This is a genomic window from Rheinheimera sp. A13L (genome assembly GCF_000217935.1).
Lineage (GTDB): Bacteria > Pseudomonadota > Gammaproteobacteria > Enterobacterales > Alteromonadaceae > Pararheinheimera.
This window is the reverse complement of sequence record NZ_AFHI01000067.1, coordinates 1-57,671: the sequence shown is the minus strand read 5'-3', so window position 1 is coordinate 57,671 and position 57,671 is coordinate 1. Positions and strand designations below refer to the sequence as shown.

Here is a 57,671-nt window from a genome sequence, read left to right as displayed (position 1 = left end):
TCACTGCACCATCTAAAGCACCGGTAATCACAGGCATTTGTTCAGCAGGAGATACCCGCTGGCCATCAATTTTTTCAGTCGTAAAACCAAATTTAGCCAGCCACTGATCCACCTGATCACCACCGCCATGCACCAGCACTATCGGATACTGAGTTTTTAACTGGGCACACACTTTTAATAAGGCATCTAAAGCGGCCTGATCCTGTAATAAACGGCCACCCATTTTAAGTACTAAAGGTGTCTGGCTCATTCTGCTGCTCCTGCAAATAAACCCGCAGTTTCAGGTGCGCCAAATTTAATATTCGCCGCCTGCATCGCCTGAGCGGCGGCGCCTTTGAGCAGGTTATCAATACAAGAGACAATCACCAGTTGCTCACCATCCTGTTGCCAGTGGATATCACAAAATGGTGTGCCCGCTACATCAGCTACATTGGGTGAATGCTTGACTAAACGTACTAATGGTTTAGCTGCATAAGCCTGCTGAAAAGCGGCAGCGACTTGCTCTGCAGTGACACCAGATTTTAAAGTCACCACGCTGGTGGCCAGAATGCCACGCTTAAAGTTGCCCAAGTGCGGCGTAAACACCACTTTGCGGCCTAAATTCTGCTCGATTTCAGGTCTGTGTCTGTGTTTAAAAAAGCCATAGGCATTCAGACCCACTTCGCAAAACGACGTACTTAATGCAGCTTTACGGCCAGCACCAGACACACCGCTGGTAGCGTTAATGACAGGAATACAGCCATCGGCCACTAAACCCGTCTTTAATAAAGGCAACAACGCCAGCGAACAGGCTGTAGGGTAACAACCTGGCACAGATACCAACTGTGGCAAAGGTTGCTCCAACCACTCCATCAGTGAATACACGGCCTGATCCAGTAATTCCGGATGCTGATGCTCATAGCCATAATATTTAGGATACAAAGCCGGGTCTTTTAAACGGAAGGCACCTGATAAATCAAAGACGGCTATGCCTTTTGCCAGTAACAAAGGCGTAACAGCTTCACTGACTTCATGGGGCAAAGCTAAAAAAGCCACATCCAGTTTGCCTGCTAAGTCTTCCACTAAATCGTCCGTCCACGGCTGCACTAAAACATCAACAACACCCTGATAACGTGGATATAAATTTGCAAAAGGTTCAGCAGCGCGGCCAGCGGAAGCAAAAGCATAACTCAACTCAAAATACGGGTTCCGTGCCAACATAACGGCAAGTTCAGCGCCGCTGTAGCCAGCAGCACCTAATACAGCGCTACGCAGTTTGGAGCCAGGGGAAGTGGATTGAGTGGACATAGGATGCAGAGTCTCCGAAAACATAAATAATAAATTAAGGTCACGCCAAAAAGTGTGGCCAGTGTAGTGGCTTCGCCATGCAGTTTCAAGAATTATTATGCTGAATTAGTGAATTTTTATTTTATTTAATTCATAAATTCAAACAAGCATCCGATCCACTGCAGAAAGACCACAGCTTAGACCAAAATGCCCCAGCGCAGAAGTCGGAATAAGAGATGCGGTTAAATTACTGCTTGTGATCATAAACCCACAGCTTCGCCTTGCGGATCGATGTTCTGACCCGGCAGGCTGTTCAGAGCTTCGGGCAAAGTTGAATAAAAACTCAAAAGACCAGCTAAAGGTTGCACCTTAGCTTTGGCCAGAGTTTTTAGCGGTTGGAAGCTTAAGTCTGTCACCAATAAATGAATCCCCTGTTTCTCAGCCAGACTGACCAGTTTGGTAAAAGCTGATAGTCCGCCAGCATCCATTAAAGTAACAGCATCCATAACTAAAATAGCGCCTTGCTGCTGTTTGAGTTTTAGCGATAACTCCCCAAAAACCCGGTCGGCTGCTGCAAAAAACAAAGGGCCACTGATGCGAAATGCTTTCCAGCCTTCAGGCAAAGGCTCAAGCACGTATTTTCTGTTATGACTGATATCCGCTACCCGGGTCATATCCGCCACTTGCTTCACAAAGAAAAAAGCGGCGATGACCATGCCACAGCTGATGGCAATAACCATATCAAAGAGCACAGTACAGCCAAAACAAATCAGAAAAATGATGATGTCGTTACGGGGCGCGGTTTTCAGCAGATGCACAGCTTTAGGGGCTTCACTCATATTCCAGGCTACAACTAACAGCAAAGCCGCCATAGCCGCCATAGGTAAATACGCCAATACAGGCGCCAACACCAGCAAAGCTAATAACACCACCAGCGCATGGATCATGCCGGCTATCGGTGACTGAGCGCCAGCCCGCACATTGGCAGCAGAACGCGCTAAAGCCGCTGTGGAGGTAAATCCGCCTAAAAAAGGTGCCACTATATTACCTATACCCTGGCCTAATAATTCACTATTGGCGCTGTGTCTGCGCCCTGTCATACCATCCAAGACTACAGCGCAAAGCAAGGATTCAATAGCGCCTAACATGGCCATTGCAAAAGCTGCAGCCAATAAGTCTTTCACCATTTGAGTGCTGAATTGTAAAGCTTGCCCATCGGGGCCAGCCTGTAACCAGGGCCAGGTCAATTCGGGTAACACGGCTGGAATGCCCTGCCCTTGCGAACCATCAGGCAATACATAACTAAAACGACTGCCTATGGTATCCAGCTCCAGCCCACACTGAGCCAGCGCTAAGGCCAAAGCTGTAGCTATCACTATGGCGGGTAAATGCGGTGGCAAGGGTAGTTTGAGTTTTGGCCAGAGCCACATCACAGCTAAAGTAACAGCAGCCGCCAGCAAGGACGGCCAGTGCAGTTCAGGCATAGCTAAAGACAGTTGCTGTAATTTTTCCAGATAATGCTCAGATAGCTTGTCTACAGGTAAACCAAAGACGTCTTTCATTTGCAAAGTGGCAATGACCACAGCAATACCGCTGGTAAAACCTAAAGTCACAGCTTCGGGAATGTATTCGATAAAACGGCCAAAACGCATGGCCGCCATGATGATCAGCATCACTCCAGATAAAATGGTGGCCAGCAACAAACCAGCCAGACCATAACTTTGTGCCACGGGGTATAAAATAACGACAAAAGCGGCTGTAGGCCCGCTGACGCTGTAACGCGAGCCACCGGTCAGGGCTATCAGAAAACCTGCGATCACAGCGGTGTACAATCCGTATTGTGGCGGCACACCACTGGCAATAGCGAGCGCCATCGCCAGAGGAATAGCAATAATACCCACTGTGATACCGGCCAGCAGATCTAACTTAAAAGCGCCAAAGCTATAGCCTTCGGCCAGACATTCCCGCAGCGCATGGCCAATACGCAAAGAAAACAAATAAGAGCGGTGCGACATCTGAATCCGTCCGGTAACAGAACACAAGCTGAGTGTAACTAAGTCTAGCTGCTAAGATATTGATCTAGTGTAAAGATTCAGGCCTTTGGGACTAAAGTATAAGTATGCACTGGCTGATAACTCACCCCATGTTTCGTACTGATGGAGTGATACAAAGCTACTTCTGTACAAAACAGGTGTAAAGGCTGAACTGGCATGGGAAAAACAGCTGCAGACTGAAACTTACGCGCAAGGGTGACATGAGGCACAAAATGTTCCGGTACAGGCGCATTCAAAAAAGGCAAAGCCAGTTGTTGCAGCTGCTGTTGAAGGGCCATCAGAGTTTCGGGTGGTTGAGAGACGCCCAGATACAGCACTTTGGCGTGACTGAACTGATTAAGCTCATCAAAACAAAGTTCAAAAGTCGGTAGCTGGTGCAGCAATTCAAGGCTTTGTAACCATAATTGCTGCTGCGCAGCTAAAGCTTGCTGACCTAAAAACACTAGTGTCAGATGCAGGTTGTCGGCCGGATGCCACTTGGCTTCCTGACAAAAAGCAGGCTGCTGATAAGCATACAGCAGCCGTTGTTGCTCTGGGCTGAACTTCAGACTGAGGAAACATCTGTCGTCCATGCTATGTATGACCTCAGGCAATGGCACTCTGCGGCCGTACGCCCAATAAATGGCAGATGGCATAGCTGAGTTCGCAGCGGTTTAAGGTATAGAAGTGAAAATGATTCACCCCTTCACGGCTTAACACTTTGACCATATCCATCGCAATATTAGCAGCGACCAGATTACGGGTGGTCGCATCCTGATCCAGGCCTTCATAGGCTTTATTCATCCAGCCTGGAATAGCTACATTGGTCATAGTGGCGAATTTGGTCAGTTGCTGGAAATTAGTCACAGGTAAAATGCCCGGTACTATTTCCACATCTATACCTATAGCGGCGCAGCGGTCGCGGTAGCGTAAGTACTTTTCCGGTTCAAAAAAGAACTGGGTAATAGCACGGGACGCACCGGCATCAATTTTGCGTTTTAAGTTCAGTAAATCAAACTGAGCATTTGGTGATTCTGGGTGTACTTCAGGGTAGGCCGCTACTGAAATATCAAAGTCGGCCACTGAACGTAAAATCTCCACTAAATCCGCTGCATACAAAGCTGGTTTTTCTTTATTACCCGGCGGTAAATCACCGCGCAAGGCGACAATATGGCGAATACCATTGTCCCAGTAGTCTTTAGCAATACGCTCAAGCTCAGCTCGACTGGCATCAACACAGGTTAAATGCGGTGCAGCAATCAAGCCAGTACGCTGTTTAATTGACTTAATAATATCGTGTGTACGGTCGCGTTCGCCTGAGTTTGCGCCATAAGTCACAGAGACAAAAGAAGGAGCCAAAGGGGCTAAACGTTCAATCGACTGCCATAAGGTGTTTTCCATCTGCTCTGTTTTTGGTGGGAAAAACTCAAAGCTGACGTTGACCTTGCCTGCCACATCCTGCAGATTGCGGTTAATAGATTCTAAATACTGTGCGCTGACAAAAGACATATTATTTCTCACTTCACCCAGGCTGCGGCCTGAGCCTGACTATGTTTAGCTGCTTTGGCAGCGGCAATTTTTTGTTTGGCTAAAATGGCTAAGTCGGCATGGACACCACCAGCCGTCACCTGACGACCAGCACCAGGGCCTTTTAACACCAACGGATTCTGTTGATACCAGTCGGACTCAATGACAAAAATATTGTCACAAGGCAAAATGGCCGCCAGCGGATCCGTCTGCTCTACAGCAACTAAAGACACCTGGGCTTTGGCTTTGCCTGCTTCTATTCTTAAATCGGCGACATATCGCAAGACTTTACCTGCCGCCTGACTTTGTTGCTGCAGCGCAGCTAATTCCTGATCCAGAGTTTCACGCCCGGCCCAGAAGTCTTCAATACTGCCACCGCTTAATGAAGCAGGTAATAAAGGTTCCAATTCAATCTGATCAATATCCAGAGCTAAATCCAGCTCACGGGCCAGCACCAATAATTTGCGCTGTACATCTTTACCGGATAAATCGTCCCGTGGATCAGGTTCAGTTAAGCCTAATTGCTGAGCTTCCAACACAAAGTCGGAAAAAGCTTTGCTGCCATCAAATTTCGCCAGCAACCAGGACAAAGTACCGGAGAAAATACCGCTGATGCGATGCACTGTATCGCCGCTGCTTCTCAGTTCCTGCAATAAACGTTGTACAGGTAAACCTGCGCCTACTGTGGTATTGCTCAGCCACTGCACCTGCTGCTGTTCAGCAGCTTGTTTAATCTGCTGATACTGAGCCAGTGGCAAAGTCACACCTTGTTTATTGGCACTGATTAAATCTAAACCTGCATGAATAAATTGCGGATAACGTTCGGCAAAAGCACGGCTTGGCGTTAAATCCACCAGCACTTTAGGCTCTGGCAACTGCTGCAACGCCAATTCCAGCTGTGCTTCAGTATAAGCAGGAGCCAAAGACAGTGCCTGTTGCCAGTTGTGAATATCAATTTTTTCAGCAAAAAGCGCCTGACGGGAATTAAATAAACCCGCCAGTTTTAAATCAATCTGGCCAGCAAAAGCTTGTTGTTGCTTCGCCAATAAGGCTAAAAACTCAGCTCCCACGTTGCCTGTGCCTGCCACAACCACATTCAGCTGCACTTGAGTCGGCAGTAATAACTGATGCAATTCCGTCAGTTCCAGAGAAGTCAAAGCGCTTTGGAATAACCATAAGGCCAGTTGTTCATCTTCAAAACTAAAAGCAGCTTGTTGACGGTCTAACCAACGCCCTGCTGCTGCATTCACTTGTTTTTGCTGACGGGCGGCTGGTTTTACCCAGACCACAGCATGAAAAGCCTGAGGATTCACCCGGGCAAATACCTGCTGACCAGCCAGATAACTTAATAAGGTATCCACCTGATTACTGGCCACTATCCACTGATCCGCAGCTTTAGGTGCTGCAAAGACTGTAATTTGTAAGGCGGAAGCCACAGCTGCAGCATTTAATTTGCAACTTGCAGGAACAGTGACTAACGCAGCTTGTGCTAAGTCAGTTAAAAACTGCACTTCAATAGCGGCTTGCTGGCTGACTTTGCACCCTGGATGATTGGGTTCAAAACTGCTGCGAACTATTAAATCTGCAGGCGCATCCAACAAAGGACTTAAAGTTTTTGCATGCAATACCGGATTACCCAACTGGGCCAAAGTTAAGGCCTGCTGCCATGGCACCTGACGGTAAGCGCGGGCTGAAGGCACTTTACGTGGGTCGGCACTGTAAATTGCATCCACATCAGTCCAGATATGAATGGCCTGAGCTTTGACTAAACGCCCTACAATAGTAGCGGAGTAGTCACTGCCATTACGGCCCAAAGTAATACTGTTGCCTTGTAAATCACGGGCTATATAACCAGTCACTACTTTAATGCCTGTGGTTTCAAAAGGCGCCAACCAGGAAGAGGAAACCTCGTATTGCACTTCACTGCCGTCTAAACGTAAAAAATCACGGGCATCTATAGCGCAGGCTTTTAAGCCTTGCTGACTTAATAAAGCCGCCAATAGCTGACTGGATAAGCGCTCACCTATAGCCAATACATCGTTAAACTGAGCTGTAGCTGAAAATCCCGGCACTTCAGCTAACCAACTTTGTACTTTTTGGGTAAGCAAAACCGCATTCTGTTCATCTAAAGTGCGTTGAATGAGCAGGCTCAGCTTTTCAGTCAGTTGCTGTAACAATGTCGCAAAAAGCTCTGGCTGCTCACGGCTGTCGATTAAAGCCAATAACTCGTCTGTGGTGTCACCTGGTGCTGATACCACCACCCAGGCTTCTGGTTCTTTCGCCACAATAGCGGCGACTGCAGAAAAACGCTCAGCGCTGGCTAAGCTGCTACCGCCGAATTTATGCACTGTGTTTTGATTCTTCACTGTACTGCTCATAACATTCACCATAAAACACTAAGTGCCGGATTTAATCTGAATTGTTGCTGTTCAGTTGTCGCTGCTGTTGCTGGCTCTGACTGAACTTCTGCTGTTGGGTTGTTTTGCTTTATAGCTGCATCGACCGCAGCAAAAGCCTGAGCCAGATCGGCTATCAAATCCTGAATATCTTCAATACCCACAGATAAACGAATTAAGGTTGGGCCTATGCCTGCCGCTTTTTGTGTGACGGCATCTAAAGAGGCGTGAGTCATAGAGCCAGGGTGGCAAATTAAGCTTTCGATACCACCTAAAGACTGAGCCAAAGTGAAACACTGCAGGGCTTCAAAAAATACAGCTAAATAGGCTTCATCGGCGGCCAGATCAAAACTCAGCATGGAACCAAAGCCGTGTTGCTGGGCTTTGGCAATGGCATGACCAGGATGATCTTTTAAGCCTGGGTAATAAATACGGCCAACCAGCGGCTGTTTTTGCAGATAATCGACCACCAGCTCTGCATTGTGCTGATGTTGCTTAATACGGGGCAATAAAGTACGCAGGCCACGTAAAGTCTGGTAGGCGTCAAAAGCACCACCTGTTACGCCTAAACAATTAGCCCACCATTTCAGTTCATCACCTACGGCAGCGTCTTTGGTGATTAAAGCTCCACCTACAATGTCGCTATGGCCATTAATAAACTTAGTAGTGGAATGAACCACTATATCAGCGCCCAGAGCTATAGGGTTTTGCAAAGCCGGTGATAAGAAGGTGTTATCCACCACCAGAATCGCATTTAGTGTTTTTGCCAGTTCAGCCGTAGCTCTCACATCGGTAATTTGTAAAAGCGGATTACTTGGGGTTTCCACCCAAATCATTTTTGGTTTGGCCGCTTTAATTTGTTCTGCCCAGTCAGCTTGCTGGAAATTGACGACCACCAGTTGAAAGGCTTTTTTACGAGAGGCTAAATTCAGGAATAAACGGTAGCTGCCACCATAACAATCATGGGGGATCACTAAGGTATCTTCCGGGCCAATCAATTGCAGCGCCAATAAACAGGCTGACATGCCAGTGCCGGTAATTAAACCTTTAGCACCACCTTCCAGCTCTGCCAGGGCATCACCTAATAAATCCCGTGTTGGGTTATTCGAGCGTGAATAATCGTATTTTCCCGGCTGCTTAAAGGCTTTTAATTCATAAGTTGAGGTTAAATACAAAGGTGGCGTAACAGCACCATAAGCAGAGTCCTGCGCTATTCCGGCGCGGGCAGCTACTGTGGCTGAGTGTTGTTTGCTCATAAAAAACCTCAAATTTAGATGTTTAGACGTCTAAAAGTATACCCGCCAAAACTAAGAAGTCAAAACATTTAGACGTCTGTACGATTAAATCTTGCACAGTGTTTGTACTCGGGAGTATAAAGAAGTAAAATTTCGTTTAATTACGTGTACGTGCGCGACAACGTAGCAAAGGTCAACAGACCATATAACTAAATTCAATCAAGGTATCCCTATGGCAAAGTGGAATGGTGAGTATGTTCACCCTTATGCGGAACACGGAAAGAAGTCCGAACAGGTGAAAAAGATTACAGTCTCTATCCCGTTGAACGTATTAAAAGTGTTAACAGATGAAAGAACCCGCCGTCAGGTGAATAACCTGCGCCATGCCACCAACAGCGAATTATTGTGCGAAGCTTTTTTGCATGCCTTCACTGGCCAGCCTTTGCCTGCAGATGAAGATTTACGCAAAGACAATCCACATCAAATTCCAGTGGAAGTGCGTAACATTTTAACCAGTATGGGTAAGCCAATTCCTGTGATCCAGGAAGCGGATTCTGACGAAGAATAAATAAAACTGGGGCCTGAGTTCTGACTCTGGCCCCAACTCATCACTGCATATAATTTTCAGGCATAGGCAAACGTGCCACTCCTGATGCCACAGCCGCTTCAGCCACTGCGCGGGCAACGCGGGATAATAAACGTGGGTCCATTGGCTTTGGAATAATATAGTCCGCACCAAACTCCAGTGAATCTACCTGAGCAGCTGTTAACACAGCCTGCGATACCGGCTCTTTCGCAATAGAGCGAATAGCCTGCACTGCAGCCAGTTTCATTTCATCGTTAATCACTTTGGCACGAACATCCAAAGCACCACGGAAAATGAAAGGGAAACACAATACGTTATTCACCTGATTCGGATAATCAGAGCGTCCTGTCGCCATAATTAAGTCGCTACGCTGGGCATGCGCCAGTTCAGGCTTAATTTCCGGATCCGGGTTAGAGCAGGCAAAAATGACAGGTTTATCGGCCATTAGCTTTAAGGCTTCTGCTGGCAGAGCATCTGGTCCTGACACGCCAACAAATACATCGGCGCCTTCCATTGCTTCTTCCAGTGTGCGTTTGTCCGTGTTATTGGCAAACAGCTCTTTGTATTTGTTTAAATCGTTACGGCGGGTGTGGATCACACCTTTGGTATCGAGCATATAAATATGTTCACGCTTAGCACCACATTTGATCAACAGCTCCATACAGGCAATAGCTGCTGCACCGGCACCTAAACAAACGATCACTACTTTACTAATGTCTTTGCCCTGAATTTCCAAAGCGTTCAGTAAACCTGCGGCTGTGACTATGGCTGTACCGTGTTGGTCATCATGAAACACCGGAATATTGCAACGTCTGATCAGCTCTTTTTCAATCTCAAAACACTCAGGCGATTTAATATCTTCAAGGTTAATGCCACCAAAGGTATCGGCTATATTAGCCACAGTATCGATAAACTCTTCAGTAGTACGGTGTGTCACTTCAATGTCGATGGAGTCTAAGCCGGCAAAACGCTTAAACAGCAGAGCTTTACCTTCCATCACTGGTTTAGAAGCCATAGGACCGAGGTTACCTAAACCCAATATAGCTGTGCCGTTGCTGATCACAGCGACCAGATTGCCTTTGCCTGTGTACTTGTAGACATCATCAATGTTATTCGCTATTTCACGCACAGGCTCAGCCACACCCGGGCTGTAAGCCAAAGCGAGATCTCTGACTGTTTCAGCTGGTTTACTGATTTCAATACTGATTTTGCCTGGTTTAGGCTCGGCGTGATACTTAAGCGCCTGTTCTCGAAAGTCTGACATAGGTAAGAGGTTCCATGAGTAAGTATGCCCTGTGGGCTGTTATCTTCTATTTGCCATGAGCTGTGGTGCAACCCAAAAGGTGGCTCATTCTAAAGAGCAAGTCAGCCCTTTAGAACCACTAATTTTCAGATCGTACCAGTGCATCCCCTTCGTACTTGAAGCCGCAGCTTTGTTACTTACGCGCCCTCGCCCTAGTCACATAGGACTACTATGCTCCTGGGGTCTCACGCACTTGTCGCCTCCCTGCAACTCCAATTACTTTGGGTACAGTCACTGATTAGCAGAACTCATTCCGATGTTTTCACTGTTCCGTCAGGCTTTTTTGTAGGGTAAACCTGTCCGGCTCAGACTGCCGAAAACTTCAACAGTGGAGCTCTACACGTCTTTTATAACAAGTTTTATCCAGTGCGCCAAGCGCTAAAATAAAACTGATCTGACCAGATAAGGGCAAAATGATAAAGCATGCAGTTTTACGCCATCTTTAACCGGATAGTTTTGATGAAAAACTGCTTAGCCATGCAAGCAAGGAGAAAGTCTGTTAGATAAATCCAATAAAATCAAAAGGATAATCAAGAAGGCGAGCAAATAATAAGCAAACAATTTATGCAGAATAAATCTTTATTTCTGTTTCAAAAAAGAAAGGCCGGAAACCGGCCTTTCTTAGCAGCTATAATCCCGTCATTAAAGCGAAGGAGTATTCTCACCTTCTTTTTCAATCACTTCTGGTAACAAATCTTCACGGCATGCGCCTAACAACACAGCAACAGAACTTGCTACGTAAATCGAAGAATAAGTACCAATGGCAATACCAAATAACAAGGCCGCAGCAAACCCATGTAACAGCGGGCCGCCTAAGTAAAACAGCGCCACTAAGGACAAGGCCGTGGTACCAGAGGTAATAGTGGTGCGGCTCAATGTGGAAGTGATTGCTTCATTCACTGTTTCTTCGACTGTGGCTTCACGCAGTTTACGGAACATTTCACGGATACGGTCAAATACCACTATGGTGTCGTTGATTGAATAACCAACCAGCGCTAACAAGGCCGCCAATACAGTTAAATCGAACTCCATACCTGTGATAGAAAACATACCTACAGTGATGATGACGTCGTGAATTAACGCCACTACAGAGCCTACTGAATAACGCCATTCAAAGCGAAAGGCCACATACATCATGATGCCGATAAAAGAGGCTAATAAAGCCAACATACCGTCATCTTTCAGCTCGTCACCTACTGAAGCACTCACCTGTTCAACGCGACGCTTGGTGACTTCGCCTTTTTCCACTTTTTGAATAGACTCAATAATCTGCTCACCCACCACAGCCTGTTCAACATCAGCGCGTGGCGCAATGCGGATCATCACTTCAGTCGAGGTGCCAAAATACTGCACTACTGCATCAGGGAAACCATCTGCAGCCAAAGCCGTACGGATTTTTGGCAGGTCGGCTTGCTGCTCAAAACCAGCTTCAACCACTATACCGCCGGTAAAATCCAGACCAAAGTTAATACCTTTGGTGAAAATACTGAACAGAGACCCCAGTACCAGCAACAAAGAAAATATGATGGCTGGCGATTTGAAGCGCATAAAGTTAAGCGGTTCTTTAAAATCAAGAAACTTCATCATAATTCCTTATATAGGTAATTTTTCAACTTTACGGCCACCCCAGATCAGATTGACAAACAATCTGGATACGGTCACAGCAGTAAAGATAGAGGTGATAATACCTATGGCTAAAGTCACGGCAAAACCTTTGACCGGGCCAGAACCTAAACCAAACAGAATAATCGCCACTAAGAAAGTGGTAATGTTGGAGTCGGTAATGGTAGCAAAAGCTCTGTTATAACCTTCATGAATAGCCTGCTGTACGGAACGACCATTGGCCAGTTCTTCACGAATACGCTCGTTAATCAGTACGTTGGCGTCAATAGCCATACCTATGGTTAATAAGATACCAGCCATACCCGGCAAGGTCAGAGTAGCGCCAGGCACCATAGACAAAACACCAATCAACAGTACCACGTTGCTGGCTAATGCCAGGTTAGCGACCACCCCTACCCACTTGTAGTAGAAGGCAATAAAGATCACAGTCAGCAACATACCCACCATAATAGCGTTGGTACCCAGCTCAATGTTTTCCTGACCCAGGCTTGGGCCTATAGTACGTTCTTCGACAATCTGAATAGGAGCTATCAAAGCACCGGCACGTAATAACAAGGCCAGGTTTTGTGCTTCAGCCGGACTATCTACACCTGTGATACGGAAACTGCGACCTAAACGCGCCTGAATAGTGGCCACGTTAATCACTTCTTCTTTTTTCTCAAGAATAGTGCGGCCCTGAGCATCTTTTTTGTCGGTAGGTTTGTATTCAATAAATACAGTAGCCATCGACTTACCAATAGCTTCTTTGGTCGCTTGCGAGAAGGTATTGCCACCTTTGGCATCCAGATCAATATTGACCTGAGGACGGCTGTATTCATCGAAGCTGCTGTTGGCACCAATAATATGGTTGCCTGTCAGCATCACACGTTTTTGCAACAACACAGGGCGACCTTCACGGTCGTTATACAACTGTGCATTAGGTGGCACCCGGCCTTCTATCGCACTTTGTAAATCGCCGGCTTCATCCACCATACGGAATTCAAGAGTGGCAGTTGCACCTAAAATTTCTTTGGCGCGAGCTGTGTCCTGTACACCTGGTAATTGAACCACAATACGTTCAGCGCCCTGACGTTGCACTAAAGGTTCAGCCACACCAATAGCATTGACACGGTTGCGGATAATAGTGATGTTCTGCGCTACAGCATCTTCACGTAATGCTTTTACTTTGAGTTCACTAAAACCGGCAACCAAAGTCAGATCGTCAGTTTCAGTAAAAGTCATGTCGCGGTCTTTGCTGCTTAACAAGGTTTTAGCCGCAGCTAAATCATCAGCGGTGCGGAAACTCAGATTGACCTTTAAATTAGGCACATCAGCAGTCACAGCGCGGTAACGAACTTTGGCTTCACGCAGATCAGTACGGTACACCAGCACTAAATCGTTGACGTTTTTTTCCATCGCGGTTTTCATATCCACTTCCATCAGGAAGTGAACACCACCACGTAAGTCCAGACCCAACTTCATTGGAGCCGCACCTATAGCATCCAGCCAGGCTGGTGTAGCCGGAGCCAGATTTAATGCAGTCACGAAGTTGTCGCCTAACGTCTTATTCGCAACTTCACGCGCTTTTAACTGATCTTCTGTGTTTAAAAAGCGAACCAGCACCTGGCCTTTTTCCAATACAGCTGACTTAGGTGTTAACCCTTGTTCAGTAAAAGCTTTTTGCAATTCATCCACGGTTTGCTGAGTAACATCAGCACCACGGCTTGCATTGATTTGTATCGACGGGTCATTAGGATATAAATTCGGCAGGGCGTACAGCATGCTGACGCCCATGACGATGATCACCACTAAGTACCGCCAGATGGAATTCTGGTTTAACACATTAAAATCCTTTTACAGTGATTTCATCGTGCCTTTCGGCAGTACGGCAGCGATAGCAGATTTCTGCACTGTGACTTCAGTGGTCTCGTTTAACGCGATAGCAACAAAATCTTTATCGTCAGCAATTTTTGCAATACGCCCCACTAAACCGCCTTGAGTTAAGACTTCATCGCCTTTGCCTAACGCAGACATCAGGTTTTTATGCTCTTTTACACGTTTAGCTTGCGGGCGGTAGATCAGGAAATAAAAGATCAAACCGAATGCCGCTAACATAATCAGTAAATCCCAGCCACCACCTGCAGGTGCTGTAGCTGGAGCGTTGGCGTATGCATTGGAAATAAATAAACTCATCACATGTCCCCTAAAGTTTTAAATTAAAAGTGTTAAAAATTAAAAAATGAAATCTTATTGTTCTAAAAGGCTTGTTTCCAGCGGCGGCACATCCATGCCCCTTTTCTGGTAAAACTCAGCCACAAATTCTTCCAGCTTTTGTTCAGCAATAGCTGCGCGCAAAGCTTGCATTAACTTCTGGTAATGATGCAGATTGTGGATGGTATTCAAGCGCGCACCCAAAATCTCATTGCATCTGTCCAGATGATGTAGATATGACCGAGAATAATTTTTACAAGTGTAGCAATCACATTCTGCATCTAAAGTAGAGGGATCGTCCTTGTGCTTGGCATTGCGGATCTTAATTACACCAGTGCTGACAAACAAATGGCCATTACGGGCATTACGGGTTGGCATCACACAGTCAAACATATCTATACCACGGCGCACCGCTTCCACTATGTCTTCAGGTTTACCCACACCCATTAAATAACGTGGTTTGTGCTGTGGCATCTGACCTGTGGTGTGGTTGAGGATTTTAATCATATCCTCTTTGGGTTCACCCACAGACAAACCACCAATGGCATAACCATCAAAACCAATCTCTTCAAGACCTTGCAAGGAGATGTCACGCAGTTCAGGGTACATACCGCCCTGAATAATACCAAACAAAGCTGACGGATTATCACCGTGTTCGTCTTTGCTGCGTTTAGCCCAGCGCAGAGACATTTCCATCGATTTTTTCGCTTGCTGCTCTGTAGCTGGATACGGCGTACATTCGTCAAAAATCATCACTATGTCTGAGCCCAAATCGCGTTGCACCTGCATAGAGCGCTCAGGAGTTAACAGGATTTTTTCGCCGTTCAAAGGCGAACGGAAAGTCACACCTTCTTCTTTAATTTTGCGCAGCTCGCCCAAACTGAACACCTGAAAACCACCAGAGTCAGTCAAAATAGGTTTGTGCCAGTGCATAAAGTCATGCAAATCACCGTGTTTTTTGATGATTTCAGTGCCAGGACGCAGCATTAAGTGGAAGGTATTGCCTAAGCAGATTTGTGCACCTGTGGCTTCCAGTTCTTCAGGCGTCATGCCTTTGACTGTGCCATAAGTGCCCACAGGCATAAATGCAGGAGTTTCAACAATGCCGCGCTCGAATACAAGGCGGCCACGACGGGCTTTACCGTCGGTTTTTAATAATTCAAATTTCACGTTCTACCTCAGTCTCTGCCAGAAAAACAGTCCGGCTTTTTTCGCGCCCGATTGTAGCAGAACAAAAGGCCAAACCCCACCTTTAAAGCGGTATGGCCTTTCGTGCCCGCAAGCACTGCAGAGACAACAATTTGTAGTGGCCGCGGCCTGTCCCGGCCCGTCGATGAACATCGCGGTATCAATAGACCGGCGGGTACAAGACCCGCCCCTACGATCGATTAAGGAAAATTTACAGGAGCAGCATCGCATCGCCATAGGAATAAAAACGATACTCCTGCTCTATCGCGGTTTGATAGGCCTGCATTACATAGTCTTTTTGACTAAAAGCACTGACCAGCATAATCAATGTGGATTCTGGCAAATGGAAGTTAGTGACTAAGCCATCAATCACCTGAAACTGGTAACCCGGGTAGATAAATATTTTAGTGTCGCCGCTATAAGGCTGTAAGTCTTTGCCTTGTTGTAATGCGATTTGAGCAGCAGATTCCAGCGAACGAACCGATGTAGTCCCCACAGCCACCACTCTGTTACCACGCGCTTTACAGGCATGAATGGCATCCACTACGGCCTGATCGACTTCAATGTATTCAGCATGCATCTGGTGATCCAGCACATTATCCACCCGCACCGGCTGAAAAGTACCAGCCCCAACATGCAAAGTGACATAAGCGAACTCTATGCCTTTGGCTTTTAATGCCGCCAATAAAGGCTCATCAAAATGCAAACCCGCTGTTGGTGCAGCTACAGCACCGGGTTTCTGGTTATAGACAGTCTGATAACGCTGCTTATCTTCGTCGCTGTCGGGTCTGTCTATGTAAGGTGGCAACGGCATATGGCCCAGCCGGTCTAACATAGTCAATACAGGCTCTTCCCCTAACAGCTCCAGCTCAAACAAGGTATCGTGGCGCTGCAGCATTTTAAGTTGGGTGTTGTCATCGACCAGAATAATGCTCTCTGGCTTTGGGGCTTTACTGGCGCGAACATGCGCCAAAAAGCGCTGAGTATCGAGCACCCGCTCCACCAGAATTTCTACTTTGCCACCTGATTCTTTTTGACCAAATAAGCGGGCTGGGATCACCCTGGTATTATTAAATACCAATAAATCGCCGCTATTAAGTTGTCCGGGCAAATCAGTGAACACCAGGTGGGATAACTCACCAGTCTGGCGCTGCATTTTTAATAAACGACTGCTGGAACGTTCTGCTTTAGGAAAACGTGCGATCAGCTGCTCTGGCAGCTCAAAGGAAAAATCTTTAACTTGCATAATTTATAAGTCCGCTTTACCGACAAACTGTATCAAACCGGCATTGATGCCGACACCTGACGCGATGCACTGTTGCAGCGCGGCGGCAGTCTACAAAGATGTTTTTTTCAATACAAGCTATTTTTCGCCACAACAGCAATGAGCAAAATTTCAGCTAAGCTTTGGAAAAGCTCAAGGACAAAACCGCATGATGTATCGCCTTACTGTACTTTTGTTTTGCTTTTTCATAGTGCAATCCGCCGTTGCGGAGCAAAAAGCACAATCACAGCTTCAGATCAGTACCCCTGTCTGGCCAGGTTTCACGAATGCCGATGGTACTGGTGCTTATGCAGATTTGTTTCAGCTGATTTACCCAAAAGATCAGACAGAACTGGTGTGGCATTTCAGTAACTTTGGCCGCGCTATCCATCTGGTGCAGCAAGGTAAACACCATATGGTACCAGGCTTATCCGCCTATGAGTCAGGCAATGAGCATCAAGGATTACTGCTGTCTGCCCACCCCTTTGATTTTGATTTAATAGTTGCTATTTACGATCCTACCCATACGGCACCGCCACAACTGGAACTGCTGAAACAGCATAAACTAGCCTGGGATTTAGCGTACGACTTACATCTGGTATTAGGCCTGCCGGAAAAAGGCTATGAGGTACTGGATATAAAACAAGGTCTGGAGCTGGTTAAAAATCGCAGGGTTGATATTTATCTGGCGGAAAAAAGTGAATTACATCAGTACTTAAAAGGAGAAGGAGCTGTACAGCTGCAACCTTTGCGTTATCAGGAGATGCTGCGTGATCCTATTTATCTGGCTTTTGCTGACAATGAATCAGGCCGTTTATTTAAAGCCTTGTGGGATAAGCGCTTTCTTTCGTTATACAAAACAGGTCAGCTGAAGCAGTTTTATCAAACCTATCCCCAACTGACCTTGCCCAATCTGCATTAGGTTTTAATCACCGCATTTTTGCTGTAACACTTCAGATATTAACTGCGTCATCTGGCGATAACTGCGTAGTTTGCTGGACGTAGGACGCCAGGCTACGCCAATATCACGGTACGCCTGACCAGAGCTTGGTTTCTGCGCCACCAGCTCAGTGCCACGCAACAAACCGCTGTTAATCGCCATCTGCGGCATAAAAGTCACACCCAGTTTGTTATTGACCATCTGACTTAAGGTGTGCAGGCTGGTAGCAAAAAACGGATTTACTTTACGGTTGTCATCCAGCTCGCAGGCTTTTACTGCATGGCCTGTCATACAATGCTCGCGCTCCAGCAGAAAAATACTTTCATCCGGCCACTGGCTGATGTCTTGCTGAAAACCACGGTCCAGCCAGTCCTTATGCAATACCAGCTTAAAAGGGTCTTGTGCCAGCACTTCGGTATGCAAAGTACCAGTGTCATAAGGTAAAGCCAGTAAGACTAAGTCTAATCGCCCTTCAATCAACGACTGTAACGAGTTTTCAGTGGTGTCTTCCCGCAGCAACAATTGCAGCTCAGGAAAACGTTCACGCGACAGCGCCATCACTTCACTTAATACAAAAGGCGCAATGGTAGGAATACAACCTAAACGCAAAGGACCCGCCATCGGCTTACCCTGACATTTAGCAAATTCTGTCAGCTCTTCACACTGTTCCACTATATAACGGGCCTGGCGCACCACATCTTCACCCAAAGGGGTAAAAATAAAGGTTTTATGATCGCGCTCCAGCAACTGCGCGTTCATGGTTTCTTCTAAGTTGGCGATGGCGGCACTTAAGGTGGACTGACCTATGTAACAAGCTTCAGCAGCACGACCAAAATGCTGGTGTTCATGCAAAGCAAGCAGGTATTGCAACTGTTTAATACTGGGCACACGTTTCATCTTTTATTCCGATGATTAACCTCAATTAAAACCAATTTAATCGAATAAAATTAAAAAGCAAAGCGACAAGCTATTAATTTGCGACAGAACCCCAGAAGCTGCGAAGTATAGCCTGACAATGTTTAAGTGCGCTGCAACAGAGTTTTACGAATAAAAAAATCCCGGCAAAAGCCAGGATTTTTTATCACACAACAGCAGGGATCAGACGCTAAAAATAGCTTTGATAATATAGAAAAATACGATGGCTAAACCAGCACCCACAGGTAAAGTCACTACCCATGAAATAAAGATATTACGTACTACACCTAAATTCAGAGCGGCAATACCCCGGGCTAAACCTACACCTAATACAGCACCAACCAGAGTTTGAGTGGTAGAGATGGGTAAGCCAGTACCAGAAGCTATAACTACAGTGGTCGCAGCAGACATTTCAGCCGCAAAACCACGGCTTGGGGTCAAATGCGTAATCGCAGTGCCTATAGTTTTAATCACTTTAGCGCCTAAAGTGGCTAAACCAATCACAATACCCACAGCACCTAGAGGTAAAATCCACCAGTCCAGTTTGGCTTTACCTACCACTTCACCACCCGACTGGATCACGCTGACCACAGCAGCCAAAGGTCCAATGGCATTCGCTACATCGTTAGAACCGTGAGCAAAAGCCATACAGCAGGCTGTAGTGATCATCAGAATACCGAAGATTTTTTCAACGTTGGTAAAATGCATTTCTTTATCGGCCATTGGGTCTATATGCACCCGGCTAATCGCAATTTTACCCACAATACCCACAACCACAGCGATACTACCGGCTATCATCAGGTTTTGTTCTGTGCTCAGGTCTAAGCCCACATGAGTTAAACCTTTAGTCACAGTCACCAAAGCCATCATCAGCGCTGCAAAAGCCATATAAAAAGGCACATATTTTTTAGCGTTAGCCAGCGGATTATCAGTATCAAAAATTAAACGCTGGGCACTCATAAAAATTAAGTAGGCCAGAATACCAGCCAGCACAGGAGTCACGACCCAACTGCCAACTATGCCACCTACTTTCCCCCACTCCACCGCATCTACACCCACACCTACAGCGGCAAAACCGATAATGGCACCAACAATAGAGTGAGTCGTGGACACAGGCCAGCCATAATAAGAAGCAACCAGCAACCAGGTACCAGCAGCCAACAAGGCTGCAATCATGCCAAATACCATCAGTTCAGGCGCTGAAGCAAAGTGAATAGGGTCAACGATGCCACTGCGAATGGTAGAAGTTACAGAACCGCCCGCTAAATAAGCGCCGGCAAATTCAAAAATAGCAGCAATAAAAATTGCTTGTTTAACAGTTAAAGCTTTGGATCCTACTGAAGTACCCATGGCGTTTGCCACATCATTGGCACCTACACCATAAGCCATAATAAAGCCAAATACTGCGGCTACGATAATCAGCGTATAGCCGTACGTAGTTAAAATATCCATCTGTGAATTACCTTAAAAATTATCGAGCCAACATGATTTCAAGACGTGAACCTACTTTCAAAGCACAGTCAGCTAAATCGCCAACCCACTCAAGAGTGCGGTACAGGAACATCACATCAACCGGATTCATTTCGGCTTCAGCTTTACGCACAAATTTACGTAAACTGATCTGCAATTGGTCGGTATCATGCTCGATTTCATCGATACGTTCGACCATTTTGATCACTAAATCGACTTCGCGGCCACGAAAACCAGTTTCCAACAGCTCGTCCAGTTCATTGATTGCTTCACATGCCAGTTCGACAGCATCGATACAACGCTGTAAATAGGCTTTAAACTCCACCTGTATAGGAACAGGAATTTCCAGCTCACGACCTAAAACACGGCCCGTGATATCTTTGGCTTTGTTGGCAATTTTATCCTGCTGCGAAACCAGCTCTAATAAATCCGTTCGTTCCACAGGTAAAAACAGCCCACGTGGCAAATGCACGCGTATATCACGTTTTAAATTGTCGGCATCCTTTTCCAACGTCACAATAGATTTGCGAACTTCAGCCGCTTTATCCCAATCCTTCAAAAACACTGCATCAAAAAATGGCAGCAGCAACAGGCTGGCATCAAAAACCTTTTTGATATGTTCTTCCAATGGTTTGATGGGGGATTTTGCGAAAACCGCCAAAAAGTGATTTGGCATAATGAGTGTGCCTCTTGTTGTTGAGTTGACGAAAGTCGGCGCGCATTGTACTGCAATCAAAGTGTAATAAAAACGCCTGAAAAGGCCAGAGTGTAAAAAGCCTGATAAAACATAGGTTTTATCAGGCTTTTATGACAACTAAATGCTGAAATTTTTTAACTGCGGGCTTCTTGCTCTAATTTTTCTTCATCACTGTGGCGCACGTCTTTGCCTTTGACCAGGAAGACGATGTATTCAGCCACGTTTTTACAACGGTCGCCAATACGTTCCATAGAACGGGCAGACCACAATACATTCATGATCTTAGGAATAGAACGTGGGTCTTCCATCATGTAGGTCATTAATTGACGGGTGATGGCTTCGTATTCACGGTCTACTTTTTTGTCTTCGCGGTGCACTGCTAAAGCGGCTTCCACGTCCATACGGGCAAAAGCGTCCAATACATCGTGCAGCATCTGAGCGACATGGCGGCCCATATTATCCAGATTTACCAGCAAATCCTGCTGTGCACTGTTAAAAGACTCCAATGCAACTTTAGCGATACGTTCGGCTTCATCACCAATACGCTCTAAGTCAGAAATGGTTTTGATAATAGCCATAATCAGGCGTAAATCGCTGGCTGCTGGCTGGCGTTTGGCAATGATACGGGTGCATTCATGGTCAATTTTAATTTCCCAGTCGTTTACTTTCACATCATTGGCGATCACCTGACGAGCTAAATCGGCATCACTGCTGGCAATAGCATTCAGCGCATCCGCCAGTTGTTGTTCAATTAAGCCACCCATTGCCATCACATGGTTGCGAACCTGCTCAATTTCTTCATTAAACTGGCTGGAAATGTGCTTCGTTAAATTCATTTTGTCCATCGCTCTCTCCTCGTGGGGGCTAATCCGTTAACCAAAACGGCCTGTGATGTAATCTTCAGTTTGTTGCTGCGATGGATTGGTAAACATCTTATTGGTGGCATCAAACTCAATTAAATCACCCATATACATAAATGCAGTATAGTCGGATACACGGGCTGCCTGCTGCATATTGTGGGTAACAATCACGATAGTGTATTTATCTTTGAGCTCATAAATCAGTTCTTCAATTTTCAGCGTAGAAATTGGATCCAAAGCTGAAGCCGGCTCATCGAGCAATAACACTTCAGGTTCAATCGCAATAGCCCGAGCTATGACCAAACGTTGTTGCTGACCACCAGATAAACCAAAGGCATTGTCATGCAAACGGTCTTTCACTTCGTTCCACAAAGCTGCGCCTTTTAATGAAGTTTCGACCACTTCATCCAGAATACGTTTATCTTTAACGCCTTGCAGACGCAGGCCATAAGCCACGTTTTCATAAATGCTTTTTGGGAATGGGTTAGGTTTCTGGAATACCATACCGACCTGACGGCGTAACTCAGCCACGTCAATTTTCGGATCATAGATATTCTGACCATCCATTAAAATCTGCCCTTCAATACGGCAGATATCCACTAAATCGTTCATCCGGTTAAAACAGCGCAACAAGGTGGATTTACCACAACCTGAAGGGCCGATAAAAGCCGTGACGCGTTTTTCCGGGATCGTCATATTGACGCTTTTTAGTGCCAGCGAATCTGCATAATAGAGCTTCAGATCATTGACCTGAAGTTTGATTTTTTCATCCGACAGTTTCAATTCGTTTTCTACCGGTGGAGCAGTTAATTTATCTTGATTCATCTTCGTTACCATTCTATGAAATTCTGTGAGCTTGTGACCAAAGGCCTGCCACGCAGGCCTGCTGCTATCTAATCTGTATCGCTGCGGTATTTTTCACGTAATCGGTTACGCATATATATAGCCGCCATATTCAGCACCACAATCAATAACACCAGCACCAGTGCTGTGGCATAGAGCAATGGACGCGAAGCTTCAACGTTCGGACTCTGGAAACCCACATCAAAGACGTGGAAACCCAAGTGCATGATCTTCTGGTCTAAATGAATAAACGGGAAATTGCCATCTATAGGTAAAGTAGGCGCCAGTTTCACTACACCTACCAGCATCAGAGGTGCTACTTCACCTGCAGCACGGGCTACAGCTAAAATTAATCCCGTCATCATAGCCGGAGTGGCCAGCGGCACCACCACTTTCCATAAAGTTTCAGATTTGGTCGCACCTAAGGCCAGACTACCCATACGAATAGTACTTGGAATACGGGATAAACCCTCTTCTGTCGATACAATGACGACAGGCAGAGTCAACAATGCCAGGGTCAAAGACGCCCAGAATAAACCCGGAGTACCAAAAGTCGGGCTTGGTAAAGCTTCAGGGTAAAACAGCTGATCGATGCTGCCGCCCATAATGTACACAAAGAAACCTAAACCAAAAACACCGTACACAATAGAAGGTACACCAGCCAGGTTATAGACCGAAATCCGGATGATTTTCAGCAGTGGCCCTTGTTTTGCGTATTCACGCAGATAAATGGCTGCCAGCACCCCAAAAGGCGTCACTATAATAGCCATCAGTATGACCATAGTGACAGTACCAAAAATAGCAGGGAATATACCGCCTTCGGTATTGGCTTCCCGTGGCTCTTCCGTCAGGAAAGTGCCAATGCCACTAAAGTAATGTCTGGTTTTTTGCCAGACCGACATATCGTTTGGCGCAAAAGCCTTAACGATATTTGCCAGTGAAATGGTTACTTCACGGCCTTCTGCAGAACGTGCCACTAAGTTGTCACGATTTGATTCTGCACGCAGTTGATCCAGTTTTTGTTGGATCACCGCATATTCATCGTTCAGAACTTTGTTTTCTGCTTCAGCCTGAGCTTTGAATTCAGCCATTTCAGCATCAGACACCTTATCCAGAACCAGACGACGTTCGGTTAAACGTAACTTCTCAATCTGGTTATTGATGCGGCTGATGTCATTTTTTTCGATATCTTTCATCTGTTGAAAAATACCGTTAGCGCGTTCAACCCGTTTTAACAACTCAGGCCACATAGCGTCGCCTTCAGCGATCAGGGTATCGCCTTCGTTCAGCTTAAGCGGGAAACCATAAAAATTACCACGCTCACGACGCTCCAGCGCAATAGCGCCTTCTGGAGCTGTCCATCCGGTGATTTCATAATCCATATACCAGGAGAAATCCCGGCCATACAGATCGCGGTTACCTACTTTGACCAGATAACGGGTGACAGCTTCCAGCTCTGCAGGCACTGTAGCACCTGACTCACGCAACATCACAGCAGACACTGTTTCGGCACGAACCAGTTCACCCATAATCACTTTTTTCTGACCGGATTCAGGAGACCATTCAGTCTGCTGTAAATCCGCTGGCCAGAAGTGACTGCCGCCACGTACGACAATCAACCCCAACACACCTATCACCATCACCAGACACAAAGCAATGGCTCCAGCGTTTAACCAAATCCAGGGAGTCCCCGATCTGAACCAGGCTCTTACGCCAAATAAAGATTTCATCAAAGTGCCCCTTAATTACAGATTGCTGAAGCGTTGACGTAAACGCTGCCGTATCACTTCGGCGAGGGTATTAAATACAAAGGTAAAGACAAACAACACCAAAGCAGCAAGGAACAACACACGGAAGTGGGTGCTGCCAACGGCTGTCTCAGGTAACTCCACCGCTATATTGGCGGATAAAGTACGCATACCTTCGAAGATATTAAAGTTCACTACCGGGCTGTTACCCGTGGCCATCAGCACTATCATGGTTTCACCCACAGCGCGGCCAAAACCCACCATCACTGCAGCAAAAACACCTGGACTGGCTGTTGGCAATACCACACCAACCATGGTTTGCCATGGTGTCGCGCCCAAAGCTAAAGAACCCTGAGTTAAATGGCGAGGCACGTTAAAAATGGCATCTTCAGCAATAGAGAAGATATTTGGAATAACAGCAAAGCCCATGGCTATACCCACAATCAACGCATTACGCTGGTCGTAGTTAATGCCATTGTCGGTAAACCACTGGCGTAAACTGCCATCAAAAAAAGCGTTGTCGATAACAGGGCTGGCACTGACCGCCAAATAACCAAACAGAATAATCACAGGCACTAAAAACGCGGCTTCCCAACCTAAACCAAAACGATTGCGAATAGATTCAGGCATATAACGCCATAAGTAAGCTGCAGCGAGCATCATAAATGGCATCAGGATCAGAATGGCGAACACAGCGCTTAAATACTCTTCTACAAAAGGCGCCAGCCATAAACCTGCTAAGAAGCCAAGAATAACTGTTGGCAAGGCCGCCATAATTTCGATGGTAGGTTTCACTTTGCCACGCAGTACAGGCGTCATGAAGTAAGCGACATAAATAGCGCTCATGATGGCCAGAGGGGTAGCAAACAACATGGCAAAAAATGCGGCTTTTAAAGTACCTAAAGCTAAAGGCACCATGCTCATTTTGGCTTCAAATTCATCTGAACCGGCAGAAGCTTGCCAAATGTATTTGGCTTCATCACGGCCTTCGTACCAGACTTCATTCCAAAGCGCTCTGTAAGACACGTCCGGATGAGCATTTTCCAAATCAAACTTATGCATCTGACCTTTGTTGTCCAGCAACAGGAAATTGGTATTGATAGGGGAAATAGCAATTTGTTTTGCCATCAGCTCATCATCAAAGGCATCTAAAAACAAAGTGCGTGCTGAAGTGCCGTAATGAATGCCCAGATGACCTTTGTCATCTATGGCCATAAAACCTTTACGGGAATATTCAGCAACGATCTGAGTAATAGCACCAGGGTGCTGCTCAAAATCACGAATTTGTTTTAAGTCAAAGTTATTGTGTTGGTCACGCACTAAAAACCACTGGGTTAATTCACCCTTGGATGAGCCCACAATCAAAGACACAGTACCGACCAAAAACTCAATGGCGGTGATCTGTTCACCTGATTTCACCGCATTGACGCTTTGGACTAAACGCGCCTGCTCCGGGTTATTGATGGCGTAATAATGGATTTGCCCTGCTTTATCGGCAACAAACAAATTCTGAAAAGTATTGTCGATCAGAATTCTGCTGGCTGAAGCTGGTGCGTCAGGTAAAGTGTAATCGGTGCGTACCACTGTAGTTTCGCCGGTCAGGAACACAGTTTCTGCCACCATATTTGACAACACTAAACGACCATCAGCCGTATAAGCGCTCAACATCCGGTTTTCGTCTTTTTCCTGTATGGCTATAGCCACTAAAGCCTGACCTTGAGCATCAACCTGTACCGGAGCTTCACCTAAAGGATAACTGACTTTAGGATTCACCTGACGTTTATCGTTTGGATAACTCAACAGATATTCATGCTTGGCAATCAGTGCCTGACCGTTGGATAAACCCAGAATGATAGTGCCGGTGCGAGGGTCAGCTTTAGCAAAGGTAGTGACTGTGACATCAGCGGGTAAAGCCAATTGCACTTGTTGTGTCAGCTCACCTGTGTCCGCGTTAAAAAACTGCAGCTTTGCATCTGCTGTCACAGTTAAGCCTATCTCACCATAACGCTCTATATTGCTATACAGAGGTTCTGTAGCAGGACTTTGATAGCTGGTTTTCTGATCCACTGAGGCTGAGGAGAACAAAGGCCCCACTTCAGAAAACAGATAAACAAATATAGTGGCAAAAGCCAGCACCACACTGATGCCGGCAAAGCTGATACCATATTTGGAGATTTTATCTTTAACAGAGCGCCAGCGCCGTAAACGGGCACGACGTTCACCAGTTGGCAGTAAGGAACGCGGCGAATCACCGGCTGACTGCTGACTTGGATGGGTTGAGTGCATAGTTGCTATACCACCAGTTACTTTTAGATGCAGGCAACTATAGTAGAGTTTTATGACGGAAATATTACAGAGTGGCTTTTTGTCATATAAATGACACAAACGAATCCGAGCGGGAAAGATCAAACTATTGCTTTTAATAGAAAAAACAAGGCACCCTGAAGGTGCCTTGTGTTAATCAGTACAACTTATTTAATACCCAGGTCAGCCAGAGCTTTAGCAGCTACTGAAGCTGGCACCGGAACATAACCGTCGTGTGCTACTACGTCCTGACCATTTTTTGACATCACAAAACGCACAAACTCACGCTCTAAAGGCAGCATTTCTTTGTTTGGGTGCTTGTTGATGTAAACGTACAGGAAACGTGATAACGGGTATTTACCGTCTAAAGCATGATCCGCATTTGGAGCATAAAACGGCTCGCCTTCTTTTTTCGCTAAAGGTAAAGCTTTAACGCTTGACGTGATGTAACCGATACCTGAGTAACCAATACCGTTGATAGACTCACTGATACCCTGCACTACAGAAGCAGAACCTGGTTGTTCGTTGATGCTTGATTTAAAATCACCACCACATAAGGCAACATCTTTGAAGTAACCGTAAGTACCTGATACTGCGTTCCGGCTGTACATAGTGAAATCACGGTTTGCCCATGCACCTTCCATACCTAACTGGCCCCAGCGTGTCACATCTTCTTTATAACCACATTTACGGGTTGCTGAGAAAATGGCGTCCACCTGAGCAATAGTCAGACCTTGCAACGGGTTGTCCTTGTTTACATACACAGCCAATAAGTCGATAGCTACAGGAATAGCCATTGGTTTGTAGCCATATTTAGCTTCAAATTCCTGTACTTCTGATGGCTTCATTGCACGGCTCATAGGGCCGAAGTTAGAGGTGCCTTCAGTTAAAGCTGTAGGAGCAGTAGAAGAACCTGCACCCTGGATTTGGATATTCACGTTTGGATATTGCTTACGGAATTCTTCAGCCCATTTTGTCATCAGGTTGTTTAAGGTATCAGAACCTATACTGGAAATGTTGCCTGAAACACCAGTAGATTTTACGTAAGCAGGCAAATTCGGGTCTGCTTCGATAATGGCAGCTTGTGCTGTCAGGCCTAAAGTGGCTGCAATAAGACTGATTGAAGTTAATAATTTTGCTACTTTCACGTTGCTCTCCTCACAACAGACAAATGCCTGTTCGTGGTTCAGGTTGTTTTCTGGGACCTATCATAAGAAAGAAATATGACACTAATATGACGAAACCAAAGAACATCTTTTGAGCTACAGCAGTTTTTTTTAACTCTGCAGGGAGATTTGCGACGACTTGACTGTCAAAAACCAGCCAGAGGTCTACAATGGGGGAAGCTAACGCTAGCTAACTCACTGTTTTTCTAAGTTCTTTCGAATTTTCCTACCCTAAGTAATTGACGTTGCAGGGCGGCGACAAGTGAGCGAGACCCCAGAAACATAGCGGTCTTATGTGACTGGGGCGAGGAACGCAGTCAACAAAGCTGCGGCTTCAAGTACGACGGGTATATCAGATTTGACTCTCCAGGAGATGTAATATGAAGCAGTTGATTTTAACTGTTATAGGTCGGGATAAAGCAGGTTTAGTCGAACAACTGGCTACAGTGATCACCAGTCATCAGGGCAATTGGATGGCCAGTAATTTAAGTCATTTAGGGGGCTACTTCGCTGGTATATTGCAACTGGAAGTATCTGAAGAGCATGTATTTGCGTTAACAACAGAGCTTGAACGCATGTCAGACCTGGATATAAAAATTCAGCAAGGTTTAGACAGTGCAATTCATCCGGATAAACAGCTGCAATTTGTTATTACAGGCAACGACAGACCGGGCATAGTACGAGAGCTGTCCAGCGTGATGAAACACAAAGGCGCCAATATTATTCATTTTGAAAGTTCTAAACAAAGTGCTCCCAACTGGGGTGTTCCGTTGTTTCACGCCATAGCTACAGTAGAGCTGCCTGCAGGTCTGAATAAAGATGAAGTGGTCAAAGCACTGGAAGCTATAGCCTCGGATGTAGTGGTTGATATTGAACACTAACCCAGCTGAAAAAATATTCCTGTATTAAAGGATCAGACCCTTGATCCTTTCATCAGTCTGTCATAAAACTGCCATAGAGTAGCTCCCGAACCCGATCAGGAGCCTGTTATGGTCTTTGCAGAGTTAAAACATACTGTGAGCGATACGAATTATTTCCCCCGCGAATTAAGCTGGCTGGCCTTTAATGGCCGTGTGCTGCAGGAAGCTGCAGATGAACGTAACCCACTGATTGAACGGTTGCGTTTTTTAGGTATTTATTCCAACAACATGGATGAGTTTTTCCGGGTGCGTGTCGCTGATGTTAAACGCCGTATTTTACTGAAAAAATACCATGCCAATGAGCAGGAAGATGCCGAACAGTTGCTGCACGATATTCAACATATAGTGATGACGCTGGGCGAACGTTTTAATAAAATTTATGACGACCTGCTGCAAGCCCTGCGCAAATACAACATTGAGCTGATTGACAACTACAAACTGACCGACGCCCAGGCTCAGTGGGTTCGTAGCTACTACCGCAGCGAAGTACAGCGCCATATTTCTCCTATTATTTTATCCGCTGAAGAAGTCAAACTGGCTAAACATTTAGAAGACAATGCCACTTACCTGATGGTCGAAATGACTGGCTCTAATAAAGCCGAATACGCCATAGTGCAGGTGCCAACAGACGTGATGTCACGTTTTGTTGAGTTGCCGCTCCATCTGAATAAAAGTAAAAAAAGAGGCCGCTACCGCAGGCAAATCATTTTGCTTGACGACATCATCATGTACTGCCTGAAAGACTTATTTGATGGCTTTTTTGATTTTTGTGAAATTCAGGCATTTTCACTGAAACTGACCCGCGACGCCGAATACAATATCAGCGATACGTTGGACCAGTCGTTGATCGATAAAATGTCCAAGGGCATTAAACAGCGGCTGAAATCAGAACCTGTGCGTATGGTTTACGATGCAAACATGCCTGAGCATATGCTAAAAATGCTGAAAAAATTGCTGGGCTACAGCTCCTATGACTCTTTAATACCAGGTGGTAAGTACCGGAACTTTAAAGATTTTATTGGTTTTCCAAATATAGGCCACCCGTCTTTAGAATTCCCGCCTATGCCAGTGCTGAAAAGCCCGGAGTTTGAACGTCATACCACAAGTTTTGAAGCTATTCGTACTTCAGATATTTTGCTGTATTACCCTTACCACAGCTTCAGTTATTTCACCGAGTGGGTGCGTCAGGCGTCTTTTGATCCAAAAGTCAGCAGTATCAAAATGACCATGTACCGTGTCGCTAAAAACTCACGAGTCATTAACTCTCTGCTTGATGCGGTGCGTAATGGCAAAAAAGTGACTGTAGTGGTGGAATTGAAAGCCCGTTTTGATGAAGAAAATAACATCAATTGGGCACGCCGCATGACAGAAGCCGGCATTGAAGTCATCTTTGGCCTGCAAACCTTAAAAATTCACTCTAAGCTCTGTTTGATCAGCCGTCAGGAAAAAGGCAAAACTGTAAAATTTGCCCATATAGGCACAGGTAACTTTAACGAAAAAACGGCCCGTATATATACCGACATGAGTTTGTTCACTTGCCATAGTGAAATTTGTGATGAAGTGGATCAGGTATTTGAGTTTATTCAGTACAGCTACAAAGCATTTCAGTTTAATCACCTGATGGTGTCACCGACCTGGAGCAGGCCTAAACTTTGCGCCTTAATAGAGCGGGAAACCAGTTTTGCCACATCAGGCAGAAAAGCTGAAATCATATTAAAAATCAATAACCTGGTTGATAATCAAATAGTTAATTTGCTCTATAAAGCCAGTATGGCTGGTGTAAAAATCCGTATTATAGTACGGGGTATGTGTTCGCTTATTCCAGGTGTTAAAGGCATGAGTGACAATATTCATGTGATTAGTGTACTGGACAGATACCTTGAACACGCCCGGATTTATGTGTTTAACAATGGCGGCGACACCGATGTCTACATCTCATCAGCTGACTGGATGACCCGTAATCTGGATCAACGTGTCGAAGTGGGTGTGCCTATTTATGATGCAGCCATTAAACAGCAAATTATGACTACGCTGGATATTCAGTGGCATGACAATGTCAAAGCGCGGATTATCGATAAAGATCAAAGCAACCACTATGTAAAAAGAGGCAATAAGCGTAGCATTCGCTCCCAACAGGAAATCTACGATTATTTTGCTCAGTTGCAGCAATCCACTCAGGCCAGCTTATGACCCACTGGACCAGCACAGACACGACAGATGCACAAAAAGCCGCTTATATGGCGGCCGTTGATTTAGGCTCCAACAGCTTTCATATGGTGATAGCTCGTGTGGTAGATGGCGCTTTGCAACTGTTGCATCGCGAAAAACAAAAAGTACAGCTGGCTGAAGGTTTAACAGAAGATTTATTGTTAACCGAAGAAGCCATGTTGCGTGGTTTGGCTGTACTGAGTCAGTTTGCCGATACCTTAAAACCTGTGCCCATTGAATCGGTGCGGGTTATCGCGACTTACACCTTAAGGCGTGCAAAAAACAGTGCTATGTTTTTGCGCCGGGCCCAGGCGGTTTTTCCTTTTCCTGTTGAAGTGATTTCAGGTCAGGAAGAGGCCCGCTTTATTTATCAGGGGGTGGCGCATTTTGAGCATTATCAGGGGCGTCGGCTGGTGATGGATATAGGCGGTGGCAGCACTGAATTCGCCATAGGCGAAGGCTTTTTGCCAATCAGACTGGCCAGTCGTAATATGGGTTGTGTCAGCTATGCTCAGTTCCATTTTCCTCATGGCCGTATCAGTGCAAAAAAATTCGAACGGGCTATTTTGCAGGCTGAGCAGGAGCTGGAACCTATAGTCTCAGCTTACCGCGAAACCGGCTGGCAACAAGCTGTAGGCACTTCAGGTACTATCAAGACCATCCGCGATATTATTATTGGCCTAGGCTGGCATCCGGCCTGTATTGAGCTTGAGCACCTGCTGCAATTAAAAGAATTGCTGATCGCTCAGGAAAACAGTTTGCAACTGGATTTACCTGGTTTAGCTGATGATCGTAAGTTACTGATTTGCTCTGGTTTAGCTATTCTAATTGCCGCTTTTAATATGCTTGGCATTTCGCAGATGTATTATGTCGACGCAGCGCTTCGTGAAGGGGTGCTGTATGAAATGAGTGACCGTCTGCATCACCATGACATTCGTGAACACACCATTCAGAGTCTGATTAAAAGATACAGCATTGATACCAGTCAGGCTGACAGAGTGCGCAACACAGCGCTGGAATTATTTGCCCAACTGCGGCACAGCTGGCAACTGACGGATGATTTGGCTGATTTATTAAGCTGGGCAGCCACAGTCTACGAAATAGGCCTGCATATCAACTCATCCAGCGTACAGCGGCACTCGTCTTACATTTTAAAAAATGCCAACTTACCGGGGTTTAACCAGGAACAACAGCAGTTAATAGCCACGCTGGTGCGCTCACATCGCCGTAAAATTAAAACTGAAGATCTGTCGCAGTTTTATCTGTACAGTTCAAGCACTGTGGTGTCTTTACTGGTGCTGTTGCGTCTGGCTGTGTTACTGAATCAAAAACGCCGTAACGACTTCTTGCCCGAACTTATAGCGCAAGGGAAAACTCAGCAATTAACACTGCTACTGCCTAAAGAATGGCTGGAACAACAACCTTTATTGGTCGCTGATCTGCAACAAGAGCAATTACATCTGAAAAAGATTGCCTTTGTACTCGACTGTCCGTATTTAGTGGAGTGCAGTTTACAAAGTCCGGGGTTTGATTCATCCGGTGCGGATGAAGAGTAATTATTTAGTACCCTGGGGTCCAGAGACAGAAAGGAACAGTTACAGATGCCACAGATTTTTAGTAACGACGCCATCAGCAGAGCTTTATTGCTGGTTATCCTCGGTGCAGGAGTATTCTTTTTTATAGGTTTCCTCGTTCCTGTACTGGCTGCTCTCATTATCTGCTTTGCCAGCTGGCCTTTGTATCGCCATTTGCTGAACTATTGCCGCAATAACTCCACTTTAGCCGCCAGTGTGGCCATCATTGCCATTGTTTTAGGTCTGGTGATCCCTCTGGTTATGGTCTTTAGCTATGCGATGGAAGAAATACGGGCCTGGATTGAGTGGCTGAAACACGCCAATGAACATGGCGCCGCTGTGCCGGATTGGCTCAGAGCATTGCCAGGTGTGGGTGACACTCTGGCGACCTACTGGCAAACTTATTTAGCCGAACCTCACCAATTGGGGCAAGTAGTCAGTTTAGTCAGTGGCGAACAAATCAGTGGCATCTCCAAGTGGGTATTAAATTTTGGCTGGACTACAGCCGGATTAATGCTGACCTTATTATTTATGCTGATCACTTTATTCTTTTTGTATAAAGACGGTGAGCGTATCGCCTGGCAACTGGATACTGTAGGTGAGCGTATTCTACCTGATCGCTGGAACCGTTTTTCCCGCGTTGTACCAGCGACCGTCAGCTCAACCGTCATAGGCATGACCATTATCGCTATTGGCGAAGGGGTTGTGTTAGGCGTCGCCTACTGGATAGCCGGAGTGCCCTCCCCCGTTGCTTTTGGGGTGTTAACAGGTTTTATGGCGCTTATTCCTGGTGGCGCACCTTTATCTTTTACCTTGATTTCGATTTATCTGGTCGGCACTGGTGATTTAACAGCTGGTGTGGGTTTGTTTTTATGGGGCAGTATAGAACTCTTTATTGTTGATAAAACCATCAGGCCAACCCTGGTGGGCGGGCCAGTCAAACTGCCTTTTTTACCAACCTTTTTTGGTTTAATTGGTGGCGTGCAAACAATGGGCATGGTGGGTCTGTTTGTTGGCCCTGTGCTGATGGCTTTGCTGGTTGCTATCTGGCGGGAATGGCTCAGAGCGCCACAGCATCTTGCCGATGATCCGGAACAACTGCTCAGGAGCAAAAACAGGCCGTCAGAGCCTGTGCCATAAAGCGAAAAACCGTCAACAAAGCAACACATTATCTGCTGTGAAAGAGATAAATTGCTTTACTAGTTTAAAATGATAGGTAAGATAAATTTTTATTTTTACAGACAAAAAAACACATACTTCATATGAATCCTCTCCGAAGGTGCGCTGTAGTCTTTTTGATTGCAGCGTTAACACAGTTTACCGCAGTAGCTGATGAGTCTTTGACTCATTCAGAAGCCATTAAACATGCAGAACACTCCATAGTTCAGTTGCAACAGCAACAGAGTATTGCGCAGCATTGGTCTTCAATCTCGCCCAAATATGCCCAAAAAGCATCATCCGCCACACAAAAACATCTGTGGGTGGTGCGTTTTATTGATCCCCAAGCCAGAAAATTCAACGAACAGAACTTGTATCTGATCCTGACTGATTCAGGGCAACTGATTGAATACAGTTATCAGTTACCCACAGCTTATTTGTTAGTACAACCTTAAACTCAACGGAGCTTAAATAACACGCTATGGAAATCTTTATTCTTGTTGGCCTGATCATTTTAAATGGTCTGTTCGCTATGTCAGAAATCGCAATAGTGACAGCGAGAAAGTCGAGATTAACTGCTTTGGCACAAAGCGGCAGCAGCTCTGCCAAAGCTGCATTAAAACTATCTGAAGATCCTACTCAGTTTTTATCCACTGTTCAGATAGGTATTACCTCTATAGGTATTCTGAACGGTATCTTCGGTGAATCCATTTTGGCTGAACCTTTATCAATCTGGCTGCAAAGTTTTGGTTTCGCCCCTGAAGTGACCAGCATAGTCTCGACCATACTGGTAGTTATTATCATTACTTATGTGTCGATAGTAGTGGGCGAACTGGTGCCAAAACGTATTGGTCAGGTGAGCGCAGAACGCATTGCCTGTCTGGTAGCGCGACCTATGGCGTTGCTTGCTATAGCGACCAAGCCTTTTGTCTGGATGCTTTCTGGCTCCACTCACGCCATTATGAAGTTTCTGGGTTTCAGTCACATCATCACCGACAATGTAACCCACGAAGATATTCAAGCCATGCTGCAAGAGGGTTCATCAGCCGGTATCATTGAGCAATCTGAACATACCATGGTGAAAAACGTATTTCGTCTGGATGAACGAAGCATTTCCTCCTTGATGGTGCCCCGTTCTGACATCGTATTTTTGGATGTGAACAAGCCCATTGAAGACAACCTGAAGCTGGTGATGCAGGCCCCTCATTCACGTTTCCCGGTATGCCGCAACAACATGGATGACCTGGTAGGTATAGTTTCAGCCAAGCAGTTGTTGGCGCAGTCTATAGCGGGTAATGAAATCCATATCGCCTCTCTGGCAAAAGCCTGTAATTATGTGCCTGACAGCTTATCCGGCATGGAGTTACTGGACCATTTCAAAACATCGGGCAGCCAAATGGTATTTGTGGTTGATGAATATGGTGATTTAAAAGGTTTAGTGACTTTGCAGGATATGACAGATGCGCTGACCGGCGAATTTGGGCAGGATGATGATGAAGACGATCAGATGCTGGTACGCAGAGAAGATGGCAGTTTGTTGATTGACGGTCTGATCCCTATGATCGACTTTAAAGATGCGCTGAATATCCGTGAAATTCCTGATGAAATCGAAGGCCGTTTTCAGACACTCAATGGCATGGTGATGTATCAGTTAGGTAAAATACCTAAAACAGCAGATACTATAGATGTTGCAGGCTGGAGACTGGAAATTGTCGATATGGATGGTAAGCGTATTGATAAAGTTCTCGCCAGTAAACTGCCTGAAGACGAAGATGCTTCCGATCCTGATCATAAGACAGGCTAGTTCTGTCTGTTGAGAACGGCCTGCTGTTCGCGGCAGGCCTTTACTTAAACAAGCGAACAACACGACCTTTAACTTAATCACCCGCATTATGGATAGTTATGACCACACTCGAAATTATTGTATTGGCTTTACTGCAAGGCTTTACCGAATTTTTACCTATTTCAAGTTCAGCTCATCTGATTTTACCTTCACAGTTACTGGGCTGGAGTGATCAGGGGCTGGCGTTTGATGTGGCAGTGCATTTAGGCACACTGGCTGCTGTACTGCATTATTTTCGTCGTGATGTAGGTCTTATCAGCGTCAGCTGGTTTGGCAGCTTAAAAGGCCAACACGACCAACACAGCCGCTTGGGCTGGCTGATTATTCTGGCGACTATACCAGCAGCTTTGTTTGGCTTGCTGATTAAGGACTTTATTGAAGTCTATGCCCGCTCTTCTCTAGTTATCGCAAGTACAACCATCATTTTTGGTTTGTTATTGTGGTATGCCGATGCAAAAGCCAAACAAATCAAACAAACTGACCAGTTGACGGTAAAAGATGTGATTATTATTGGTCTGGCTCAGGCTATAGCCCTGATCCCTGGCACCTCACGTTCAGGTATTACCATGACAGCAGGCCTGCTTCTGGGGTTAACCCGACAAGCGGCAGCACGTTTCTCCTTTTTGATTTCTATCCCAATTATTCTGCTGGCCGGTGGTTACCAAACACTGAAATTACTGAAAAGCGAACAGGCAGTCGACTGGACAGCTTTAGGTTTAGGCACTGTGCTTAGCTTTATCTCTGCTTACGTCTGCATTCATTTTTTCCTTAAAGTGATAGAAAAAATGGGCATGATGCCTTTTGTGATCTACCGTTTAGCTTTAGGTGTATTCCTGCTGGCTTTTGTGTTTTATTTCTGAACCCAGATGCCCCTTTCCGGCAAAGTGTCGCAAGGCACTTTGCTTTTTAAGCTTGTGCCAGTATGGTAGTGACTTCACCCAGAAGGAACTCCCATGTTGCGAACTGTTTTTTGTGTTCTGCTGGCCAGCACTTTTTCAGCTCAGGCCAGTACAGATTTAAAACCCCGGACCGAAACGGCTATTCAAAAAATTCAGCCAGAAATGCTGCAATGGCGCCGTCATTTCCATCAATACCCTGAGTTGTCGAACCGCGAAGTCAATACAGCGAAGAAAGTAGCAGCCCATTTAAAATCTCTTGGTTTAGAAGTACAAACCGGCATAGCTCATCATGGCGTCCTGGGCGTATTAAAAGGCGCTAAACCTGGCCCGACAGTGGCTTTGCGCGCTGATATGGATGCGCTGCCTGTGACAGAGCAGGTGGATTTACCTTTTGCCTCTAAAGTGCGCAGTACTTTTAATGGTCAGGACGTAGGTGTGATGCATGCCTGTGGTCACGATGCTCATACGGCTATGCTGATGGCGACAGCCTCAGTGCTGACAGAGCTTAAAGCTGAACTGGCCGGTACTATTCTGTTTGTATTTCAGCCCGCCGAAGAAGGCCCTCCTGCCGGTGAAGAAGGTGGCGCCAAGCTGATGCTCAAAGAAGGCGTATTTGCCACATACAAACCTGATGCCATTTTTGGTCTGCATGTCTGGCCTGGTCCTGCCGGCCAGTTACAGGTGAAAAGTGAAGGCATAATGGCGGCGGCAGACAGTTTTAATATCACTGTCAAAGGCAAGCAGGTGCATGGCTCAAGCCCATGGCGTGGGGTAGATCCTATAGCTGTGACAGGTCAGTTGATCACAGCTCTGCATCAGATTCCTGCCCGCCAGCTGGATGTCACCCAGGCCCCAGCCGTCTTGTCTGTAGGTCAGGTGCATGGGGGGGTGCGCTGGAACATTATTCCGGATGACGTAAAACTCGAAGGCACAATACGCACTTTTGATCCACAAATGCGCGAACAGCTACTGCAAAAAATGCAGCACACTTCAGAACATATAGCCGCCGCCAGTGGCGCCACAGCTGAGTTTCATAACCATAGTTTTGCTGCTGTGACCTGGAATGATGCCACACTGACTGAATGGGCTATGCCAAGCTTAAGCTGGGCTGCAGGCAAAGCCGGGGTTGCGCCAATTAAACCTATTACTGCTTCGGAAGACTTTTCGTTTTTCCAGCAAGAAGTACCGGGCGTGTTTTTCTTTTTAGGCATAGCCCCGGAAAATACTCCGGTGGAACAAACAGCGCCTAACCATTCGCCACTGTTTCAGGTGAATGAACAGGCACTGGAAAATGGCGTCCGGGCTTTAACAGCTCTGGCGCTGGACTATCTGGCTAACCCGGCAAAAACAGATAAGAAAGACTAAAAAGTAAGCTCATCACCACAGCGGCAAACGCAAAAACTTTGCCGCTGCATTGTTTTAGATCCTGCCAACAGGTTAAAAGCCCAGTCACCAGCATGGCGAAAATCAGACAACTTTGTGACAACAGTACAGCACCCTGACTGAACCAGACAGGTACTGAAAAAACCATAGTCAGCAGCAGAACAGCCACAAAAGCCAACACAAACCAGGGAAAGACAAAACCTTCCTTGTTTTTACTTTGAAAACTGAGCAGCAGTAAAAATGGCACCAGTAAACAGACCCTGAATAACTTGGCGATCACAGCCTGCGGCGCAGCCTGCCCTAACTGACTGCCTGCAGCCACAGCCTGTGATACTTCAGGCGCTGTGCTGCCAATCAACCAGGCCAGCTGTGTTTCCGGCAACCAGCCAGTGTGCATCAGCACCGCATAGGCCAACAACGACAGCAACCCCATTAAAAGCACCACAGCCAGACTTTGAGTTAAAGTCGCCTGCCCGCTTTGCCGTACAGACCAGCTGGCAAAAATTGCTGAAGTACCACAAAAACTTAAGCCACAACTAATTAAAAGCACCAGCTCTTTGGGTAGTTTAAATACTTTGCCCCCAAGCCAGAGCGCAGCGCTCAGCACCAACAGAACTAGAACAACCAGCTGCACTAAAGCCAGCGGACTGGTGTGCATTACCAGTTGTGGTTCAACACTAAAGGCGAACAGAACTATACCCAAACGTAAAGCCTTTTGCTGCCAACTGCCGATCCTATCCAGCCTGGACGCCACTAACTGACGGGGCTGAATGGAAAACAGTGGCAACACAAAAGCAGCTACTAAGCCCAGCAACAAAGCGACAAAAACCGGACTGATCAGCTGTTCCAACACAGGAAAAGCCAGATAACATAAATGCAGTAACAAACTAAGCAGCAATAAGACCAGCATGGGAATTCATCTTAGTGAAAGTGACAGCGCTATTGTACTGAGCGTTAAAAATAAGAATAATGGATTAATCTTATTCATCAAATTAGATAAACAAATGAATTATCCCAGTCCACGCCACTGGTTGTTATTGGATGCGATTTGCCGGCAGCATAGTCTGACCAAAGCGGCTGACCAACTGGCATTAAGCCAATCAGCGGCCAGCCAGGCATTAAAAGAGCTGGAACAACGACTGGGCCATCAGTTATTTCTGCGTCAGGGACGGCAGTTAATTCCAACCCAGCACACCCTGGATCTCTTACCAAAATTACAGCTGTTGCTTGAACTGCAGCAAGAACTGGTTCACTCAACCCCCGACAAAGGTCAGCTACGGCTGGTCGCCAGTGAAACAGTAGGTTGTTATTTATTGCCCGCTTTATTGGCGCAATTTACGGCCTTGCATCCCCAGATCGATTTTACATTGCGGCTTTGTAACAGCAGTGAAGTGCTGCATCTGATGCATCAGCAGCAAGCACAACTGGGTTTTATCGAAGGACCAGTGTTGAGTGCTGAATTTGATATCCATCATTGGCGACAGGATCTGACGGTACTCATAGGCCACCCTAAGCTGCATCAGAATTTATCAACTGAACAATTACTGGCAGAGCGCTGGATAGTGCGGGAACAAGGTTCGGGCACCCGAGCCGTACTGGAACACGAACTGGCACGCTTGCGTTGGGCACCGAACACCCTGCTGGAACTGGAACGGCCTGAAGCTATTAAGCAAGCGGTGAAACAAGGTTTGGGTATAGGCTGCTTGCCTTTGCTGGCCGTACAGGATGAAATCAAAGCAGGACAGTTGGTATTGTTGCAAAGTCCTTTGCAGCTGCAACGGCATTTCAGACTGGTCCAACATAAAAATTATCAGCCTGCACTGCTGCAAAAGTTTCTGCACTTTCTGCAGCAGGCAGTACCTTCTAACGAGCTTTAATAGATTTACGTTTTGGCAGGTTTTCAGCAGGTAAACTGAACGAGAAGCTGCTGCCTTTTTTCGGCTCACTGAAAATCATCAGCTTACTGTTATGGCGTTGCAACACATGTTTCACTATAGCTAAACCTAAACCTGTGCCGCCCGTAGCACGTGCTCTGGCCTGATCAACCCGGTAAAAACGTTCGGTCAGTCGTTTCACATGTTGAGGTGCTATACCTTCCCCATTGTCACTGACACTAAACACAGCTTTTTGATGCTGCCTAACCCAACTGACCTGGATCTCTCCACCATTAGGGGTGTATTTAATCGCATTGGTGATCAGGTTAGAAAAAGCACTACGTAACTCTTCACGAATGCCGGAGACCAACAAACCAGGTTCAATTGAAAAACTGATCTGATGCTGCTTTTCACGATTTAGGGTGTTTGACTCCTGCTCCAGCATCGCCAGCATAGCAGGCACATCAATATGATCTTCAAACTGCACTTTGGCTGCGGCTTCAATACGTGACAAGGTCAGCAATTGCTGTACCAGAGCGTCCATACGTTTGGTTTGCTCCAGCATCACAGTATGCGCCTTCAGCCAAATAGCGGCGTTGGGTAAATTATCCGCATCCATCACTTCCAGATAACCCTGCAATACGGTGAGCGGGGTGCGTAATTCATGCGAGACATTGGCCACAAAGTCTTTACGTACCTGCTCCAGCAGTTTCAGTTGGGTGACATCCCGCACTATCAGTAAGTGCTGATCGTCGCCGTATTGCAGCATACGGTATTCCAGTACCAAATCTTCATTAACCGGAGAAGACAACTCCAGTGGCTGCTCAAATTGTTTTTGCTGAATATAAGTCTGAAATTCCGGATTACGGATCAGGTTATCAATACGCTGACGTTCATCCTGCGGCCAGCGTAAACCAACCAGTTGCTGCGCCAGTTTATTACACCAGATAATGGTCCAGTCACTGTTGAGCACCACTATAGCATCAGGTAAGGCTTCAGCGCCGTCACGAAAACGCCGGATCAGAGCACGTAATTCTTTATTTTTTTGCGGGCTTTGCGCTGACGATAATAAATGCCATCAAAAACCTGCTGCCAGCTGCCATCACCTGCTGGTGGCGTTAGTTTTTTATCGCGCCATAGCCATTTATCCAATACAAAAATATGCCGGTAATTCCAGCCAAGCAGTACCACTGAGGCGGCAAATAAAGCAGGAAACAGCAGGTCAAACAGCCAGCCAACTAATGCAACAATAAAAAATAAAAGGAAGATTCTACTTAAAATCTTCCTTTTAGATAGTAACAAACGCATAACACCTACTTATTACCCGTCGTACTTGAAGCCGCAGCGTTGTTGGCTGCCCTCTTTCGCCCCAATCACATAGGACAACTATGTTCATGGGGTCTCTTTCAGTTGCCGCCTAGCTGCAACTCCAATTACTTAGGGTAAATAGCGATAAAAACTGGATCTCGTTTACTTGGCAGAGAAACGATAACCCGAACCCCGTACAGTTTGCACTAAACGGTCATGCCCAGCCAGCGAAATGGCTTTACGTAAACGGCGTATATGCACATCTACTGTTCTGTCTTCGACATACACATTAGTACCCCATACATGATCCAGCAACTGTTCACGGCTGTAAACCCGCTCAGGATGGGTCATAAAAAAGTGTAATAAACGGAATTCGGTAGGCCCCATATCTACAGCTTGCTCAGCCGCAGTGACGCGGTGTGATACAGGATCCAGCTTTAAGCCTTGCACTTCAATCACATCATCCAGACTGGTTGGCGCAACACGACGGATCACCGCTTTAATGCGAGCCATCAGCTCTTTTGGTGAAAATGGCTTAGTGACATAGTCATCAGCGCCCACTTCCAGACCACGAACCTTATCCTCTTCTTCACCGCGAGCTGTGATCATAATGATAGGAATAGTGCGGGTCAGTTCGTGTCCTTTCATTTTTTTTGCAAACTGAATACCGCTGCCACCAGGCAACATCCAGTCCAGCAATACTAAATCCGGATAAGGTTCTACTAACATGTTCACAGCTGAATCAAAGTCTTCCGCTGTGCTGGCCTGATAGCCATTTTGTTCAAGCACAAAACACAACATGTCACGGATCGGTGCTTCATCTTCTACAACCAGGATTTTTCTAGACATAACCCTCTACCAATTCAAGCTAATTTATTGATTGTGACCAGTATGGCGTTAGTTTATGACACTTTTATGAAAGAGAAACAAGCATTCAGCCCTGTAATGACCAGCTCAGGTGGTCTTTACACAAAACCAAACTGGTTTTACCAGATGTTTTCAACAGAAATAAAAAACAATCAATCTGCTTACATTTTTCTAATATAGAAAAAAGTCTTTTAAATGACAATTTGATGAACCTTTTCTGACAACTCCAGCGCCAGACCGCGCCAGCCGTGGCCTGCACTGAAAGTTCAATCTCTTTGCCTGCCACTGTAATAAAACAGTCATTAAGCCTGAGTATGGTTGGCCCCAGCTTTTTATAACAACAGCTTTCCTGTTCGTACTTATTGGAGATTGAGTAATGGCTTTACGTAAATTCTTAAAATTGAGTGCAATCGCCTCAGCTTTAGTATTAGCTGGTTGCGGTGGCGGTGATATCAATATCAACACTGGCAATGGTAACGACGGCAACAACGGCGGCGGTACTCCTCCACCACCAACCAGTTCTTGTCCTTCTTTTGCAACTCAAGGTTCAGCTTTAGCTGGCGTTACGACTCCAGTCTGTGAAATTACGGGCACTATTACCAGTGATATCACTTTGACTGCAGATAGAGCCTGGGCTTTATCCGGCAAAGTAACAATTGGTAACGACAACGCTAACAGCGCTACTTTAACTATTCAGCCTGGCACTAAAGTTTTTGGTAAAAGTGGTGCCGACTACTTAGTAATCGCCCGAGGTTCTAAAATTCAGGCTGTTGGTACTGCGACTAACCCAATCATCATGACGTCAGTAAACGACATGTTAGGTTTATCTGACGACGAATCGACCGGTGAATGGGGTGGTTTGGTTTTGTTAGGTAAAGCACCAAGCAACAAATGTGACCAGGCTGCTTTGGCAACTTGTCAGGTAGAAGCTGAAGGTGAAGCAGGCCCATACGGCGGTGCTGACCCTGAAGATAACAGCGGTGCATTAAAGTATTTGCAAGTACGTTACGCTGGTTTTGAAGTTATTCCGGACAACGAATTAAATGGTATTACTTTTTTCGGTGTAGGCCGTGGCACTAGTGTTGAGTACATTCAGGTCCACAACAACGTGGATGACGGCGTAGAATTTTTCGGTGGTACTGTAGATGTTAAATATGTAGTGTTAACAGGTAACCGTGATGACTCTTTAGACTGGGCAGATGGCTGGACTGGTCGTGCACAGCATATCTTAATCCGTCACAATCCAAACAATACTAAAGCTAACCGTGGTATCGAAGCAGATAACCAATCAGGCAACTTCACCGCAACTCCGATTAGCAGACCACGAGTGTCTAACGTTACCATTATCGGTAACAACTTTGATGGTGATGAAGATTCAGAAGGCATTTTATTACGTGCCGGTACTTCTGCTGAACTTTATAACTTTATCGTGACTGGCCCTCAAGGTATGGGTGAGTGTTTTGAAATTAACAGCACAGAAACAGCCAACTTTGCCAACAGCGGTGATTTAGTTTTCCGTAACTCCATTATTGATTGTGCTGAACCTTTTAAAGACATTGAAGACGATGCAGGCAACGTGACTTTTAACGCCAGAACCTGGTTTGAAGCTCAGCCAAACAACTTAGTGGGCGACGCCTTGCTGGGTGGCTACATGCCTGCACCTAACTCTCCGGCTTTAGGCAATGGTTACAACGTATCGAATAATGTAGACGGTTGGTTTGACGTGGTGAACTACATTGGTGCTTTTGATGGTACTAACGACTGGACCAAAGGCTGGACTGTGTCTTTACACCAAAATGATGGCGTGAATTTAACCTCTTGCCCAACAGGTACTACTGAAGTTGCCAGCTTAACAGGTCGTTTAAACTGCCAGTTAACAGGCGACATCCTGACTAACGTGACTTTAGCAGCCGGTGCTGACTATGTATTAAATGGCCGTGTCCGTATAGGTAACGACAATAAGAGTAATGCTACTTTAACTATTCAGCCTGGCGTGCATATTTTTGGTAAATCAGGTGCCGACTTCCTGGTGATTACCCGTGGCTCAAAAATTGATGCCAACGGTACTGCGGCAAACCCTATCGTCATGACGTCGGTACAGGACATGATAGGTTCACCTACCACTTCAGGTCAGTGGGGTGGTCTGGTATTGCTGGGTAACGCACCTAGCAACAAGTGTGATCAATCAAACTTAGCTAACTGTCAGATAGAAGCAGAAGGTGAAGCAGGCCCGTACGGTGGAGCTAACTGGGAAGATAACAGCGGCAAATTAAACTACGTGGTTGTGAAACACGCTGGTTTTGAAGTTATCCCTGACAATGAATTAAACGGTATCACCTTTTTTGGTGTGGGCTCACAAACCCAGTGTTCAAACATTCAGGTTCACCAGAACGTCGATGATGGTGTGGAGTTCTTCGGTGGTTCAGTCAGCTGTAAAAACGTAGTTTTAACAGCTAACGGTGATGATTCTCTGGACTGGGCTGACGGCTGGCGCGGTAACATGCAGTTTGTGTTAGTTAAACATGCCGCTGATGATGCCAAAGCAAACCGTGGTATTGAAGCAGATAACCAGTCAGGTAGCTTCGGTGCACTGCCTGTATCCAACCCAATTGTTGCCAATATGACCATTATCGGTAACAACTTTGACGGTGATGACGACTCAGAAGGTATCCTGTTACGTGCTGGTACTAATGCCAAACTGCATAACTTTATCATCACAGGCCCGGATGGTATGGGTGAATGTTTAGAGATTGAATCTGACGAGTCTCGCAACCTGGCAGCTACTGGTGAACTGCAACTGACTCACTCAGTAATAGCTTGTGCTGAACCATTTAAAGGTGAAGTGTCTGCTACCACTACAGTTGAACAGTGGTTTATGGCTCAGGAAGGCAACAGTGTTGCTGCTAATCAGGCTGCAGTTCTGAACGGTATCTTCACTATCAATACCACCACTCCAAAAGCCATGTCTCAGGTAAACAGCTTCTTTGAAGATGTCGACTTTATCGGTGCAGTGAAAGAAGGCAGCGACTGGACTGCTGGCTGGACAGTTGGTTTAGACGACTAAGACCTGAACCCGCAGCCACTCTCTGACTGCGGGTTAAATTCATTTCAGCCGGGCCTCCTTTGGATAAGCCCGGCCTCTTGATGTAAGAAAGAATTAGCTGATAGGACCAAGTTCAAATGAGCAGCAAGCAAAGTTTTAAAATCAGTCAGGTTGGCCGTAGTGTGCTTCTGGCTTTAGCAGCCACAGCAAGCATGATGCCTGTATCAGCCCAGGAAGCTCCTGCAGAACCTGCAGAACAAGAACAGGCCGTTGAACGTATTGAAGTATCAGGCCGTCTGATGAGTTCAGCCGCTTCCGCTGCTGCAGAGCGCCGTGAACAACCTTATGTCGCAGAATTATTAGGCATGGAGCAAATCTCCAGAGCAGGCGACAGCAACGCAGCCACAGCACTTCGCCGGGTGACTGGCTTAACCTTAGTTAAAGACAAGTTTATTTATGTGCGTGGTTTAGGGGAACGTTATTCCAGTACCTTATTAAACGGCGCTATGGTACCAAGCCCGGATCCAACAAGGAACGTCATCCCATTGGATATGTTCCCGGCCGGTATTATTGAAAGTTTAGTGGTACAAAAAGCTTATTCACCTGAGCTGCCAGCCGCTTTTGGTGGTGGTAACGTCAATATACGCACTGCATCTATTCCGCTGCAACGCAGTTTTAATCTGTCTGTTGGTACCGGTTATAACAGCCTGAACAGTGATAAAGGCTATAGCTACAATGGTGGTGGTGATGACTGGATGGGCAGCGACGACGGCACCCGTACTATGTCGCCTGAACTGCGCACCGCTTTGGATCAGTATGGCACTATTACACCTATTAATATTGCAGAAGCTTTGGGTGGCATTAACGCAGGCAATCTGGCCCAGGCTAACACCATAGTGCGTGAATTAGGTTTAGCTTTTAACCGTGATGTAGATGTACAACGTGAAAGTGTAAAACCCGATTTTGATGGCAGTGTATCTTTTGGCGATAAATTCGATCTTGGTTCATCGGTTTTTGGTGTAATGGCCGGTGTCAGTTATGACAGATCCACTCAGAATATCGAAGAACAGGAACGTTATTTTTCTGTCTCAGGCGATAACTTAGTACCTTTAAATATTTACGACGATATTAAAGGTACAGAACATCAGGTGAAATTGTCCGGTATGCTGAACTTTGGTTTAGAGCTGGATGAAAACCACCGTTTTGAAACTGCATCTATTTATCTGCGTGATACCAAAGATGAAGTCAAAATTAAGAACGGTGACAGTATTGAAACCGTGAACGAAGCGAACAGATCTAACACCGACACTTCGATAGTGTACGAAGAGCGTTCGATGTTCAGTAACCAGGTCCGCGGTCGTCACATGCTGCCATGGTTATACGACATCAGCCTTGACTGGCAATACACGGACGCTAAAGCAGAACGTGATGCACCAGGTGAACTCTATTATCGTTACTTAAACGAAACTCAGGCTGACGGCTCTGTTACCTCTTTCCTGCGTCGTAACCAGAATGCTGTCAACTACAGCTTCGGTAAAATGGAAGATGACACTGAAAACGCCAGCTGGAATGCCAAACTGCCCTTTACTTTAGGTAAAGCTGAGATGACACTGAACGGCGGTTATTCTTATTTTGAGCGGACCCGTGTATCAGAAACCAACTTGTTTAACTTCAATACAGTAGGTTATGGCCTGGATCAGTTGAGCCAAAGCTTTTCAGAGATTTTTTCTGATGAAAATATCCTCAATACAGCCAATGGTTTCCAGATTTCTAACGTCACCACTCAGGCAGATGACTACATAGCAGCGCAGATGATCGATGCGGCTTATGTTGGCATGGAAATGAACTATGACTACCTGCTGCGTTTAAACTTTGGTGTACGTTATGAAGACTTCCGCCAAATCTCTATCCCACTGAATGGGGATGGCGAAATCAGTGGTAATGTCGAAGATTTCCCGCTGAACGAAGATGGTTTTTACCCTTCCTTGTCTTTAACCTGGTTTGTCAGTGAAGATTTGCAGGCCCGCTTTGGTTACAGCAGCACTGTAGTTCGCCCTGACTTACGTGAAGTAACACCAGTACTATTCGTTGATCCTGTGACTGATTTTAAAGTAACAGGTTTTTCTGGCCTGCAAACGACTGATGTCAGCAGCTACGATGCCCGTTTAGAGTGGTACTACGACGAAAGCAACTATAGTGTGGGTGTGTTCTACAAAGATCTGGATAAGCCAATTGAATCCATTGAATTAAGTGGTTCAGACGGTAACTTACTGATGTCATTCCGTAACGGTGACACAGGTGAAGTGTACGGTGTGGAAGCTGAATTCCTGCAACAACTGAATATGTTTGAAGGCAATAACTGGCTGGATAACTTCTTTGTGGCCGGTAACTTCACCTACAGCGAGTCTGAAATTACCATTCAGCCTTTTGCCGGTACTAACCTGACCAATTTGAAGCGCCCATTAAGTGGTCACTCCAAACATGTAGTGAACTTCCAGTTAGGCTTCGATTCTGACGACGACAAGCACAACGCCACCATGACGTACAACGTCTTTGGTAAGCGTATCGCTTTTGCTGGTGTAAACGATAAAGATGATGCCTATGAGCAGCCGTTTAACTCACTGGATTTTGTCTATTCTTACACGCCATTTGAATCGACTTCAGTGAAACTGTCGCTGAAAAACCTGTTGGATGAAGATGTTGAAATCACTCAACAAGGCGAATTATTACAGCGTCGTGTTGAAGGCCAAAGCTACGGTTTAAGCTTCAGCTACAAATACTAAGTCAGTTTTTTTGTTCAGGGGTCAGAACTTCAGTTCTGACCCCTTTTTTATTTCAGCGTAATATCAATAAAGAACAGCGGGCTTTGCTCAGCATAGCCGTCGTCGTGCTGCCCAAAATAAACTGCCGAATACGGGAGTGGCCATAAGCGCCCATCACCATCAAATCAATATGCTGATTTTGCTGGTACTGATGTAAAGCCTCTTCCGCTTCCCCTGCCACTATAGCCTGAACCACAGTAAAACCAGCACGCTCCAATAAAGCTGCCGCCTGACTTAATTGCGCCCGGGTGGCTTCAGTATCAGCTCCGGCCATCACCAGATGCACAGGCAAACCACGGCACAAAGCACTGGCAGATAACATTTCCAGCCCTTTCACTGCTGTGGCGCTGCCATCATAAGCCAGCATCACTTGTTTAGGTTCAACAAATTGCTGCTGACTTAAAAGCACAGGTTTTTCTACACTGCGGATCAGTTGTTCGACATGCAGGCCAATACGACCATGAGCTTCAGAACTGCCAGCGCCTCTTTTGCCTATCACCAGCAAGCGGGTTTGCTCTTCCAGTTCAAGCAAGGTATCGACAAAGTCGCCATGCCGCAAACGTTCGTCGACCGACTCAACACCTGCTGCTTCAGCACGGCTTTTGGCAGCATCAAGCAATAAACGCCCACGCTCTAAAGCCAGTTTGGCCTTGCTTTCATCCAGTTTGGCCAGTTGTTCCAGCAAGGCTTCCTGAGCGCCTAAACCTATACTGCCACTTAAGTCTGACGTAGCTGCAGCTACGGCTTTATCCAGTACATGCAAAACCGACATGGGCACGGCCAGTTTATTGGCAGCCCAGGCAGCATAATCACATACAGCTTCTGCATAACAGGATGTATCAATACAAGCTATTACTTTTTTGGTCATATCATCTCTCCTAATGGCCCATGAGCTTTTCAATAGCGTCAGGTCTGTTATGCACAGCAAACTTATCAACCAGTGTTGCGCTGGCTTCATTTAGGCCAATCAGCTCTACTTCTGTGCCTTCACGACGGAATTTAATCACTACTTTATCCAAAGAACTGATGGCTGTGATGTCCCAAAAATGCGCTTTACTTAAATCGATCCGAACTTTTTCAACGGCTTCTTTAAAATCAAAAGCGCCCACAAATTGATCGGCCGAGCTGAAAAACACCTGGCCTACCACCTGATAATCACGCTCGTGACCATCGGCTGATAAACTGGAACCTATATACAAAATTTTGCCGACTTTGTTGGCAAAAAATAAAGCACTGAGCAGCACACCAATAAAAACGCCATAGGCCAGATTGTGAGTAAAGACCACGACAAGTACTGTGGCTATCATCACTATGCTGGAGCTTTTTGGGTTTTTCTTTAAGTCAGTCACGGAAGACCAGCTGAAGGTACCAATAGAGACCATAATCATCACTGCGACTAATGCAGCCATAGGGATAAGACCAACCCATTGATCTAAAAACACCACCATGATCAATAAGATAACACCGGCAAGCAATGTTGATAATCTGGTGCGACCGCCTGACTTGACGTTGATCACCGACTGACCAATCATGGCACAACCCGCCATACCGCCAATTAAACCAGAACCTATATTGGCGATGCCCTGGCCCACACATTCACGGTTTTTATCACTGCTGGTGTCTGTTAAATCATCGACAATAGTGGCTGTCATTAAAGACTCTAATAAACCTACTAAAGCTAAAGCCAAAGCATAAGGGAAGATAATCTGCAGAGTTTCAAAATTCAGCGGCACATCTGGCCATAAGAAAATTGGCAGGCTATCCGGCAGTTGGCCCATATCGGCGACAGTGCGTAGATCCAGACCAAAATACAGCGCTAATGCAGTCAGTACGACAATACAGACCAAAGGCGAAGGGATAGTTTTATTGATATAAGGAAACAGATAAATAATGGCAAGGCCCAAAGCCGTCATACCGTATACCAATACAGTGCCATGAGCACCAGTCAGTTCAGGCAACTGGGCCATAAAGATCAGAATAGCTAAGGCATTGACAAAACCAGTCACCACAGAACGGGAAACAAAACGCATCAGTTCTCCCAGTTTCAGCCAGCCAAATACAATCTGGAACACACCAGTAAGCACAGTGGCAGCTAACAGATACTGCAAACCATGTTCTTTTACCAGAGTAATCATCAGCAGCGCCATAGCGCCCGTAGCGGCAGAAATCATAGCTGGACGGCCACCGGCAAAAGCGGTGATCACAGCAATAGCAAAAGAAGCGTATAAACCTACTTTAGGATCTACACCGGCAATAATAGAAAAGGCTATAGCTTCTGGAATAAGTGCCAGAGCCACCACTATGGCAGATAACAGATCGCCACGAACATTAGACAGCCATTGCTGTCGTATGGATTGAAACATCAGGAATTCCTTTGTGTTTGAGTACTTAATAAACGCATTTTTTTCCGGCATAAAAGCAGTCACGCCCCAAATTGCGTTTTTACTTTTACAGATAGAAAAAACGGTTTAACAACTACATCGGCGACAAAGTTCCTTATGGCAAGCGGGTTGAATACTACAAAAACAGCGATATTCTAGCCTAAAAGCCCTTTGACTGAAACCTTAACAGTTCGGTCAGGGTTTTTCTTCCGGCAACACCTCACCAGGCAATGGATAAAAATGCGCACCGGCCCCTTGTGCGGCCAACTTATCCTGCGGATTACGCAGCGGGCAATGCGCCATAGATAAACAACCACAACCTATACACATGCTCAACTGATCCCTTAAATCCGTCAGTTGCGCTATACGGGAATCCAGTTCAGCTTTCCATTGCTCAGACATCAGCTGCCAGTGGTGTTGATCGGCATTCTGGCCCGGTGGCAATACCGACAAGGCCTTACCTATTTGCTCCAGCGGAATACCGGTACGCTGCGCTACTTTAATAATGGCCACCCGGCGTAACACATCCCGCGAATAACGACGCTGATTGCCTGCATTTCGCTGGCTATGGATCAGTCCTTTTTGTTCATAAAAATGCAAAGTAGCGACTGACACCCCTGTCCGTTTTGCCACTTCGCCCACTGATAACACTGTTTTTAGTTGCTGCATAAAAAAACTATTGACCTTAACCTAACTTGAGGTTTTAGCATAACCGCAATTTAAACCAAAAGGGGATTTTTATGCTGGAACAGGCCGTTTACAGAATTGGAGCAAATGTTCAGTCCAACCTACAGCATGCAGAACAATTATTAGTGCTTTTGCAAAGTGCTATTAATCAGCGTAACTGGTCATTATTCAGCAGTTGCTTTAGTGAAGATGCTGTACTGGTCAATTTATTTGGCCAACGCCTGACAGGGCCAGCGCAACTTATAGACTATCAACAGCAGTTAATAGACAGGCACCAGGACAGGGTTTGGATTTATCAGTTGTTGCACCTGCAGCAGTTGGATCTGGATACTTTTTTAATCAATGCAGAACAGCAGTGGTATCAAAGAGGACGACAGCACAAAGTGGGTCTGAGCTGTACACCCCTTTATGTGGCGAAACGGCAAGGTGAGAAATGGCAGATCTGTGCGGGAAATATGCTCTAAATAGACGAATGTTTCCAACGCTGCAGCGCCTTTTTCATCACGCCTTGTTGTTGCATCAAGCCCAACTGCTGCTGAATTTGCTGCACCAACAGCGTATTTTTTGGATTCAATGCACAATACACGGCGGCAGGTTCAGCCCAGAGCGGATCCACCGCCAGTTTTGAGGTATCAAACTGTTGCTGGTAGTGGCCATAACTTAAGTCTACAGTCATCACCACATCTATCCGTCCCTGCTCCAGACGCTGAATGTTTTTCTCCAGCGATTCGGCATCGTCACGCACCGCAGTCTGGGTATCAAATAAGGACTGCAACTCAGGGTAACTAAAGCCTCTGGTTGTGCCTATCCGCTTGCGAACCAAATCCTGATCAGAACGCACCGGGCTATCTTCAATCCGGCGCACTATATATTGTCTGGTGTGAAACAATACAGGAGTCCAGTTTAGCTTATAGGTGGCAGGCACCCATTCGGGATTCAGAAAACAACTGATATCAGCCTGATCCGTGACTAACCATTCCACGACCCTGCCTCGGGGTAAATCAAGATACAACACTGGTTTTTTTAACCGTGCAGCCAGGGTATCCAGCAATTCTTTGGCTACACCACCCGCCAATTGGTTGTGTTGATCAAAGATGGCATAAGGTGCAGTATTGGTTTGACTGACCACAGCTCTTAATGGCTCAGCCGCCCACGTCAGGCAAGGCCACAACAAAACCACCCACTTCCACATCAAAACCTACTTTTTGTCAGCTACTACTTTGTATTCATCATAACCAAGCATTTACCATTTAAGTAGTCACTTAGCGCTCAAACTATGGATTTTATCTCAGACAACAAAAAGGCAGCCACCTGGCTGCCTTGTCTATCTAAAATTGAGCTCAGAACTTATGTTCGATACCCACTGCCACATAATCGCTGTCGACTTTGCTGTCAAAGTCAAAACTGGTATACCAACCAAATAATTTGGTGTTTTTACCTAATTTATAATCAGCACCCACAGAAATACCATTGTCATCTTCTAAAGTCTGGTATTGAGCTTTTAACTCCCACTTATTCAGAGGGTAAGCCAGGCTTGCCAAATAACCGTCAGATTTTTTTCCTGTTACTACTTCTTCTTGTTGTTGCACCATGGCACCCAACTTAAAGTCAGCGACTTTAAACTGCACTGTGGCACGGGTTGTATCATAACCATTGATTTCACTATCCAAGGCCACTGCTGCATACCAGCTGGAATCTTTTAAACTGTCATCGCCGTACACTAAAGCATAAGACTGCGAATCATCTGCATCAGCTTCATCTTCCATCACATAACTGAGCACCAGCTTAAAGCCTTGAAAAGACGGTGAAGTATAAGCAAGAGAATCGCTCATCCGGTTTTCGCCTTTCCATAAGTTTTTGATATCCGCTTCATAGTCGCTGAATAAATCTGCTTTGCCTTGTGATACTTTCAGAGCTGTATCATGACGACCAGCAGTTACAGTACCAAAAGCACCTGCCAAGCCAATAAACTGGTCCCTGGATTTGATATTTTTTTCGTTTGCTTCATCTGAAGGGTCAACTTCCCACTCCAGTTGATAAACCAGGGTTAAATCACCATCCAAAGCATAATCGCCTTTGATACCAAAACGTGAGGCATTACTTTTTAATTCGCCGAACGATCCTTCGCCCTCATCGGACTGCTGTGCTGAAACGTTAATTTTTCCGTAGATTTCCCAGCTTTTTGCCTGGGCGGTAGCAACACAACTTAAAGCCAATGCAATACTTATAAAAGTTTTTGCAAACATGATTTTATCCTTTTCAGGTAGGGACTTAGGGCTAACAACAGAAGCTCTGTTTAGCTGAATTATAACCATTGGGCGCAGAAGTCCAGCCGCTGAGCCCATTTATTTATTCATCGTCCGTCGTTGAGTTACTGCAAATATGACAATAAAGCTTCCGACACGTGACGTTTCGGAGTCTATTTTATGACTTTTAAATGACAGAATTATGACAGAACTTAAGGAGCTTTAAGTTCCTGACAAACCCCTACCCTTTTGGCTTTGTCAAAATTCAGTCCCTGTTGTAACAACCTGGGGACAGGGCGCCAGTCAGGATTCACCCAGCTTCGGTTAAGCTTTTGATCAGGGTATTGAATATTTGCAAGGTCAAGCAGGCTGTGGAAAATGCTGCTGGTGATTAAAGGCTGTTGACGACGTTGCTCAGCCAGTGCTTTTTTCTGAGGATAAAGTTGATTGTAGGCATCTGAGGTCCAGAGCAGAGAGGCCACTCTGTAATCACGTTCGGTATTATGGCCATGACCACTTTTGTCACACTGACCATCAAAAATATTTTCACCGTGATCCGATACGTAAAACAAGGTACTGATACTTTGAGTTTGCTCCAACTGCTTAATCAGAGTGAATAAAATAAAGTCGGTGTAGGCCACACTATTGTCGTAGGCATTGTTCAGCAGCACTTTGGATTTTTTATTGTGCATACTGACCGCTTGCCCTTTGCCTGAAGGTGTAAACAAATCAAAAGCTTCAGGGTAACGGTCAGCATAACTAAAATGACTGCCAAGGGTATGCAGCACGATCAGCTGTCTGGCATGGTTTTGCTTTAATACAAGTTCTACTGCAGGCAAGAGTATCTCGTCGTAAAAACCTTCTTGTTTATAGCCTACAGGGTTTAAATACTGAAGCTGATCCGCTTCGCTGGCGTGCAAAGCTATGGAAGAGTCATGCACGCCGAGCGGACTTTGAGTAGACAGCCAGGCCGTACTGAAACCTGCTTCTTTAAAAGCTGCTACCAGAGAACTTTCTGTCGGAAAATAACGCTGATCCACAGGGCTTTTCCTCGAAAGAATCACCGGCACAGACATACGGGTCCATGCCCACGGACTGACCATATCGGTGAAACTGATCACATTTTTTGTGCCGGCCAGACGGGGCGTAGTGGCTCTGTTGTAGCCATTGAGCTGCAATCTGTCCGGTCTTAAGGTTTCCCCTATCACCAGTACATAAATTTGTCGGGCCTGTGGTACTTCAGTTTGTTTCGCGGAAAATTTAAACAAAGCGGTGCTGTCTGCAACATCCGCCACAGCTTGTTTTTGTTTGGCAAATTCGTTCAGCGCCAGCAGCACATTCAGCGGATAAGTGGCATGAAACTTTTCATAGCTGTAAGGCAAGGGTCGTTGCACAAAAACATTTTCTTCCGGATTGCTGCGTTGTTTAGCTTTATTGATTTGCTGATACTGCCACTCATTCCAGCTCAGACTTGCCAGCACACCAATACCTATCAGCCAGACAACAGGACGCACACCCGCTTCCCAGCGCCAGTGACGTTGCCAGGCGCTGCGCACCAGATACCACCACAACAACAGAATAGCGAGCACTGCCAGAGCTAAAAAAACACCTACACCGGTCAGATAACCCAAAGCTTCACTCAGGTCCGTTTCTGCCACTATGGCAATGACATGGGCATCGGTATTTTTCTGATAGGTCAAAAGGTAAAACACTTCCTGTGGTACCAGCAAAGCAGCAGGCAAGAGCAAGACTAAACCTGGCCATAAAGAACGGAATAACGACAAAACCAACAGGTAACACCAGACCGCAGCTATCAGTTTCCACTGCAAATAAGGCACAAAATCCTGTTCCGGCCATTGCACCAGCACAGGCGACAACAGCACCAAAGCAAAGAGTATTAATCCAAAAACACGAAACAACGAATGTAGTAACGACGAGTTCACCAAAAAGCCTCCTGGCTTAAAAATCAAAATGCAGCTGGTCTGAAAAAAATGGATTCTGAGCGTATTTTGTAGTTTTTACCAGAACTGTTGTAAAGGAAGAGGCAGTGAAATCAGCTGAAGTGAATCCAGCCTCTGAAGCCTTTTAACACACAAGATAGATCATTTTACAAACAGAAAAAACACTACAAAAATACAGTTGTTACATAAATTACACCTTATTACCCCATTTACAAACTTAGTCCGTTTGTACTATATCTAGGGCGCTCGCTTTGTCGGGTACTTATAACACTTATAAAGAATGCAACTACTAAAATCCAGCTAGGAAGCCAGAAAACATGAATAATAACAAAATCATACAATTAAGCCGTTGCGCTATAGCCGTCAGTGCTGTGTTATTCAGCGGACATAGTTTTGCTCAGCAAGCTGAAGAAGGTAAAGAGGTCGAACGTATAGCAGTGACAGGTTCTCATATTAAAAGAACCGATCTGGAAGGCCCTTCACCTGTCACCATTATAAGCCGTGATGATATAGACAAATCAGGTTTTGATAACCTGCAACAATTACTGGAACGCCTTCCGTCTGCAGGCTCTGGTAGTTTTTCAACCAGAGGTAACAGCCAGGACTCTACGGCTAACGGTGCTGCAGCTGTCAGTTTAAGAGGTTTTGGCGCTGATGCGACCCTGGTGTTAATTAATGGTCGTCGTGTAGCCAGCAGCCCTTTTGCTGAAGGTATAGTGAACAGCTTTGTGGATATTAACAGCATCCCAATGGCTGCCATTGAGCGTATTGATATCTTAAAAGACGGCGCCTCTGCCATTTATGGCTCTGACGCAGTGGCCGGTGTAATCAATATTATCATGCGTAAAGACTATACAGGCACAGATTTAACCGCAGGTTATGGTGGCACTACAGGTCCTAACTACCATGAAAAAACTTTTTCTGTGGTTTGGGGAGCGGGCGATGACAAAAGTAACGCAACGCTGATCCTGGACTATTTTAATAACTCACAAATCGACAACTATGAGTTAGGCCGTTTTGGCACAGCCAATCAAACCCCTTATGGCGGTCAGGATTTCCGTTCTTCCATGGGCTACCCTGGTCGTTTTATTGTGGATGGCGTGGTGACTATAGACCCTGGTTGCCCGGCTGATCAGCGCAATGGAGCCACCTGTGTATACGACTATGGTCCACACTCTATTGCAGTACCTGAAGCTGAACGTATGGGCGCTATCCTCAGCATGAATCGGGATATCAACGACGATGTTGAGCTTTTTACTGAAATTGCAGCCCAACACAATATCTCAGCTGCTGGTGGCGCAGCGACACCTCTGAATGAAGGCGCAGGTTTAAGCGTGCCAGGCACTCACCCCAATAACCCTTTTGGCCGGGATGTACAAATCAGCCGCTACCGCACAGTAGATGCAGGCAACAGACGTTGGGATATTACCTCAGATACGCTGCGGATATTGGCCGGTTTACGTGGTAACTTTAATAACTGGGATTGGGAAACCGCTGTACAGAAAGGCCGTAGCGCGTCCACTCAAACCGGTGACAAGTCACAGGGCTGGATCCGCACCGACTTCCTGCAACAAGAAATCAATGCAGGCCGCTACAACCCCTTTGGTGGTGTGCAAAACCCACAATCTGTGATTGATGCTATTACGACAAACTTAGTACGTCGTGGTAAATCCCATATGACCTCAGCGGACGCCCGGATCAGTGGCGAATTGTTTGACGTCAGCCATGGTGCAGTGTCTTTAGCAGCAGGTATTGAATACCGCAAAGAAGACGCCTCAGATGTGCCGGACGATCAATTCCAGCGTGGTTTAATTTTTGGCACTGAGTCTGTTTCAGCTGCGGCCAGCCGTTCACAAAAAGCCGCTTATATCGAAATCTCTGTGCCTCTGTTAGAAAATCTGGAAATGCAGCTGGCGGAACGTTACGACCATTACAGTGATTTTGGTGGTACAGCCAATCCAAAAATAGCCTTCCACTTTACGCCAACGGATGCATGGTCGTTACGGGCTTCATGGAGCCAGGGTTTCCGTGCCCCATCACTGGCACAGGTAGGTTTAGGCCCATCAGAGGAGTCTCAGTTCTTTACTGATACCTTCCGTTGCCCTACCCCTGATGCAGCCAATCCGGCTTGTGCTTCAACGGATTACACTATTTTGTTTGCCGGTAACCCGGATTTAGAAGCAGAAGAGTCTGAAAGCTGGAACATAGGTGCCATCTGGCAAGTCACAGATGATTTGGATTTCAGTGTGGATGTCTGGAGCATTACGCAGGACAACAAAATTGACGAAGTTCCGTTTGGTGATGTTTATGCTGCCGAATGTGGTAACCAGAACAGCACCATCTGCGTGCGCCGGGCTCCGCTGCCAGGCCAGACTCTGGGTGAGCTGGACCGGATTAACAATACTTTCTTTAATGTCAGTTCTCAGGAAGCCGACGGTATTGACTTCTCTGGCCGCTACAAAATGGATTTATCCAACATGGGTAAATTGAAATTTAACCTGGAGTACACCTACCTGAATAATTTTGAAAAAGATGGTCAGGACTACACTGGTGAATACCGTTACCCACAACATCGCTGGACAGGCACAGCAGACTGGTCGTTAAACGACTGGGGCGTATCGACAGTACTGAGCTACATTGGTGAGTTTGAAGATACACCAGATATCGACTTTGACGGCTCACTGGACTTTGAAGAGAACCAGTCACGTATGATCAAAGCTCAGGTACTGGTAGATGTTCAGGGGTATTACAACCTGAATGAACAAACCAAACTGACTATTGGTATCAATAACCTGTTTGATACAGAGCCACCTTTTGCCATAGGTGATGGTGATGGTGATCTGTATGGTTATGTCACCAGCATGTACAACCCTCGTGGTCAGTACATTTACGGTAAAGTAAATTACAAGTTCTAATCACTGATGCTAAAAAAGGGCCTGCGGG

General features: G+C 45.9%; 46 protein-coding genes (1 of these 46 running past the window's edge). 15 read left to right on the top strand and 31 right to left on the bottom strand.

Features of this window, described 5'->3' with window-relative positions; all coding sequences use genetic code 11:
- The 7 genes from argB to metB all read right to left on the bottom strand — a co-directional run.
- Nucleotides 1–250, bottom strand: the beginning of a protein-coding gene (gene argB / locus RHEIN_RS18235) for an acetylglutamate kinase (RefSeq protein ID WP_008900455.1). It extends 521 nt beyond the left edge of the window; only the first 250 of its 771 coding nucleotides appear in the window; its start codon is at nt 248–250; its stop codon lies off the left edge, out of view.
- A complete protein-coding gene (argC, locus tag RHEIN_RS18230; RefSeq protein ID WP_008900454.1) occupies nt 247–1,287 on the bottom strand; it encodes an N-acetyl-gamma-glutamyl-phosphate reductase in 1,041 nt (346 codons plus the stop codon). Before argC ends, argB begins: the two co-directional genes overlap by 4 nt.
- A gap of 239 nt (nt 1,288–1,526) precedes the next feature.
- Nucleotides 1,527–3,281 (bottom strand): C4-dicarboxylic acid transporter DauA, encoded by a 1,755-nt coding sequence (gene dauA, locus RHEIN_RS18225; protein WP_008900453.1) that lies wholly within the window; start codon nt 3,279–3,281, stop codon nt 1,527–1,529.
- Between the two features lie 77 nt (nt 3,282–3,358).
- On the bottom strand, nt 3,359–3,892 hold the full coding sequence (thpR, locus tag RHEIN_RS18220) for an RNA 2',3'-cyclic phosphodiesterase (protein WP_008900452.1): 534 nt from the start codon (nt 3,890–3,892) through the stop codon (nt 3,359–3,361).
- A 13-nt stretch (nt 3,893–3,905) separates the two neighbouring features.
- Nucleotides 3,906–4,808 (bottom strand): methylenetetrahydrofolate reductase, encoded by a 903-nt coding sequence (metF, locus tag RHEIN_RS18215; RefSeq protein ID WP_008900451.1) that lies wholly within the window; start codon nt 4,806–4,808, stop codon nt 3,906–3,908.
- A gap of 8 nt (nt 4,809–4,816) precedes the next feature.
- Entirely contained in the window at nt 4,817–7,204 is a 2,388-nt protein-coding gene (gene metL / locus RHEIN_RS18210) for a bifunctional aspartate kinase/homoserine dehydrogenase II (RefSeq protein WP_237704448.1), read from the bottom strand.
- A 5-nt stretch (nt 7,205–7,209) separates the two neighbouring features.
- Complete coding sequence (gene metB / locus RHEIN_RS18205) at nt 7,210–8,478, bottom strand: cystathionine gamma-synthase (RefSeq protein ID WP_008900449.1); 1,269 nt, start codon at nt 8,476–8,478, stop codon at nt 7,210–7,212.
- A gap of 211 nt (nt 8,479–8,689) precedes the next feature.
- On the opposite strand from metB, the gene metJ reads away from it, so the two are divergent.
- On the top strand, nt 8,690–9,025 hold the full coding sequence (gene metJ, locus RHEIN_RS18200; protein WP_008900448.1) for a met regulon transcriptional regulator MetJ: 336 nt from the start codon (nt 8,690–8,692) through the stop codon (nt 9,023–9,025).
- Nucleotides 9,026–9,065: 40 nt separating this feature from the next.
- Here metJ and RHEIN_RS18195 read toward each other — a convergent pair whose 3' ends face one another.
- The 6 genes from RHEIN_RS18195 to queA all read right to left on the bottom strand — a co-directional run bounded on the left by RHEIN_RS18195 (nt 9,066) and on the right by queA (nt 16,593).
- Nucleotides 9,066–10,307 (bottom strand): malic enzyme-like NAD(P)-binding protein, encoded by a 1,242-nt coding sequence (locus RHEIN_RS18195; RefSeq protein WP_008900447.1) that lies wholly within the window; start codon nt 10,305–10,307, stop codon nt 9,066–9,068.
- Between the two features lie 681 nt (nt 10,308–10,988).
- Entirely contained in the window at nt 10,989–11,930 is a 942-nt protein-coding gene (secF, locus tag RHEIN_RS18190) for a protein translocase subunit SecF (protein WP_008900446.1), read from the bottom strand.
- A 9-nt stretch (nt 11,931–11,939) separates the two neighbouring features.
- Entirely contained in the window at nt 11,940–13,790 is a 1,851-nt protein-coding gene (gene secD / locus RHEIN_RS18185) for a protein translocase subunit SecD (RefSeq protein ID WP_008900445.1), read from the bottom strand.
- 12 nt (nt 13,791–13,802) lie between these two features.
- Nucleotides 13,803–14,141: a preprotein translocase subunit YajC gene (gene yajC, locus RHEIN_RS18180; protein WP_008900444.1), complete on the bottom strand. Its 339-nt coding sequence runs from the start codon at nt 14,139–14,141 to the stop codon at nt 13,803–13,805.
- Between the two features lie 54 nt (nt 14,142–14,195).
- Nucleotides 14,196–15,329, bottom strand: coding sequence for a tRNA guanosine(34) transglycosylase Tgt (gene tgt, locus RHEIN_RS18175; RefSeq protein ID WP_008900443.1), 1,134 nt, complete (start codon nt 15,327–15,329; stop codon nt 14,196–14,198).
- A gap of 229 nt (nt 15,330–15,558) precedes the next feature.
- Nucleotides 15,559–16,593: a tRNA preQ1(34) S-adenosylmethionine ribosyltransferase-isomerase QueA gene (gene queA, locus RHEIN_RS18170; RefSeq protein ID WP_008900442.1), complete on the bottom strand. Its 1,035-nt coding sequence runs from the start codon at nt 16,591–16,593 to the stop codon at nt 15,559–15,561.
- Nucleotides 16,594–16,780: 187 nt separating this feature from the next.
- Between queA and RHEIN_RS18165 the strand changes: the two genes are divergently transcribed.
- Nucleotides 16,781–17,533, top strand: coding sequence for a transporter substrate-binding domain-containing protein (locus RHEIN_RS18165; protein WP_008900441.1), 753 nt, complete (start codon nt 16,781–16,783; stop codon nt 17,531–17,533).
- Between the two features lie 3 nt (nt 17,534–17,536).
- Here the strand turns inward: RHEIN_RS18165 and RHEIN_RS18160 are convergent, their stop codons facing one another.
- The 8 genes from RHEIN_RS18160 to RHEIN_RS18125 all read right to left on the bottom strand — a co-directional run bounded on the left by RHEIN_RS18160 (nt 17,537) and on the right by RHEIN_RS18125 (nt 27,536).
- Nucleotides 17,537–18,448: a hydrogen peroxide-inducible genes activator gene (locus tag RHEIN_RS18160; RefSeq protein ID WP_008900440.1), complete on the bottom strand. Its 912-nt coding sequence runs from the start codon at nt 18,446–18,448 to the stop codon at nt 17,537–17,539.
- A 201-nt stretch (nt 18,449–18,649) separates the two neighbouring features.
- The gene (locus RHEIN_RS18155) at nt 18,650–19,918 is read right to left on the bottom strand and encodes an inorganic phosphate transporter (RefSeq protein WP_008900439.1); all 1,269 of its coding nucleotides are present in this window, start codon (nt 19,916–19,918) and stop codon (nt 18,650–18,652) included.
- A 19-nt stretch (nt 19,919–19,937) separates the two neighbouring features.
- Nucleotides 19,938–20,612, bottom strand: a complete 675-nt coding sequence (locus RHEIN_RS18150) for a TIGR00153 family protein (protein ID WP_008900438.1) — start codon at nt 20,610–20,612, stop codon at nt 19,938–19,940.
- Between the two features lie 155 nt (nt 20,613–20,767).
- Nucleotides 20,768–21,478, bottom strand: a complete 711-nt coding sequence (phoU, locus tag RHEIN_RS18145; RefSeq protein WP_008900437.1) for a phosphate signaling complex protein PhoU — start codon at nt 21,476–21,478, stop codon at nt 20,768–20,770.
- Nucleotides 21,479–21,505: 27 nt separating this feature from the next.
- Nucleotides 21,506–22,318 (bottom strand): phosphate ABC transporter ATP-binding protein PstB, encoded by an 813-nt coding sequence (gene pstB / locus RHEIN_RS18140; RefSeq protein ID WP_008900436.1) that lies wholly within the window; start codon nt 22,316–22,318, stop codon nt 21,506–21,508.
- A gap of 68 nt (nt 22,319–22,386) precedes the next feature.
- Entirely contained in the window at nt 22,387–24,066 is a 1,680-nt protein-coding gene (gene pstA / locus RHEIN_RS18135) for a phosphate ABC transporter permease PstA (RefSeq protein ID WP_008900435.1), read from the bottom strand.
- Between the two features lie 15 nt (nt 24,067–24,081).
- Entirely contained in the window at nt 24,082–26,370 is a 2,289-nt protein-coding gene (locus tag RHEIN_RS18130) for an ABC transporter permease subunit (protein ID WP_008900434.1), read from the bottom strand.
- Between the two features lie 185 nt (nt 26,371–26,555).
- Nucleotides 26,556–27,536, bottom strand: coding sequence for a PstS family phosphate ABC transporter substrate-binding protein (locus RHEIN_RS18125; protein ID WP_008900433.1), 981 nt, complete (start codon nt 27,534–27,536; stop codon nt 26,556–26,558).
- A gap of 398 nt (nt 27,537–27,934) precedes the next feature.
- Between RHEIN_RS18125 and RHEIN_RS18120 the strand changes: the two genes are divergently transcribed.
- The 8 genes from RHEIN_RS18120 (at nt 27,935) to RHEIN_RS18085 (ending at nt 37,521) form a co-directional block, all read left to right on the top strand.
- Nucleotides 27,935–28,435, top strand: a complete 501-nt coding sequence (locus RHEIN_RS18120) for a glycine cleavage system protein R (protein WP_008900432.1) — start codon at nt 27,935–27,937, stop codon at nt 28,433–28,435.
- 108 nt (nt 28,436–28,543) lie between these two features.
- Nucleotides 28,544–30,664 (top strand): polyphosphate kinase 1, encoded by a 2,121-nt coding sequence (gene ppk1, locus RHEIN_RS18115; RefSeq protein WP_008900431.1) that lies wholly within the window; start codon nt 28,544–28,546, stop codon nt 30,662–30,664.
- A complete protein-coding gene (locus tag RHEIN_RS18110) occupies nt 30,661–32,238 on the top strand; it encodes a Ppx/GppA phosphatase family protein (RefSeq protein ID WP_008900430.1) in 1,578 nt (525 codons plus the stop codon). Before ppk1 ends, RHEIN_RS18110 begins: the two co-directional genes overlap by 4 nt.
- A gap of 45 nt (nt 32,239–32,283) precedes the next feature.
- Nucleotides 32,284–33,396, top strand: coding sequence for an AI-2E family transporter (locus tag RHEIN_RS18105; RefSeq protein ID WP_008900429.1), 1,113 nt, complete (start codon nt 32,284–32,286; stop codon nt 33,394–33,396).
- A 155-nt stretch (nt 33,397–33,551) separates the two neighbouring features.
- Complete coding sequence (locus RHEIN_RS18100) at nt 33,552–33,869, top strand: DUF6488 family protein (RefSeq protein ID WP_040555432.1); 318 nt, start codon at nt 33,552–33,554, stop codon at nt 33,867–33,869.
- A gap of 26 nt (nt 33,870–33,895) precedes the next feature.
- Complete coding sequence (locus RHEIN_RS18095; protein ID WP_008900427.1) at nt 33,896–35,218, top strand: hemolysin family protein; 1,323 nt, start codon at nt 33,896–33,898, stop codon at nt 35,216–35,218.
- A 98-nt stretch (nt 35,219–35,316) separates the two neighbouring features.
- On the top strand, nt 35,317–36,117 hold the full coding sequence (locus tag RHEIN_RS18090) for an undecaprenyl-diphosphate phosphatase (protein ID WP_008900426.1): 801 nt from the start codon (nt 35,317–35,319) through the stop codon (nt 36,115–36,117).
- 93 nt (nt 36,118–36,210) lie between these two features.
- The gene (locus tag RHEIN_RS18085; protein ID WP_008900425.1) at nt 36,211–37,521 is read left to right on the top strand and encodes an amidohydrolase; all 1,311 of its coding nucleotides are present in this window, start codon (nt 36,211–36,213) and stop codon (nt 37,519–37,521) included.
- Here the strand turns inward: RHEIN_RS18085 and RHEIN_RS18080 are convergent.
- Nucleotides 37,490–38,449: a putative sulfate exporter family transporter gene (locus RHEIN_RS18080; RefSeq protein WP_008900424.1), complete on the bottom strand. Its 960-nt coding sequence runs from the start codon at nt 38,447–38,449 to the stop codon at nt 37,490–37,492. The genes RHEIN_RS18085 and RHEIN_RS18080 overlap by 32 nt on opposite strands.
- 94 nt (nt 38,450–38,543) lie before the next feature.
- Here RHEIN_RS18080 and RHEIN_RS18075 point away from each other — a divergent pair, with 94 nt between their 5' ends.
- The gene (locus RHEIN_RS18075; protein WP_008900423.1) at nt 38,544–39,416 is read left to right on the top strand and encodes a LysR family transcriptional regulator; all 873 of its coding nucleotides are present in this window, start codon (nt 38,544–38,546) and stop codon (nt 39,414–39,416) included.
- Here RHEIN_RS18075 and phoR read toward each other — a convergent pair.
- From phoR to phoB, 3 genes are all read right to left on the bottom strand, one after another.
- Nucleotides 39,403–40,434, bottom strand: a complete 1,032-nt coding sequence (gene phoR / locus RHEIN_RS18070) for a phosphate regulon sensor histidine kinase PhoR (RefSeq protein ID WP_237704458.1) — start codon at nt 40,432–40,434, stop codon at nt 39,403–39,405. The two genes, RHEIN_RS18075 and phoR, sit on opposite strands and share 14 nt — an antisense overlap.
- The gene (locus RHEIN_RS21315) at nt 40,434–40,721 is read right to left on the bottom strand and encodes a DUF3329 domain-containing protein (RefSeq protein ID WP_008900421.1); all 288 of its coding nucleotides are present in this window, start codon (nt 40,719–40,721) and stop codon (nt 40,434–40,436) included. Before RHEIN_RS21315 ends, phoR begins: the two co-directional genes overlap by 1 nt.
- A gap of 162 nt (nt 40,722–40,883) precedes the next feature.
- Nucleotides 40,884–41,570 (bottom strand): phosphate regulon transcriptional regulator PhoB, encoded by a 687-nt coding sequence (gene phoB / locus RHEIN_RS18065; RefSeq protein WP_008900420.1) that lies wholly within the window; start codon nt 41,568–41,570, stop codon nt 40,884–40,886.
- Nucleotides 41,571–41,964: 394 nt separating this feature from the next.
- Here phoB and RHEIN_RS18055 point away from each other — a divergent pair, with 394 nt between their 5' ends.
- Nucleotides 41,965–44,652, top strand: a complete 2,688-nt coding sequence (locus RHEIN_RS18055) for a hypothetical protein (protein WP_008900419.1) — start codon at nt 41,965–41,967, stop codon at nt 44,650–44,652.
- A gap of 116 nt (nt 44,653–44,768) precedes the next feature.
- Nucleotides 44,769–47,414 carry a TonB-dependent receptor domain-containing protein gene (locus tag RHEIN_RS18050; protein ID WP_008900418.1) on the top strand — a complete coding sequence of 882 codons (2,646 nt, stop codon included), beginning with the start codon at nt 44,769–44,771 and terminating at the stop codon, nt 47,412–47,414.
- Between the two features lie 52 nt (nt 47,415–47,466).
- On the opposite strand, the gene RHEIN_RS18045 is transcribed toward RHEIN_RS18050, so the two are convergent.
- The 3 genes from RHEIN_RS18045 to soxR form a co-directional block, all read right to left on the bottom strand.
- The gene (locus RHEIN_RS18045; RefSeq protein WP_008900417.1) at nt 47,467–48,321 is read right to left on the bottom strand and encodes a universal stress protein; all 855 of its coding nucleotides are present in this window, start codon (nt 48,319–48,321) and stop codon (nt 47,467–47,469) included.
- 10 nt (nt 48,322–48,331) lie between these two features.
- Nucleotides 48,332–49,816 (bottom strand): SulP family inorganic anion transporter, encoded by a 1,485-nt coding sequence (locus RHEIN_RS18040; RefSeq protein ID WP_008900416.1) that lies wholly within the window; start codon nt 49,814–49,816, stop codon nt 48,332–48,334.
- 213 nt (nt 49,817–50,029) lie between these two features.
- Nucleotides 50,030–50,503 (bottom strand): redox-sensitive transcriptional activator SoxR, encoded by a 474-nt coding sequence (soxR, locus tag RHEIN_RS18035; RefSeq protein WP_008900415.1) that lies wholly within the window; start codon nt 50,501–50,503, stop codon nt 50,030–50,032.
- Between the two features lie 71 nt (nt 50,504–50,574).
- On the opposite strand from soxR, the gene RHEIN_RS18030 reads away from it, so the two are divergent.
- On the top strand, nt 50,575–50,985 hold the full coding sequence (locus RHEIN_RS18030; RefSeq protein WP_008900414.1) for a DUF4440 domain-containing protein: 411 nt from the start codon (nt 50,575–50,577) through the stop codon (nt 50,983–50,985).
- On the opposite strand, the gene RHEIN_RS18025 is transcribed toward RHEIN_RS18030, so the two are convergent.
- The 3 genes from RHEIN_RS18025 to RHEIN_RS18015 all read right to left on the bottom strand — a co-directional run bounded on the left by RHEIN_RS18025 (nt 50,982) and on the right by RHEIN_RS18015 (nt 54,710).
- A complete protein-coding gene (locus RHEIN_RS18025) occupies nt 50,982–51,713 on the bottom strand; it encodes a substrate-binding periplasmic protein (protein WP_008900413.1) in 732 nt (243 codons plus the stop codon). The genes RHEIN_RS18030 and RHEIN_RS18025 overlap by 4 nt on opposite strands.
- A gap of 148 nt (nt 51,714–51,861) precedes the next feature.
- A complete protein-coding gene (locus RHEIN_RS18020; protein ID WP_008900412.1) occupies nt 51,862–52,767 on the bottom strand; it encodes a porin in 906 nt (301 codons plus the stop codon).
- A 212-nt stretch (nt 52,768–52,979) separates the two neighbouring features.
- A complete protein-coding gene (locus RHEIN_RS18015; RefSeq protein ID WP_008900411.1) occupies nt 52,980–54,710 on the bottom strand; it encodes a phosphoethanolamine transferase in 1,731 nt (576 codons plus the stop codon).
- Nucleotides 54,711–55,045: 335 nt separating this feature from the next.
- Between RHEIN_RS18015 and RHEIN_RS18010 the strand changes: the two genes are divergently transcribed.
- Nucleotides 55,046–57,643 (top strand): TonB-dependent receptor, encoded by a 2,598-nt coding sequence (locus RHEIN_RS18010; RefSeq protein ID WP_008900410.1) that lies wholly within the window; start codon nt 55,046–55,048, stop codon nt 57,641–57,643.
- Nucleotides 57,644–57,671: the final 28 nt, after the last annotated feature.

What these genes read in the sequence shown, in the direction of transcription:
- argC (WP_008900454.1), bottom strand. Translation starts at nt 1,287, where the DNA reads ATGTCCACTCAATCCACTTCCCCTGGCTCCAAACTGCGTAGCGCTGTA.
- dauA (WP_008900453.1), bottom strand. Translation starts at nt 3,281, where the DNA reads ATGTCGCACCGCTCTTATTTGTTTTCTTTGCGTATTGGCCATGCGCTG.
- thpR (WP_008900452.1), bottom strand. Translation starts at nt 3,892, where the DNA reads ATGGACGACAGATGTTTCCTCAGTCTGAAGTTCAGCCCAGAGCAACAA.
- metF (WP_008900451.1), bottom strand. Translation starts at nt 4,808, where the DNA reads ATGTCTTTTGTCAGCGCACAGTATTTAGAATCTATTAACCGCAATCTG.
- metL (WP_237704448.1), bottom strand. Translation starts at nt 7,204, where the DNA reads ATGAGCAGTACAGTGAAGAATCAAAACACAGTGCATAAATTCGGCGGT.
- metB (WP_008900449.1), bottom strand. Translation starts at nt 8,478, where the DNA reads ATGAGCAAACAACACTCAGCCACAGTAGCTGCCCGCGCCGGAATAGCG.
- metJ (WP_008900448.1), top strand. Translation starts at nt 8,690, where the DNA reads ATGGCAAAGTGGAATGGTGAGTATGTTCACCCTTATGCGGAACACGGA.
- RHEIN_RS18195 (WP_008900447.1), bottom strand. Translation starts at nt 10,307, where the DNA reads ATGTCAGACTTTCGAGAACAGGCGCTTAAGTATCACGCCGAGCCTAAA.
- secF (WP_008900446.1), bottom strand. Translation starts at nt 11,930, where the DNA reads ATGAAGTTTCTTGATTTTAAAGAACCGCTTAACTTTATGCGCTTCAAA.
- yajC (WP_008900444.1), bottom strand. Translation starts at nt 14,141, where the DNA reads ATGAGTTTATTTATTTCCAATGCATACGCCAACGCTCCAGCTACAGCA.
- queA (WP_008900442.1), bottom strand. Translation starts at nt 16,593, where the DNA reads ATGCAAGTTAAAGATTTTTCCTTTGAGCTGCCAGAGCAGCTGATCGCA.
- RHEIN_RS18165 (WP_008900441.1), top strand. Translation starts at nt 16,781, where the DNA reads ATGATGTATCGCCTTACTGTACTTTTGTTTTGCTTTTTCATAGTGCAA.
- RHEIN_RS18160 (WP_008900440.1), bottom strand. Translation starts at nt 18,448, where the DNA reads ATGAAACGTGTGCCCAGTATTAAACAGTTGCAATACCTGCTTGCTTTG.
- RHEIN_RS18155 (WP_008900439.1), bottom strand. Translation starts at nt 19,918, where the DNA reads ATGGATATTTTAACTACGTACGGCTATACGCTGATTATCGTAGCCGCA.
- RHEIN_RS18150 (WP_008900438.1), bottom strand. Translation starts at nt 20,612, where the DNA reads ATGCCAAATCACTTTTTGGCGGTTTTCGCAAAATCCCCCATCAAACCA.
- phoU (WP_008900437.1), bottom strand. Translation starts at nt 21,478, where the DNA reads ATGGACAAAATGAATTTAACGAAGCACATTTCCAGCCAGTTTAATGAA.
- pstB (WP_008900436.1), bottom strand. Translation starts at nt 22,318, where the DNA reads ATGAATCAAGATAAATTAACTGCTCCACCGGTAGAAAACGAATTGAAA.
- pstA (WP_008900435.1), bottom strand. Translation starts at nt 24,066, where the DNA reads ATGAAATCTTTATTTGGCGTAAGAGCCTGGTTCAGATCGGGGACTCCC.
- RHEIN_RS18130 (WP_008900434.1), bottom strand. Translation starts at nt 26,370, where the DNA reads ATGCACTCAACCCATCCAAGTCAGCAGTCAGCCGGTGATTCGCCGCGT.
- RHEIN_RS18120 (WP_008900432.1), top strand. Translation starts at nt 27,935, where the DNA reads ATGAAGCAGTTGATTTTAACTGTTATAGGTCGGGATAAAGCAGGTTTA.
- ppk1 (WP_008900431.1), top strand. Translation starts at nt 28,544, where the DNA reads ATGGTCTTTGCAGAGTTAAAACATACTGTGAGCGATACGAATTATTTC.
- RHEIN_RS18110 (WP_008900430.1), top strand. Translation starts at nt 30,661, where the DNA reads ATGACCCACTGGACCAGCACAGACACGACAGATGCACAAAAAGCCGCT.
- RHEIN_RS18105 (WP_008900429.1), top strand. Translation starts at nt 32,284, where the DNA reads ATGCCACAGATTTTTAGTAACGACGCCATCAGCAGAGCTTTATTGCTG.
- RHEIN_RS18095 (WP_008900427.1), top strand. Translation starts at nt 33,896, where the DNA reads ATGGAAATCTTTATTCTTGTTGGCCTGATCATTTTAAATGGTCTGTTC.
- RHEIN_RS18090 (WP_008900426.1), top strand. Translation starts at nt 35,317, where the DNA reads ATGACCACACTCGAAATTATTGTATTGGCTTTACTGCAAGGCTTTACC.
- RHEIN_RS18085 (WP_008900425.1), top strand. Translation starts at nt 36,211, where the DNA reads ATGTTGCGAACTGTTTTTTGTGTTCTGCTGGCCAGCACTTTTTCAGCT.
- RHEIN_RS18080 (WP_008900424.1), bottom strand. Translation starts at nt 38,449, where the DNA reads ATGCTGGTCTTATTGCTGCTTAGTTTGTTACTGCATTTATGTTATCTG.
- RHEIN_RS18075 (WP_008900423.1), top strand. Translation starts at nt 38,544, where the DNA reads ATGAATTATCCCAGTCCACGCCACTGGTTGTTATTGGATGCGATTTGC.
- RHEIN_RS21315 (WP_008900421.1), bottom strand. Translation starts at nt 40,721, where the DNA reads ATGCGTTTGTTACTATCTAAAAGGAAGATTTTAAGTAGAATCTTCCTT.
- phoB (WP_008900420.1), bottom strand. Translation starts at nt 41,570, where the DNA reads ATGTCTAGAAAAATCCTGGTTGTAGAAGATGAAGCACCGATCCGTGAC.
- RHEIN_RS18055 (WP_008900419.1), top strand. Translation starts at nt 41,965, where the DNA reads ATGGCTTTACGTAAATTCTTAAAATTGAGTGCAATCGCCTCAGCTTTA.
- RHEIN_RS18050 (WP_008900418.1), top strand. Translation starts at nt 44,769, where the DNA reads ATGAGCAGCAAGCAAAGTTTTAAAATCAGTCAGGTTGGCCGTAGTGTG.
- RHEIN_RS18045 (WP_008900417.1), bottom strand. Translation starts at nt 48,321, where the DNA reads ATGACCAAAAAAGTAATAGCTTGTATTGATACATCCTGTTATGCAGAA.
- RHEIN_RS18040 (WP_008900416.1), bottom strand. Translation starts at nt 49,816, where the DNA reads ATGTTTCAATCCATACGACAGCAATGGCTGTCTAATGTTCGTGGCGAT.
- soxR (WP_008900415.1), bottom strand. Translation starts at nt 50,503, where the DNA reads ATGCAGCAACTAAAAACAGTGTTATCAGTGGGCGAAGTGGCAAAACGG.
- RHEIN_RS18030 (WP_008900414.1), top strand. Translation starts at nt 50,575, where the DNA reads ATGCTGGAACAGGCCGTTTACAGAATTGGAGCAAATGTTCAGTCCAAC.
- RHEIN_RS18025 (WP_008900413.1), bottom strand. Translation starts at nt 51,713, where the DNA reads ATGTGGAAGTGGGTGGTTTTGTTGTGGCCTTGCCTGACGTGGGCGGCT.
- RHEIN_RS18020 (WP_008900412.1), bottom strand. Translation starts at nt 52,767, where the DNA reads ATGTTTGCAAAAACTTTTATAAGTATTGCATTGGCTTTAAGTTGTGTT.
- RHEIN_RS18010 (WP_008900410.1), top strand. Translation starts at nt 55,046, where the DNA reads ATGAATAATAACAAAATCATACAATTAAGCCGTTGCGCTATAGCCGTC.